The organism is Myxococcus guangdongensis (genome assembly GCF_024198255.1).
GTDB classification, from domain to species: Bacteria; Myxococcota; Myxococcia; order Myxococcales; family Myxococcaceae; genus Myxococcus; species Myxococcus guangdongensis.
On the sequence record NZ_JAJVKW010000008.1, the window covers coordinates 56,768 to 114,438 of the forward strand.

General features: G+C 69.7%; 46 protein-coding genes and 3 pseudogenes (2 of these 49 running past the window's edge). 25 read left to right on the plus strand and 24 right to left on the minus strand.

What is annotated here, in order from left to right:
- The 6 genes from LXT21_RS24190 to LXT21_RS24215 form a co-directional block, all read right to left on the minus strand.
- Positions 1–136 carry the 5' portion of a type IV pilus inner membrane component PilO gene (locus LXT21_RS24190; RefSeq protein ID WP_254040547.1) on the minus strand. 449 nt of this gene lie to the left of the window's left edge, so only the first 136 of its 585 coding nucleotides appear in the window; it begins with the start codon at positions 134–136; its stop codon lies off the left edge, out of view.
- Between the two features lie 12 nt (positions 137–148).
- Positions 149–832 carry a PilN domain-containing protein gene (locus tag LXT21_RS24195; RefSeq protein WP_254040548.1) on the minus strand — a complete coding sequence of 228 codons (684 nt, stop codon included), beginning with the start codon at positions 830–832 and terminating at the stop codon, positions 149–151.
- Positions 833–859: 27 nt separating this feature from the next.
- Positions 860–1,942: a type IV pilus assembly protein PilM gene (gene pilM / locus LXT21_RS24200; RefSeq protein WP_046715650.1), complete on the minus strand. Its 1,083-nt coding sequence runs from the start codon at positions 1,940–1,942 to the stop codon at positions 860–862.
- 195 nt (positions 1,943–2,137) lie between these two features.
- Positions 2,138–3,556 carry a sigma-54-dependent transcriptional regulator gene (locus tag LXT21_RS24205; protein WP_254040549.1) on the minus strand — a complete coding sequence of 473 codons (1,419 nt, stop codon included), beginning with the start codon at positions 3,554–3,556 and terminating at the stop codon, positions 2,138–2,140.
- Between the two features lie 57 nt (positions 3,557–3,613).
- Positions 3,614–4,735 (minus strand): sensor histidine kinase, encoded by a 1,122-nt coding sequence (locus LXT21_RS24210; protein WP_254040550.1) that lies wholly within the window; start codon positions 4,733–4,735, stop codon positions 3,614–3,616.
- Between the two features lie 16 nt (positions 4,736–4,751).
- Positions 4,752–5,933, minus strand: coding sequence for a prepilin peptidase (locus LXT21_RS24215; RefSeq protein ID WP_256571952.1), 1,182 nt, complete (start codon positions 5,931–5,933; stop codon positions 4,752–4,754).
- Between the two features lie 231 nt (positions 5,934–6,164).
- On the opposite strand from LXT21_RS24215, the gene LXT21_RS24225 reads away from it, so the two are divergent.
- The 4 genes from LXT21_RS24225 (at position 6,165) to LXT21_RS24240 (ending at position 9,479) form a co-directional block, all read left to right on the plus strand.
- Positions 6,165–6,737: a prepilin-type N-terminal cleavage/methylation domain-containing protein gene (locus tag LXT21_RS24225; RefSeq protein WP_256571962.1), complete on the plus strand. Its 573-nt coding sequence runs from the start codon at positions 6,165–6,167 to the stop codon at positions 6,735–6,737.
- Positions 6,738–6,829: 92 nt separating this feature from the next.
- Positions 6,830–7,738: a tetratricopeptide repeat protein gene (locus LXT21_RS24230; protein ID WP_254040552.1), complete on the plus strand. Its 909-nt coding sequence runs from the start codon at positions 6,830–6,832 to the stop codon at positions 7,736–7,738.
- On the plus strand, positions 7,735–8,715 hold the full coding sequence (locus LXT21_RS24235; protein WP_254040553.1) for an ABC transporter ATP-binding protein: 981 nt from the start codon (positions 7,735–7,737) through the stop codon (positions 8,713–8,715). The genes LXT21_RS24230 and LXT21_RS24235 overlap by 4 nt, the downstream gene beginning before the upstream one ends.
- Positions 8,712–9,479, plus strand: a complete 768-nt coding sequence (locus LXT21_RS24240) for an ABC transporter permease (protein ID WP_254040554.1) — start codon at positions 8,712–8,714, stop codon at positions 9,477–9,479. Before LXT21_RS24235 ends, LXT21_RS24240 begins: the two co-directional genes overlap by 4 nt.
- Positions 9,480–9,525: 46 nt before the next feature.
- On the opposite strand, the gene LXT21_RS24245 is transcribed toward LXT21_RS24240, so the two are convergent.
- Positions 9,526–11,286, minus strand: coding sequence for a tetratricopeptide repeat protein (locus tag LXT21_RS24245; RefSeq protein WP_254040555.1), 1,761 nt, complete (start codon positions 11,284–11,286; stop codon positions 9,526–9,528).
- A 205-nt stretch (positions 11,287–11,491) separates the two neighbouring features.
- On the opposite strand from LXT21_RS24245, the gene LXT21_RS24250 reads away from it, so the two are divergent.
- Entirely contained in the window at positions 11,492–12,601 is a 1,110-nt protein-coding gene (locus tag LXT21_RS24250; RefSeq protein ID WP_254040556.1) for a glycosyltransferase family 4 protein, read from the plus strand.
- 20 nt (positions 12,602–12,621) lie between these two features.
- On the opposite strand, the gene LXT21_RS24255 is transcribed toward LXT21_RS24250, so the two are convergent.
- Together LXT21_RS24255 and LXT21_RS24260 are read right to left on the minus strand one after the other, a co-directional pair.
- Positions 12,622–13,212 (minus strand): class I SAM-dependent methyltransferase, encoded by a 591-nt coding sequence (locus LXT21_RS24255; protein WP_254040557.1) that lies wholly within the window; start codon positions 13,210–13,212, stop codon positions 12,622–12,624.
- Between the two features lie 100 nt (positions 13,213–13,312).
- Positions 13,313–15,145, minus strand: a complete 1,833-nt coding sequence (locus LXT21_RS24260) for a hypothetical protein (RefSeq protein WP_254040558.1) — start codon at positions 15,143–15,145, stop codon at positions 13,313–13,315.
- A 170-nt stretch (positions 15,146–15,315) separates the two neighbouring features.
- On the opposite strand from LXT21_RS24260, the gene LXT21_RS24265 reads away from it, so the two are divergent.
- Positions 15,316–16,287 (plus strand): glycosyltransferase, encoded by a 972-nt coding sequence (locus LXT21_RS24265; protein WP_254040559.1) that lies wholly within the window; start codon positions 15,316–15,318, stop codon positions 16,285–16,287.
- Positions 16,288–16,331: 44 nt separating this feature from the next.
- Complete coding sequence (locus tag LXT21_RS24270) at positions 16,332–17,075, plus strand: class I SAM-dependent methyltransferase (protein WP_254040560.1); 744 nt, start codon at positions 16,332–16,334, stop codon at positions 17,073–17,075.
- A 9-nt stretch (positions 17,076–17,084) separates the two neighbouring features.
- On the opposite strand, the gene LXT21_RS24275 is transcribed toward LXT21_RS24270, so the two are convergent.
- From LXT21_RS24275 to LXT21_RS24300, 6 genes and pseudogenes are all read right to left on the minus strand, one after another.
- Positions 17,085–18,509: a sigma-54-dependent transcriptional regulator gene (locus tag LXT21_RS24275; RefSeq protein ID WP_254040561.1), complete on the minus strand. Its 1,425-nt coding sequence runs from the start codon at positions 18,507–18,509 to the stop codon at positions 17,085–17,087.
- 5 nt (positions 18,510–18,514) lie between these two features.
- Positions 18,515–20,128, minus strand: coding sequence for a two-component system sensor histidine kinase NtrB (locus LXT21_RS24280; RefSeq protein WP_456094088.1), 1,614 nt, complete (start codon positions 20,126–20,128; stop codon positions 18,515–18,517).
- Positions 20,115–21,368, minus strand: a complete 1,254-nt coding sequence (locus LXT21_RS24285; RefSeq protein WP_254040563.1) for a type II secretion system F family protein — start codon at positions 21,366–21,368, stop codon at positions 20,115–20,117. Before LXT21_RS24285 ends, LXT21_RS24280 begins: the two co-directional genes overlap by 14 nt.
- 58 nt (positions 21,369–21,426) lie before the next feature.
- A pseudogene (locus LXT21_RS24290) lies at positions 21,427–22,545 on the minus strand (type IV pilus twitching motility protein PilT); the annotation flags it as partial.
- Between the two features lie 34 nt (positions 22,546–22,579).
- Positions 22,580–24,280 carry a type IV-A pilus assembly ATPase PilB gene (pilB, locus tag LXT21_RS24295; RefSeq protein WP_254040565.1) on the minus strand — a complete coding sequence of 567 codons (1,701 nt, stop codon included), beginning with the start codon at positions 24,278–24,280 and terminating at the stop codon, positions 22,580–22,582.
- Positions 24,281–24,493: 213 nt separating this feature from the next.
- Complete coding sequence (locus LXT21_RS24300) at positions 24,494–25,423, minus strand: bifunctional riboflavin kinase/FAD synthetase (protein ID WP_254040566.1); 930 nt, start codon at positions 25,421–25,423, stop codon at positions 24,494–24,496.
- A 66-nt stretch (positions 25,424–25,489) separates the two neighbouring features.
- On the opposite strand from LXT21_RS24300, the gene trmB reads away from it, so the two are divergent.
- The 6 genes from trmB to LXT21_RS24330 all read left to right on the plus strand — a co-directional run bounded on the left by trmB (position 25,490) and on the right by LXT21_RS24330 (position 32,481).
- Positions 25,490–26,110, plus strand: a complete 621-nt coding sequence (gene trmB, locus LXT21_RS24305) for a tRNA (guanine(46)-N(7))-methyltransferase TrmB (RefSeq protein WP_254040567.1) — start codon at positions 25,490–25,492, stop codon at positions 26,108–26,110.
- 110 nt (positions 26,111–26,220) lie between these two features.
- Positions 26,221–27,264 carry a diguanylate cyclase gene (locus LXT21_RS24310; protein WP_254040568.1) on the plus strand — a complete coding sequence of 348 codons (1,044 nt, stop codon included), beginning with the start codon at positions 26,221–26,223 and terminating at the stop codon, positions 27,262–27,264.
- Between the two features lie 55 nt (positions 27,265–27,319).
- Positions 27,320–27,736: a hypothetical protein gene (locus LXT21_RS24315; RefSeq protein ID WP_223748114.1), complete on the plus strand. Its 417-nt coding sequence runs from the start codon at positions 27,320–27,322 to the stop codon at positions 27,734–27,736.
- A 43-nt stretch (positions 27,737–27,779) separates the two neighbouring features.
- The gene (locus tag LXT21_RS24320) at positions 27,780–28,985 is read left to right on the plus strand and encodes a hypothetical protein (protein WP_254040569.1); all 1,206 of its coding nucleotides are present in this window, start codon (positions 27,780–27,782) and stop codon (positions 28,983–28,985) included.
- A gap of 71 nt (positions 28,986–29,056) precedes the next feature.
- The gene (locus LXT21_RS24325) at positions 29,057–29,476 is read left to right on the plus strand and encodes a cupredoxin domain-containing protein (protein ID WP_254040570.1); all 420 of its coding nucleotides are present in this window, start codon (positions 29,057–29,059) and stop codon (positions 29,474–29,476) included.
- A gap of 56 nt (positions 29,477–29,532) precedes the next feature.
- Positions 29,533–32,481: a helicase C-terminal domain-containing protein gene (locus LXT21_RS24330; protein WP_254040571.1), complete on the plus strand. Its 2,949-nt coding sequence runs from the start codon at positions 29,533–29,535 to the stop codon at positions 32,479–32,481.
- A gap of 91 nt (positions 32,482–32,572) precedes the next feature.
- On the opposite strand, the gene LXT21_RS24335 is transcribed toward LXT21_RS24330, so the two are convergent.
- A complete protein-coding gene (locus LXT21_RS24335; protein ID WP_254040572.1) occupies positions 32,573–33,313 on the minus strand; it encodes a sensor histidine kinase in 741 nt (246 codons plus the stop codon).
- Positions 33,310–34,059, minus strand: coding sequence for a HEAT repeat domain-containing protein (locus tag LXT21_RS24340; protein ID WP_254040864.1), 750 nt, complete (start codon positions 34,057–34,059; stop codon positions 33,310–33,312). Before LXT21_RS24340 ends, LXT21_RS24335 begins: the two co-directional genes overlap by 4 nt.
- 163 nt (positions 34,060–34,222) lie before the next feature.
- Here LXT21_RS24340 and LXT21_RS24345 point away from each other — a divergent pair, with 163 nt between their 5' ends.
- The 5 genes and pseudogenes from LXT21_RS24345 to LXT21_RS24365 form a co-directional block, all read left to right on the plus strand.
- Entirely contained in the window at positions 34,223–35,011 is a 789-nt protein-coding gene (locus LXT21_RS24345) for a hypothetical protein (RefSeq protein WP_254040573.1), read from the plus strand.
- Between the two features lie 287 nt (positions 35,012–35,298).
- Positions 35,299–35,745, plus strand: coding sequence for a DapH/DapD/GlmU-related protein (locus LXT21_RS24350; protein ID WP_254040574.1), 447 nt, complete (start codon positions 35,299–35,301; stop codon positions 35,743–35,745).
- 150 nt (positions 35,746–35,895) lie between these two features.
- The gene (gene alaS / locus LXT21_RS24355; protein WP_254040575.1) at positions 35,896–38,592 is read left to right on the plus strand and encodes an alanine--tRNA ligase; all 2,697 of its coding nucleotides are present in this window, start codon (positions 35,896–35,898) and stop codon (positions 38,590–38,592) included.
- Entirely contained in the window at positions 38,589–39,254 is a 666-nt protein-coding gene (locus LXT21_RS24360; protein ID WP_254040576.1) for a hypothetical protein, read from the plus strand. The genes alaS and LXT21_RS24360 overlap by 4 nt, the downstream gene beginning before the upstream one ends.
- A pseudogene (locus tag LXT21_RS24365) lies at positions 39,251–39,544 on the plus strand (TIGR02266 family protein); the annotation flags it as partial. The gene LXT21_RS24360 and the pseudogene LXT21_RS24365, both read left to right, overlap by 4 nt.
- 572 nt (positions 39,545–40,116) lie before the next feature.
- Here LXT21_RS24365 and LXT21_RS24370 read toward each other — a convergent pair.
- Positions 40,117–41,979: a hypothetical protein gene (locus LXT21_RS24370; RefSeq protein ID WP_254040879.1), complete on the minus strand. Its 1,863-nt coding sequence runs from the start codon at positions 41,977–41,979 to the stop codon at positions 40,117–40,119.
- Between LXT21_RS24370 and LXT21_RS24375 the strand changes: the two genes are divergently transcribed.
- Together LXT21_RS24375 and LXT21_RS24380 are read left to right on the plus strand one after the other, a co-directional pair.
- The gene (locus LXT21_RS24375; RefSeq protein WP_254040865.1) at positions 41,960–43,882 is read left to right on the plus strand and encodes an Hsp70 family protein; all 1,923 of its coding nucleotides are present in this window, start codon (positions 41,960–41,962) and stop codon (positions 43,880–43,882) included. The two genes, LXT21_RS24370 and LXT21_RS24375, sit on opposite strands and share 20 nt — an antisense overlap.
- A gap of 160 nt (positions 43,883–44,042) precedes the next feature.
- On the plus strand, positions 44,043–44,627 hold the full coding sequence (locus tag LXT21_RS24380) for an outer membrane beta-barrel protein (RefSeq protein ID WP_254040577.1): 585 nt from the start codon (positions 44,043–44,045) through the stop codon (positions 44,625–44,627).
- Between the two features lie 9 nt (positions 44,628–44,636).
- Here the strand turns inward: LXT21_RS24380 and LXT21_RS24385 are convergent, their stop codons facing one another.
- A complete protein-coding gene (locus LXT21_RS24385; protein ID WP_254040578.1) occupies positions 44,637–45,980 on the minus strand; it encodes a glutamate--cysteine ligase in 1,344 nt (447 codons plus the stop codon).
- 60 nt (positions 45,981–46,040) lie between these two features.
- On the opposite strand from LXT21_RS24385, the gene LXT21_RS24390 reads away from it, so the two are divergent.
- The 3 genes from LXT21_RS24390 (at position 46,041) to LXT21_RS24400 (ending at position 51,373) form a co-directional block, all read left to right on the plus strand.
- Positions 46,041–46,856 (plus strand): EI24 domain-containing protein, encoded by an 816-nt coding sequence (locus LXT21_RS24390; RefSeq protein ID WP_254040579.1) that lies wholly within the window; start codon positions 46,041–46,043, stop codon positions 46,854–46,856.
- 218 nt (positions 46,857–47,074) lie between these two features.
- A complete protein-coding gene (locus tag LXT21_RS24395; protein ID WP_254040580.1) occupies positions 47,075–50,314 on the plus strand; it encodes an MXAN_5808 family serine peptidase in 3,240 nt (1,079 codons plus the stop codon).
- Between the two features lie 174 nt (positions 50,315–50,488).
- Positions 50,489–51,373 carry a hypothetical protein gene (locus tag LXT21_RS24400; RefSeq protein ID WP_254040581.1) on the plus strand — a complete coding sequence of 295 codons (885 nt, stop codon included), beginning with the start codon at positions 50,489–50,491 and terminating at the stop codon, positions 51,371–51,373.
- Between the two features lie 9 nt (positions 51,374–51,382).
- Here the strand turns inward: LXT21_RS24400 and LXT21_RS24405 are convergent, their stop codons facing one another.
- A complete protein-coding gene (locus LXT21_RS24405) occupies positions 51,383–52,108 on the minus strand; it encodes a glycerophosphodiester phosphodiesterase (protein ID WP_254040582.1) in 726 nt (241 codons plus the stop codon).
- Positions 52,109–52,221: 113 nt separating this feature from the next.
- On the opposite strand from LXT21_RS24405, the gene LXT21_RS24410 reads away from it, so the two are divergent.
- Positions 52,222–52,446, plus strand: coding sequence for a twin-arginine translocase TatA/TatE family subunit (locus tag LXT21_RS24410; RefSeq protein ID WP_254040583.1), 225 nt, complete (start codon positions 52,222–52,224; stop codon positions 52,444–52,446).
- 199 nt (positions 52,447–52,645) lie between these two features.
- Here the strand turns inward: LXT21_RS24410 and LXT21_RS24415 are convergent, their stop codons facing one another.
- The 3 genes and pseudogenes from LXT21_RS24415 to LXT21_RS45450 form a co-directional block, all read right to left on the minus strand.
- Positions 52,646–53,461, minus strand: coding sequence for a hypothetical protein (locus tag LXT21_RS24415; RefSeq protein WP_254040584.1), 816 nt, complete (start codon positions 53,459–53,461; stop codon positions 52,646–52,648).
- A 6-nt stretch (positions 53,462–53,467) separates the two neighbouring features.
- Positions 53,468–54,976 (minus strand): hypothetical protein, encoded by a 1,509-nt coding sequence (locus tag LXT21_RS45445; protein ID WP_254040880.1) that lies wholly within the window; start codon positions 54,974–54,976, stop codon positions 53,468–53,470.
- A gap of 1,107 nt (positions 54,977–56,083) precedes the next feature.
- Positions 56,084–56,182: pseudogene (locus tag LXT21_RS45450) on the minus strand (zinc-ribbon domain-containing protein); the annotation flags it as partial.
- 165 nt (positions 56,183–56,347) lie between these two features.
- Here LXT21_RS45450 and LXT21_RS24430 point away from each other — a divergent pair.
- Positions 56,348–57,010, plus strand: coding sequence for a polyhydroxyalkanoate synthesis regulator DNA-binding domain-containing protein (locus tag LXT21_RS24430; RefSeq protein WP_254040585.1), 663 nt, complete (start codon positions 56,348–56,350; stop codon positions 57,008–57,010).
- 7 nt (positions 57,011–57,017) lie between these two features.
- Here LXT21_RS24430 and LXT21_RS24435 read toward each other — a convergent pair whose 3' ends face one another.
- Positions 57,018–57,671, minus strand: partial view of a ParA family protein gene (locus tag LXT21_RS24435; protein ID WP_254040586.1) — the 3' portion only. The gene runs 150 nt beyond the window's last position; the window shows 654 of its 804 coding nt (coding positions 151–804); the start codon falls outside the window, past its right edge — the gene reads right to left on this strand; it ends in the stop codon at positions 57,018–57,020.

Sequence of the window (57,671 nt, forward strand, 5' to 3'; positions counted from 1 at the left end):
GCCGGTCGATGCGCTCGTCGGTCGGCTGGATGAGCATGAAGTAGTTGGCGGCGGTCATCAGGATGATGACCGCGGCGAGCCCACCGAACTTCACGCCCGGGGACGCCTTGATGAATTGGTCCAGGTACTTGTCCATGGCGGGCCTCGGTCAGATGGCGTAGTTCGCGGTGAGGGTGATCTTGAAGTCGACCAGGGCCGGCATGCCCGCGGCTCCCGCGGACGCCTTGGTCTGCACCGCGCTGGTCAGATCGATGTTGGTGAAGAACGGGGTGATCTGCCCGGCCGGGAACTCCTCGATGGTGGCCTCCGCGGTGAGCAGCTCCACGCGGGACGTCTTCGCGTCGCGGCGCTGGTCCACCAGGCGCCCCATGCCCTTGGGCGTCCACACCACGCCGTTCAGACCGCGCATGAACTCGGCCACCTCGTCGTGGCTGACGGCGGAGCCGTCGATGGCCACGGCGCTGGCGGACTCGACGAAGCCCTTCACCCAGACCTTCTTGGGCGTGGCGGACGCGAGCGCGTCCATCATCCGGACCGGGCCGTTGCGGCCCCTGCGCAGCGAGTCGAGCACCGCGAGCTTCTTCTCGACCTCCGTCTTGCGGGCGTTGATGTTCTTCACCTCGCCGATGACCTTCTCCAACTCGGCGATCTTCGCTTGTGTCTGCGCGATGCCCTGGGCATTGCGCTGGAACTCGGAATCACGGTCGTCGTACCAGAAGTAGTTGCCCACGGCGGCGCCGATGAGCGCCAGCGCGAAGAGGACCAGGACTTGCCGGCCCTTCTGCTGGGTCTGGACCTTCCGGACGGGAAGCAGGTTGATGCGAATCATCATGTGCGTCGTCTCCAGGAGGTGGACAGGTCAGGCCAGCTTGTCGCCAGGACGCCGGAGCGCCAGTCCCACGGCCACCGCGGCCATGGGCGCCACGTCCATGATGAACGCGGGGTCGAACTTGCGGTTGTCCACTTCAATCTTGCGGAACGGGTTGAGGATCTCCACCGGCACGCCGGTGCGCGCTTCAATCGTCTTGAACAGGGCCGGAATCTTCGCCGTGCCACCCGACAGGTAGACCTTGGTGAAGTTCGAGTCCGCCGCCGTGCCCGCGTAGAAGTCCAGCGACCGCTGGATTTCACCGGCCACCTGCTCGGCCACGCTGGAGAGCACGCGCTCGACGTCCTGGGGCACCACGGCGTCCGCGTCCGCGCGGTTGCCGCCGATCTTCAGCGCCTCGGCCTCCTCGTAGGAGACGTTGAGCTGCTTCTGGATTTCTTCGGTGAACTGGTTGCCACCGATGGTGACGTCGCGGGTGAAGACCGTCACGCCGTTGGCGATGATGTTGATGTTCACCACCGAGGCGCCCGCGTTGATGAGGACCACGGTCTCCTTCTCGGGGAGGTCGTAGTTGACGGAGAACATGTTCTGGACGGCGAAGGCGTCCACGTCCACCACCACCGGCGCGAGGCCCGCCTCGGAGACCACGGTGGTGTAGTCGTTGATCATGTCCTTCTTGGCGGCCACCAGCAGCACGTCCATCTGCCCGGTGGCGTCGTTGCCGCCGCCGTCGAGGATCTGCGTGTCGATGTTCACGTCCTTCACATCGAACGGGATGTACTGCTCGGCCTCCCACTGGATGCTCTCCTCGAGCTCCTCCTGGGACATGCGCGGCATCTGAATCTTCTTGATGATGACCGAGTGGCCGGACACGCCGATGGCGACGTCCTTGCCCTTCACCTTCAGCTCGGACATCAGCTCCTGCACCGCCTGCACGATGGCGGTGGAGTTCATCAGCGCTCCATCGACGATGGCCTCCGGAGGCAGCGGCTTCATGCCGAAGCTCTGCAACGCGAAGCCGACCTCGCCGCGCTTGCGCTGCTCCTTGAGCAGGATCATCTTGATGGAGGTCGATCCGATGTCCAGACCGAGTGCCAGTTTGCCCTTCGCCATTCTTGACTCCGTCGAGAGGCGGCCAGCGTAGCACTGGCCGTCAACCCCACCTAAAAAGTGCCCGGAGGCCGCCTGCTCTCCGTTCGGCCGGGACCCCTGCGTTCTTGCTGCGCCAGGCCCCCACCACGGTCGCGGAGGCCCGATTTTCCGGCCTCGGACGCGTTTGGTCAAATGGGGACGACACACCCCACCCGGTCATCCCCGCTCCGCCTCCGCGTCCGGGTCGATGCCGTACTCCTTGATCTTGTACAGCAACGCCCGGTGGCTGATGTCGAGCACCTCGGCCGCCCGGGTGCGGTTGCCCTTCGTCCGACGGAGCGCCGCCCGGATGTAGGACTCCTCGAGGTCCCGGATGGCCCGCTTGAGCGACAGGTCACTACCGACCTGTTGCAGCCTGGCATCTCCCGCCGTCGTCGGTCCGGGTGCGGGTGCGGCCCACAGCCGTTCGGGCAGGTTGGCCGGGAGGATGTGCGGGCCATCCGCCAGGAGCACCGCGCGCTCCATGGCGTTCTCCAGCTCGCGCACGTTGCCCGGCCACGCGTAGACGGACATCAACGCCTCGGCCTCCGGTGACAGCCCCTCCACGGGAGACTCCCGGTTGAGCTCGCGGTTGAAGCGATGGAGGAACGCGCTGGCCAGGAGCGGCACGTCCTCGCGGCGCTCGCGCAGGGGCGGTATCCGCACGTTCACCACGTTGAGCCGGTAGTAGAGGTCCTCGCGGAACTCCCCCTTCTCCACCAGCTTGCCCAAGTCGCGCAGCGTGGCCGCCACCACCCGCACGTCCACCTTCTCCACGCGGCTCTCGCCGACCGGGCGTATCTCTCCCTCCTGCAACACGCGCAGCAGCTTCACCTGCGCCGGCAGCGGCAGCTCGCCCACTTCATCCAGGAAGAGCGTGCCGCCATCGGCCTCCGCGAAGAGTCCACGCTTGGCGGTGCGCGCGTCGGTGAAGGCGCCCTTGGCGTGACCGAACAGCTCGCTCTCCAGGAGGCCGCCGGGGATGGCGCCGCAGTTGACCGCCACGAAGGGCAGCGGCGCGCGGGGGCTCTTCGCGTGCAGCTCCCGGGCGATGAGCTCCTTGCCGGTGCCGCTCTCGCCGCTGATGAGCACCGTGGTGTCCACGGGCGCCAGCCGCGCCACCTGCCGGAGCACCGCCTGCAGCGGCGCGCTCGAGCCGAGGATGTGGCCCTGGGGCAGCGAGGGCAGCGCCGACTGCTTCAGGCGCTTGTTCTCGCGCAGCAGCCGCTCGCGCTCCTCGGCCTTGCGCAGGACGAAGACAATCTCCTCGGGCTTGAAGGGCTTCTGGACGTAGTCGTAGGCGCCCGCGGACACCGCCTCCAGCGCCTGCTCCTGCGAGCCGTAGGCGCTCATCACCACCACGGTGAGCCCCGGGTGCGCGGCCTGGGCCTCGCGCAGCAGCGTGAGTCCATCCTTGCGAGGCATGCGCACGTCACACAGCAGGACGTCGTAGTCGCGAGCGGCCAGCTCCCGCAGGGCCTCCTCTCCATCCGCGACGGCGCGCACCTCGTACTTCCGGTCGGTGAGCACCAACGTGAGGATGTGGCGGATGGAGGGCTCGTCGTCGGCGACGAGGATGGAGCGGAACAGGGACATGGCGGCCTTGCCTCCATCATCCCCCAGAGTCGCGGGAGGAGATAGCTTCTGACCCGCTCACACGGCGGGCAGGGCCACGGTGAAGCACGCGCCACCCTCGGGGAGGTTCTCCGCGCCCAGTCGCCCGCCCATCACCTGCGCGAGTCGCAGCGACACGGCCAGTCCCAGGCCCGTGCCCTGGCGCCCCTTGGTCGTGAAGAAGGGCTCGAACAGGCGGGGCATCACCTCGGGAGGGATTCCAGGCCCGTGATCGCGCACCACCACCCGCGCCTCGCCCGCCTCCAGTCGCGTGGTGACGCTGACGCTCCCCTGCCCTCCCATGGCCTGCGCGGCGTTGAGCAGCAGGTTGATGAGGATCTGCGACAACGGGCCCGGCTCCGCGCGGGCCAGCACCCCGGGCTCGAGCGACAGCTCCACCGAGACGCTCGCCAGCTCCGGAGCGGCCCGCACCAGCCGCACGCACGTCTCCACCACCGAGCCGACGTCCACGGGCCCCGGTGAGGCCGTCTCCGGACGCCCCAGGTCGAGCAGGCCTCGGACGATGCGGTCGATGCGCTGCACCTCGTGGTCGATGCGCTCCAGGTAGTCCTTCAGCTCCGCGGAGGGCGCCTTCATCCGCGCCAGGGACAGGTAGCCCAGGATGCCCGCGAGAGGATTTCCCACCTCGTGCGCCACGCCCGCCGCCAGCCGCCCCACGGTGGCGAGCCGCTCGGAGGTCACGAGCTCCGTCTGCGCGCGGGTCAACCGCGTGTTCGCCTCGCGCAGCGACTCCATCTGGGAGCGCGTGAGGGACTGCTCCTGGCGCAGCGCGTCCGCCAGTCGCTGCAGCGCGCGCTGCATGCGAGACAGCAGCGGGCCACCCTGCGTGGGCGACAGGTGCGGGTCCGGCTCCAGGCGACCGAGCTGCTCCACCATCTCCTCGGCCGAGCGCAACGGGCGCCCCACCGTCAGGTACAGAATCCCGTAGGCCAGCAGCGTGAGCGCCACCAGGTCCAACCCGAGCGCCAGCGGCAGGAAGCCCCGCACCTGCGACAGCACCTCCGCGTCCGGCGTGCCCGGCCGGGCCAGCCTCCGCCCCAGTTCCAGGAGCCGGATGAGGACCGGCTGGAGCGACAGCCAGGACAGGCCCGTGCAGAGCGAGGCCAGCAGGAACGCGACGCTGGCGATGCGCCACTTCATCGCGTGCCCGCGCGGCTCACGGCGCGCCTCCCAGGAGCAGCGCGATGTCCATGGGCAGCACCCTCGCCAACCACGGACCGAGCAACATCACCTCGAGGCCCGCGAGCGCCAACCACGGCCCGAAGGGGATGTTGGTGGGACCGGGCACCCACTCCTCCTCCTCGCCCGTCTCCTCGTCCACGGGCGCGTCGGGAATCGGCTGGACGAGCAGACACCAGGGGACCAGGAGCAGCCGCTTCCACAGCGGAATCCCGGGCCGGGTGAACTCCCACGTCAGGGTGGGCTCGGGCGCGTCGGCCTCCTCTTTCGGCGTCGCATCCGACACAGGCGCCGTGCCCACCGGGTGTGGAGCCATCCCGGGCGGCGGCACATCATCTGACGAGGGCGGGATGACGCCGCCCGAAGGCGAGGACGCGTCTTGAGCCGGCGTGGGTCCTGGCCCCGGCGGAGACGGGGGCGAGCCCGGAGCGGGAGGCTGCGCCGCGGGCCCCGCGCGTCCGGTGAAGGCGAGCAGCGCGATTCCCACCACCGCGCCCTGGAGCGAGGACAGGAAGAGGATGCCGAGCAGCGCTCGCCAGGAGAGGAACGCACCGAGCAGCGCGACGAGGAACTTGTCGCCGCCGCCCAGCGCCTCCTTCTTGAAGACCTTCCAACCGATGTACTCCATCAGGCGGAACACCAGGAAGCCGAGCACCGCGCCCACCGTCGCGTCCACCACCGCGTCCGCGCCTCGCGGCACCGCCAGCACCAACCCCGCGGCGATGCCCGGCACCGTCAGCGAGAACGGCAGTATCCAGTGCGCCAGGTCGATGAAGGTGAGCGGTATCAACAGCGACACCAGCACCAGCGCGGGGAACAGCGCGTACGTCCAGCCGAAGCGGTTCAGGCACGCGAGGAACAACAGCCCCGTGAGCAGTTCCACGAGCACGTAACGCGGTGAGATGGGCGCGTGACACGAACGACACCGTCCCCGCAGCGCGAGCCACGAGAGCACGGGGATGTTCTCGTACCAGGCAAGCACGTGCCCGCACCGGGGACAGCGTGAGCCGGGGCGGACGATGCTCAGTCCTTCAGGGACACGCGCGATGACGACATTGAGGAAGCTGCCGATACACAGGCCGAGGACCAGGAGGAAGGCGGTGAAGAGAGGCCCGGCCCAGCCCAGCACGAGGGAGAAGTCCGTCACGGAGCCCGGCATCCTAGCGTCGCGCCCGGAGAGGTCAGCCCCCTGGATCGACGATTTCCGTCAGAAGCAGTGACAATTTTTGGCAACCGGGCGCCCTGCCGGACGAGGTGCGCGGCCGGACCTCGTGGGAATTCCTCAGGTTGGGGTGACTGTTGGCCATGGCACCCTTCGTGCTAAGAATCCGGGCAGTCGTTCAACCCCCCTCTGCACCTGCGGAGCACTCCCGACATGCTGAATCGCCTCATGAAGAAGAAGGGTGGCTTCACCCTCATCGAGCTGATGATCGTCGTCGCCATCATCGGCATCCTGGCCGCCATCGCCATCCCGAACTTCATCCGCTTCCAGGCCAAGTCCAAGCAGTCCGAGGCGAAGACCAACCTGAAGGCCATCTTCACGGCCCAGAAGGCGTACTTCGGCGAGAAGGACAAGTACGTTTCGGACTTCAAGGTCGTCGGCTTCGACCCGGAGCCGGGCAACCGCTTCAGCTACGGCATCAACGGTACGTGCAACGAGTCCGTCGAGACGACCGGTCGTAACTACTCCGGCGGCTGCATCGGCCAGGACAAGGCCCGCTTCACGGAGGTTCCCGCGCTGGGTGCTGCGCCGCTGACCGCTGGCGTGGCCGGCTCGTGCCCCAACTGCGACTTCTCCGCCATCGCGGTGGGCAACGTCGACAACGACACGCAGGCCGACACGTGGGGCATCACGTCGTTCGCCTCCTCGGCGACCACCCTGCAGGGCACCTGCGGCATCGACAGCAACAAGATCGGTGGCGGCGAGCCCGGCAACGCCTACAACGACGTGAGCTGCCCGTAGTCGTCAATGGTCCACCCTGGATTGACCAGGGTATTACGCGGTACGAACGGGGTGCCCGAGTTGTTCGGGTGCCCCGTGTCACTTTTCAGAGAATGATGCGCAAGCTGCCTCCCGTGCTCCTGGCCGCCGGTCTGGTCCTGGTGGTCACCCTCTCCAGCGCCCCTCGCGCCCCGCTCTACTTCGGCGACCGCCCGGTCCTGCCGCGCGCCGGCTTCCTCAAGGCGTTGTTCAAGGCGCAAATCGGATTGGTGGCCGACTACTTCTGGCTGCTGACCATCAACCGCGTCGGCTCCGCTCGGAAAATCTCCGAGTACCGCGACATCTATTACTACGCGGACCTGACCACGGACCTCGACCCCCGGTTCGCCAAGGTCTACACCTTCGCGGGCATCACCATCCCCATCCATTTTGGCCGCGAGGAGTATGCGAACGTCGAGGAGTCCTCGCGCATCCTCCGCAAGGGCATGGTCAACGCGCCCGAGGACAAGCGCATCCACTTCCAGCTCGCGTACAATCTGATGTTCTTCGAGCGGCGCTACCGGGAAGCGGCCACCATCATCGAGGAGCTCGCCAAGGAGCCGGGCGCGCCTGAGTGGTATTCGGGCCTGGCCACCCGGCTGTATGCCCAGTCAGGGGACTTCGATACGAGTCTGGGACTGGCGCAGGCCCTGCGTGACAGTGCGGAGGATGACGAGACGCGTGCCTACTACGAGCGGCGCGTGAACGAAATCCTCCAGGAGCGCTTGCTCCAGGAACTCGACGCCGCCATCCAGCGCTATCAGCAGCGAGAGGGCCGGCCCCCCACCTCCCTGGAGGCGCTCGTCGCCTCTCGGGACGTGAGGGAGCTGCCCGCCGACCCCCTGGGCGGAAAGCTCTTTATTGGAGAGGACGGTCGCAGCTATTCCACAGCCGCCAGGTTCCGGTTGGAGATCATCTACGACGAGAAGACCGAGGATGGAGAGCGCCTCGTTCCCAAGCCCCTGGATTCGAAGAGCCAATGACACTCAACTCGACTGACGCACCGCCCATCCAGGTCCGAGGCCTGTCGAAGACCTACAAAGTAGGCTTCTGGTTCAACAAGACTGTTCGCGCGCTCCAGGGGCTGGACCTCGAGGTGGGCACCGGGCAGATCTACGGCCTGCTCGGTCCCAATGGCGCCGGCAAATCCACGACCATCAAGATCCTCATGAACCTGGTGCGCCCCAGCGGCGGCACGGCGCACCTGTATGGGCAGCCCGTGGACCAGGCGGCGACGCGGCGGATGGTGGGCTTCCTGCCGGAGAACCCCTCGCCCTACGAATACCTCACCGGTCGTGAGTTCGTGACGCTCGCCGGGCAGCTCAGCGGCATGAGCGGCCACGAGTTGGACTTGCGGGTGAAGGAGGTCCTCGGCGCGGTGGACATGAGCCACGCGGAGAAGCTGCAGATCCGCCGCTACTCGAAGGGCATGGTCCAGCGCGTCGCGCTCGCGCAGGCGCTGGTGTCCAAGCCGAAGATGCTCATCCTCGACGAGCCGACGAGCGGCCTGGACCCCGTGGGCCGCAGGCAGATGCGAGACCTCATCCTCGCCGAGAGGGACCGGGGCACCACCGTCCTGTTCTGCAGCCACATCATCCCGGACGTCGAGGCGCTCTGCGACAGGCTCGCGGTGCTCGTGGGTGGCCGCCGCGTGCGCGAGGGCAGCGTGCAGCAGCTGCTCTCCGCGCAGGTGCCCTCCGTCGAAGTCGTGGTCGAGGGCTTGAAGCTGGACCAGGTGAAGAACCTGGGTGTGGCGCTGGAGTCCACGCAGGCCCTGGATGGTCGCGTGCTGTTGCAGGTCGCCGACTCGGACAGCCAGCGGCTGCTGGGGCAGGTGCTCGCGGCGGGTGGTCGGGTCAACAGCCTCCAGGCGGCGAAGTTCTCCCTGGAGCAACTCTTCATGGATGCCCTGAAGGATTCCGGACGGGCGACGAGCGTCGGCGGGGAGATCAACACATGAGCGCGTTCGGCGCGATGGTCTGGAACGGGTTCCGTGAGGCGCGCCGCAACCGCGTCACGGTGGTGGTGGGCGCGTTCGCCGCGGTGGTGCTGCTGTCATCGACGCTGGTGACGGAGGTGACGGTCGCCACGTTCGACCGGGTGCTCACCGACTTCGGCCTGGGGATGATGAGCCTCATCCTCGTCTTCCTCACCATCTTCCTGTCGAGCGGCCTGCTGAGTCGGGAGATCGAGCGGCGCACCATCTTCCTCGTGGTGAGCAAGCCGGTGTCGCGCTCACAGTTCCTGCTGGCGCGGCTCGCGGGCAACATGCTCACGCTCGCCGTGCTGATGGGGGCGATGCTGCTCATCTTCCTGAGTCAGCTGGTGATGTTCCAGGTCGCCGTCAACCCCACCCAGGTCCTCGCGGTGGTGGGGCTCTGGTTCGAGCTGCTCGTGCTCACCAGCGCGGGCATCCTCTTCTCCAGCTTCGCGGGCCCCGCCGTCTCGGCCATCGCCACCACGGGCATCTACTTCGCGGGCCACCTGGCCAATGACCTCTTCGACATCGCGCAGCGGCTGGATGACGGCCCCGTGAAGGCAGTGGCCACCGCGCTCTACTACCTGTTGCCGAACCTGGAGAAGATGAACTTCCGTCCCCAGGCCACCTATGCCCTGCCCGTGGACGCCTCCACGTTCTTCTCCGGCGTGGGCTACGGTCTGGGCTGGGCCGCGCTGTTCACCGCGGCCGCCATCTTCATCTTCGAGCGACGCGACTTCCGCTGAACGGCCACGGAGGCACGCGGGCCCCTGTCCACCAGGGCCCCGTGTCTCACGGCGTGGCGCCCACCGCGAGTCGCGCCTGCCGAAGCCCGTCCCTCGCCGGAGCCGAGTCCGGCCGCAGGCGCAACGCCTCCTCCAGCGAAACCACGGCCTCGGCCGGGCGCCCCAGTTGCAGCAGCGTGCGCCCCAGTTCCAGGTGAGAGTCCGCGCGCCGGGGCGCCAGCCGTAGCACGGCCCTGAAGCGCTCCACCGCCTCCTCCAGCCGCCCGGACTTGCGCAAGGCAAGCCCCAGATTGTGAAGGACGACGGGCTCCCTGGGGCGCATCGCGTGGACGCGCTCGAGCTGGGGAACAGCCAGGTCCATCCGCCCCATCAGCGCATACGCAACGGCCAGGTCGCTCTGCGGCTGATAGAGCTGAGGCATCGCCGCGACCGCAACCTGAAGCGGCGCGATCGCCTCCTCCACCCGACGAGCCTTGAGATAGGACGCCCCCAGGTAGGCGTGGATGCTCGGCTCCTCCGGCGTCTTCGACAGGGTGTCCTCCCACAACGAGATGTCATCGCGCCAGGCTGGCACCCGGGCCAACGTCAACGCCGCGAAGACCACCACCACGCCTCCCGCCGCGAGCCCCAGTGCCCTCGACTGTCCGGGCCAACGCTCGAGCACCCACTTCGCCCCCACCGCCATCAGCAGGCAGAAACCCACGGAGGGCAAGTAGAGGAAGCGCTCGGCGTAGGCCTCCACGCCTCGCAGTTGCATGAGGAAGATGGGGAGCAGCGGCGTCAGCAACCAGACGCCTCCGGCGAGCACGGCCGGGGACGCGCGCCATGAGCGCCACAGCGCTCCCGCCAGCAGCAGGAGCAGGACGCTCCCCAGCACCACCTCCGAGACCAGGGGCGACACCTGCGAGGGAATCGTCACCACGAGCGGATGAGGCCAGAAGAGCTTCCCGCCCAGCTTGCCCACCAACGCCAGCAGGTGGAGCGGATACAGGCCCCCGCTCCCTTCTCCTCCCTGGAGCGGCACGGAGAGACCGACGGCGTTCAACCGGAGCGCCGCGTACCCCAGGGCGCCTACGCCGAGCGGCGCATAGCGCCGCACCCAGCCCTTGAGCCCTGGTGGCGAAACGCCCTCCCCCGTCGCCCTGTCCGTGGCCCAGAGCACGGCGGGGAACACCACCGCCACTTCCTTGAAGAGCAACCCGGCGGCCCACAGCAGCCCTGCCCCCACGCCCCGTCCCCAGGACGAAGGCCCGGCCACCATGAGCCGCACGGCGAGCAGCACCAGGAGCGTCGCCGCCACGTCCATGCAGCCACTCAGCCACGCCACCGACTCGGTGTGCACGGGGTGCACGGCGAACAGGAGCGCCCCCGCCAGCGCGCCCCACTCCGCGGCGGGCGATGCCCCGGGCTCCTTCACCTTCAGGCAGGCGCGCAACAGCCAGAGGACCAGCGCGCAGACCGCCGCGTGCATCAGCAGCAACACCAGGTGGAAGCCCCATGCCTCCAGCCCGAAGACAGCCCGCTGCGCGAAGAAGAGCACGTGCGCGAGCGGCCGGAAGTAGCTCGCCGCGGGACCGCGCGCCGAGTCGTTAATGGCCCCATCCTCGACCGGGAACAGCGGACGCTGGAACGCGTTCGAGAGCTCGCTCCAGGAGCGCAGCCAGGGGTTGTCCACCACCAGTTGCACATCGTCGTAGACGAAGCCGTTGGACAACGTCCCGGCGTAGACGAGCGCCGCCGTCAAGGCGACGAGCAGCACCTGGGTTCGAGGTGTGAGGCGAAAGGAGCGGGAGTCGGCGGAGTCCATCGGTGTCACGAAGGGCGGGAGTCTACCGGCTTCTCTTCGCTGACAGTGCCGGGACCTCGGCTCGCAACGAGGGCAAGGCGCCTGCCGGGCGGTTCCACGCCAGACCCGGCCGGTGGAGCCCAAGTCCGTCCAGGACAGCCCGAGGTCCGCGCCTATACTCGTCCGCGCGCGCCCATGGACCGGGCGCCGACAGGGTCCCCGTCCCATGCGAATCCTCGAGGTCTCCAACTTCATGCCGCCCCACCCCGGCGGCATCGAAATCATGATCGACACCCTGTTCCAGGGGCTCCAGCGCCGCGGCCACGATGTGCGCTGGATTGCCGCCTCCACGCCCCTGGAGCCAGGAACGACAGGCCCCTTCGTCCGGGTCTCCGCGTGGAACTGGCTCGAGAAGAACCTGCACGTCCCCATGCCGCTGTGGGCGCCTTCCGGATGGAAGGAGCTCGACGAGCAGGTGCGCTGGGCCGACGTCATCCACGTCCATGACTGTCTCTACTTCTCCTCCTCGCTGACCACCGCGCTTTCGAAGGGCCGACGCAAGCCGCTGCTCGTCACCCAGCACGTGGGCGAGGTGCCCTACGGTGGAGTGCTGGACTGGGTGCAGGCGGCCGCCTATCGCACGCTCGGACGGACCCTGCTGAGCGCCGCCAGCGAGGTGGTGACCTACAGCCCCCACGTCGTCGACTACTTCCAGCGCGTCGGGGTGAAGAACCCCCTGCGCATCATCCCCCTGGGCTTCGACCCGCGCTTCCAGCCGTTGTCCGAACAGGAGCGGCTGGAGGCGCGACGGGAGTTCGGGCTCCCGGAGAAGGGCGCGCTGGTCCTCTTCGCGGCGCGGCTCGTTCCCAAGAAGGGCGTGCACCGGGTCGCCGAGCTTCAACGACGGCTGGCCTCCGAGGGCGTGACGCTCGTGGTGGCGGGAGATGGTCCTCTGGCGAGCGAGGTCTCGGACCTCCCGAACACGGTGCACCTGCGGCAGGTGGACCATGCGCGCATGCACCTGCTCTATGGCTGCGCGGATGTCCTGCTGCTGCCCTCTGTCGGAGAAGGCCTGCCACTCACCCTCCAGGAAGGCATGCTGACGGGGCTCCCCGCGGTCGTCTCACGCGACCCGTCCTTCGTCGCCAATGTCTCCGATGCGCCCGGTGTCAGGTTGGAGGAAGGGCTGAGCGCCCAGGCGGAGGCCTTGCGAGAAGCCCTGTCGAACCCGCCACCGCGGAGCGACATCGCGGACTGGGCCAAGGCGCGCTGGGGGCTGGAGCGCTTCGTGACGGAGTACGAGCGCACCCTCGCCCATCTCGTATCCGGCAGCTGACCTCGCAGCCGGCCAGGAACTCAGACGCGTTCCAGCACCGCGCACGTCACCTCGAAGGGCCGCACCATCCACGGCCAGAGCCAGTTCGCCATCGACGCACGGGGAGCATCCGTCGCAGCACCTGCTCCAGGATTCAGCAAACGCCGGACGGCCCCGGGCACGTCATTGGCGATCAGACTGCCCAGACGTCCACAGGGAACAATCGCGGACGACACCAATCGCATCGAGGGAAACAGCTCCACCAACTCAGGGACTGTCGGTCGGAACATCGTGTCGATGGGGTCCGGATGCCACGGGAACGCGCGAGGCACCGAGAGGAACAACAATCCGCCCGGAGCCACCTGCTCCATCAACTGCCGGGCGAACTCGCGACGGTCCTCCACGTGCTCGAGCACGTTCGTGCAGCACACGGAACGCACCCCCAGCTCGCCGAGCCTCGCGCGACAGCCCGGGTCCCCCAGCGCACCGACGACATCCACGCCATCCGCCGCCTTCATGTCCTGGTGGATGACCACGCCCCCCCGCCGCCGCAGCGGCGCGAACAGCTCCCGTTCGATCCACGGCTGTTGGACTTCACGGAAGTAGCGCGTGGAGCTACCGATGTTGAGCAAGGGAGACACCTGGCTCAAGGGCACGGCAGTCAACGCCCGCCCCAGCCATCGAGCTTCCTGTTTCAGCATTCAGGACTCCCGGCCCACGCAAACACGGAGGTCATGGGGAGTCCTCGGGAAAGTCACCAGGACGCTCGGGCACCGACGGAGGGAAGGCAGCGGCAGTCGCCTCTTCCAGGGGAACGATTTGAGGCTGGCATTGGCGATTGACCACCAGCATGAAACCCGAGCGCTGCGGGAACACGGTCCGCATGAACTGCCGGTCCCGTTCCACGTTGATGTGATTCACCCAGAGCACCGGCGCATCCAGGTCGGGCCCGTTGTTCGGCCTGAAGAACACGAAGTGATTGGCAGGAGCGGACGTGCACGGCGGAGCGAAGCCGGGACGAACGAAGACCACCGAGTTGTCGGGCACCCGCCGCTCCACCGCGAGACGCGGGCGGCGAACGTCCGTCATCAACCGGCGCAGGGTGTGGATGCGCGGCGGCAGGTACATCGTCGCGCTGGCCACCACCAACCCCACGATCACGAAGGGCACGAACCGGATGAAGCCAACCTCCTCCGCCCACTGCCAGAGGGTGCGCAGCCCCACCGTGGACAACAACACCAGGGGCAACATCAGCTCCGAGTAGTGGACGGGGCCGAAGGTATCCACACCTGGGTCCGCCACCGGCAGATGTGCGACGCAGAAGCTGAGCACCGCGGCGGCCAGCCAGCGCGCGGGGATGCCTCTCGCCAGGAAGACGAAGATGAACCCCAGGGGCCAGCCGAACGAATCCAGATTCAGACGGAAGAGGGCCAGGACCATCCGCCCCGCAGCCAGTGTCGCGGAGGTATCTGTGAGGAAATACAGGAAGCTGTCGCTCTTCACCTGAGATGGCCCGAAGGACACGAAGCGGTAGGCGTTCTGCTGCGCATAACGAACCCCTGCGTGGTAACCGGTCATCCACGGTGAGCCCGTCATCTCCTGGTTCGCCAGCAGGAACAGCCCCGCCAGGGGAAGCGCGATGAGCGCGAAGGCTCCGACGTGCCCCCAACGCGCGGCTCCGCCTTGTCGCCAGACACGCAGGGCCCACATCACCAGGAATGGAGCCCCCAGCCCCACCGCCACGGCAGGACGCGTCCAGAAGGCCAGGCAGAACAGGAACGAGACCCAGGCGCTGACTCCCAGCCCCCCCCGCACATCGAGGCGCTGAACGGCATGGAGCATCCAGGTCAGCGCGAAGATGGCCGCGGTATGGGACATCAACGTGGCCGCGCCAATCATCGTCAGGGGAGAGACCAGGTACAGCACCACCGCCACCCGGCCCCAGGCGCTGCCCCACCAATTCCTGGCGATAAGGAACAACCCCACCGCGGTTGCCCCCGACAGCACGGGGTTCACCAACCACGGCAACCCGACTTTCACACCGAAAGCCAACAGGAAGGGCCAGCCCAGGAAATACTGGCTGTACATCTTCCCGTCGTTGATGAGGAACCCGTTGTCGAAGAACAGCTTCATCGGCGGCGATGCGACATAGAGCCGGAACGAGCTGAGCAACTCCGCGGCGAACTGGTACGAGGCCTCGTCGTCCGTCACCGGTGTGTAGCCGAGCACCGAAGCCTGGATGGCCAGGGGCACCAACGTGCCCAGGACGCCCGCCAACAGAACGCTTCGACGGTCGGGATAAGCGCGCCACGCGGAGCGCCAGGCCTCCAGCTGCTCGCCTCTCACCAGGCGCCCGCCCGCCAGCGTCACGAAGGCCACCAGGGGCGAGCCGAGGAACGCGAGGATGGCCGCCAACGCCAGCCAGCGGCTGGTCGGGAAGTTGATGGTGCCCAGATTCAGGAGGAAGCCATCGAATTGCGACTCCCAGAAGGCCCAGTAGGCGAGCACACAGGCGCCAGCGGCGGCGAGCGGGATGAGCGAGGCACGATAGCGGGGAGGAATCATCGGAAGGTGTTCGAGGATGGTCCGCCCGCTCGCGGCTTGTCCATGGGAGAGTAGCCAGGGGAGCCGCGCCACCCGATATGTGAAGCGACGCGGTCGAGGGGGTCCTGCGCTAGACTGCGAGCGACGCCGAAAGGTGGCACTCCATGCCCCCTGCTGGACGTTCCAGTCCCATGTCCCAGTCAGCTCCGCGCATCGCGGTCATTCTCCCCTGCCACAACGAGGCGCCCGCCATCCGGGAGACCGTGCTCGCATTCCGCCAGGCGCTCCCGTCCGCCGCCATCTTCGTCTACGACAACGCGTCGACAGATGACACGAGCGAGGTGGCCCGCGCCGCGGGAGCGCTCGTGCGCGGCGAGTCCCGACGCGGCAAGGGCAACGTCATCCGACGCGCGTTTGCGGACGTGGATGCGGACGTCTACGTGGTGGCGGATGGCGATGGAACGTACGACGCCTCGATGGCGGGACGGCTCGTGAGCCTGCTCTCGGAGGAGTGCCTGGACATGGTCATCGGTACGCGCATCCACCACGAGAAGGCGGCGTACCGCATGGGCCACGTGGCCGGAAACTGGCTCTTCAACCAGGTGGTGGCCCGGCTCTTCGACAAGGGCCAGTCCGACATCTTCTCGGGCTATCGCATCCTGTCCCGCAGGTTCGTGAAGTCGTTCCCCTGCATGTCGGAGGGCTTCGAAATCGAAGCGGAGATGAGCATCCACGCGCTCCAGCTCCGCATGCCCGTGCGCGAGGTCCCCACCCGCTACTCGAAACGGATGGAGGGAACCGCCAGCAAGCTGAACACCTGGCGGGATGGCTTCCGCATCCTCTCTCACATCCTCCGACTGCAGCGGTTGCACCGCCCCCGCCAGTTCTTCGGGACCCTGGGCTTGAGCACCATCCTCCTCGCGGTGTTGCTGGCCGTTCCCGTCTTCATGACGTTCCTCCAGACAGGTCAGGTGCCGCGCTTCCCCACGGCCATTCTGGCCATGGGCATGGTGTTGTTCGGCTCGCTGCTGGCCTTCCTCGGGCTGGTGCTGGAGAGCACCAGTCAGCTTGCCCTCGAGACCAAGCGGCTGAGCTATCTCGCCATCCCGCCTTCCCCGGGGGCCAATGCATCACAACAGGCCTCCGTCGCGCAGGTGGGCTGAATGCCCGCTTTCGCGTTCTCCTCTTCCATCACACGAGGTTCTCGGTGAGCTCATTCCACGAGCATCACGGACAGCAGAAGTCCTTCTTCGAAGTGGACCCCGCCCGCGTCGCGACACGCGTGTTCGGGCACCCCTCCTTCCCGCGGACGATGCAGTGCAAGTTCGCGTTCCTCGCGCACACGCTCGCCGGCTGTCGCAAGGTGCTCGAGGTCGGCGTGGGCAAGGGCTTGCAGCTCACATACTTCCTGGACCGCATGCCCGAGGACTGTCAGTACACCGGCGTGGACATCGCCGAGGCCCCCCTGCGCGAGGCCCGGGAGCGGCTGGCGCCCCACCTCCAATCCCGCGTGACGCTCCAGGCCGCGGTCGGTGAGCGGCTCCCCTTCGAGGACCGTTCCTTCGACGCCGTCTTCTGTGTGGATGTCCTCCACCACGCGGCGTCCCAGCCCTCCATGCTCGCCGAGATGCGCCGCGTCGTCCGCGCCGGAGGCCACGTCATCTGCGTGGAGCCCAACCCGCTCCACCCAGCAAACCTCATGTACCTGCGCGACCCCATCGAGAAGGGGCTCTTCCAGCTCACGCCCGACAACGCACGTGAGTGGACACGGCACGCGGGGCTCGAACAACTGCGGCTGGAGAACCTCCCGGTGTTCTTCCCCAGCTTCCCAGGGGTCCTGGAGAATGCCTATGGGGTGATGGAGCGGGTGCTCGCGCGCGTCCCCGTGCTCAACCGCTTCTCCACCACACGCGTCCTCCGCGCCTCGCGGCCCGAGGAGCCGCGGGGCTGAAGCCCCGCCTCACCCGCGTCCCGTCGGCTCCTCCAGCTCATCCGTGAGGCCGTGCTTCGCCAGCCGGTAGCGGAACGAGCGGAAGGACAGCCCGAGCAGCTCCGCGGCGCGCGTCTTCACGCCGCCCGCCTGCTTCAGGGCCGCGAGCAGGTAGCGCCGCTCGCTGTCATCCAGGTGGCGCTCCAGGTTGAAGCCCGTGCCCAACGGCGGCTCTCCCGGCTCGCCCGGACGCGACACCGGCTCCGACTCGCCCCGCACCGCGGGCGGCAGCGTGGACGGGCCCAGCAGGTCCGTGTCCGACAGCGTCGCCGCGCGCTCCACCATGTTCTGCAACTGCCGCACGTTGCCGGGGAACGCGTAGCGCTCCAGCAGGTCCAGCGTCTCCTGCGCGAAGCGCAGCGCCGGACGCCCCAGCTCCTCCGCCATCCTCGACAGGAAGTGGCCCGCGAGCAGCGAGATGTCCCCCGCGCGCTCACGCAGGGGCGGCAGCTCGAGCGTAATCACGTTGAGCCGGTAGAAGAGGTCCTCGCGGAAGCGGCCCGCCTTCACCTCGACCTCCAGCCGCCGGTTGGTCGCCGCGATGACGCGCGCCTGGAAGGGCACCTCCGCCGCGCTGCCCACCGGCTTCACCTTGCGCTCCTGCAGCACGCGCAAGAGCTTCACCTGTGTCGCCAGCGGCATCTCCCCCACTTCGTCCAACATCACGGTGCCCTCGCCCGCGGACACCAGGAGCCCCGAGCGCTCGTGCAATGCCCCCGTGAAGGCGCCCTTCACGTGGCCGAACAGCTCGCTCTCCAGCGTGCCCTCGTTGAGGGCCGCGCAGTTGAAGGGCAGAAACGGCTGCGCCGCCCGGCTGCCTCGCATGTGGACGGCCCGCGCCACCAGCTCCTTGCCCGTGCCGCTCTCCCCCGTCACCAACACCGTGCTGCGCCCCGGCGCCACCTTCTCCACCAACGACCACACCGCCTGCATCCGGGCGCTCTGCCCCACCGCCATGCCCAGCCCGGGCAACAGCCGCGCGCGCAGGGTGGTGTTCTCCTGCCGGAGCAGGCGCTTCTCCAGCGCCTTCTGCACCAGGAGCCGCAGCTCGTCGTTGTCGAAGGGCTTGCAGATGTAGTCGTACGCGCCCTCGCGCATCGCCTCCACCGCGGCGGCGGGCGAGCCGAAGGCCGTAATCAGCACGACCTCCGGCGGCTCCTTGCGCGCTCGCGCCGTGCGCAGCACGTCCAGCCCGCTGCCCGTCCCCAGCTTCATGTCGCAGATGACCAGGTCCACGCCATCCCGCGCGAGCACCTCGCACGCGGGCTTCACCCCGGGCACGCTCGTCACCACGTAGCCCTCGCGGTGCAGGAGCAGCTCCAGGTACTCGCGCATGGACAGCTCGTCGTCCACGACGAGGACATGGCCACGGAAGGCGCCCTCTTGAGACTGCATGGTCGTCACAGCGGCAACCCCACGACGAACTCCGTTCCCTCGGCCGGGTCCGAGCGCACGCGGATGGAGCCACCATGCGCGCGGACGATGGAATGCGCGGTCGACAACCCCAGCCCCGTGCCCCCGTCCCGCGTGGTGAAGAAGGGCTCGAACAGGTGCCCCATCATCTCCTCCGTGATGCTCCCCGCCGAGTCCCACACCCGAATCTGCGCTTCCTTCTCGTTCCGGGCCAGTCCCACCCTCACCTCACCCCGAGGCCCCGCCGCCTGGAAGCCATTGCGCACCAGGTTGATGAGCACCTGACGCAACTGGTCCGGGTCCACCGCGGCCATCAACGGCTCGCGCGCGGACACCTCCACCCGCACATCCCGGGCCAGCGGGTCCGCGCGCAGCATGTCCACCGTCTCCGTCAGGAGCGAATCCAGCGGCACCTCGCGCCGCACCGGCTCCGGAGGCCGCGCGAAGCGCAGGAAGTCCTCCACCAGTCGCCCCAGCCGGTCCGACTCACGCACCAGGATGTTGGTGAGCTTCTGCACCACCACGTCGCTCGAGCGCTCCTGCGCGAGCAGCTGCGCCGAGCCCCGCATCGCCGCCAGCGGGTTGCGCAGCTCGTGCGCCAGCTGCGCGGAGAGCGTCCCCAGGCTCGCCAGCCGGTCCGAACGCTCCAGGTCCTCCTCCATCCTGCGCAGCTCCGTCAGGTCCTGGAACACGATGAGCAGCGCGCCCGACTCGCCCTCCAGCGGCGTCACCGACAACCCGAGGATGCGGCGGCGGCCCTGCTCCGCGCCCACCACCAGCTCGCCTCGCGAGGAGCGCGGCGCCAGCACCGACACCCCCGGCAGGAGCGCCTCCAGCGGCTGCCCCACGCCCTCGCTCCCCTCCACCTGGAGGATGGCGCGCGCGGCGGCGTTGACGAAGGTGACGCGGCGCTGCGAGTCGCAGGTGATGAGCCCCGACGGCATGGAGGAGAGAATCTGCTGCTGCAGCCCCCCCAACCGGCGCAGGTCCGCCTCGCGCGCCGACAGCGCCCCGCCCGCCGCGGACAGCTGGCGCGAGAGGTAGCCCGCGAGCACCGCGATGAGGCCCAGCGCGAGCAGGTTGCTGCCCAGCACGAACAGGCCTCGGCTGGACAGCACCGGCCCCAGCGGCGCCGAGTCCGTCAGCCGCAGCACCACCACCAGCGAGGAGAAGGACACCGCGCCCGCCGCCGCCACCCACAGCGCGCCGCGCCAGTCCAGCACCACCGCGGCGCCGATGACGGCCAGGCTGTAGAGGAACGTGAGCGGCGAGTCGGAGCCACCGCTCAGGTAGACGAGGCCCGTGGCGATGACCACGTCCCCCAGCACCTGCACCCACGCGTCCAGCCGCCCCGCCCGCTCGCGCCGCAGGCGGATGCCCACCACCACCGTGGACACGTAGGCGGCGATGATGACGCCGAGCGAGAGCGAGTCCGCCCGGCTCGGCTCCTCGAGGGGCTGAAAGAGCAGGCGGCCCACGGTGATGACGAGCGACAGGCTCGCCGCCACCGTGCGGAACAACACCAGCCAGACCAGGCGCACGCGGAGCCTCTCGGCCTCATCCGCGCGCGCGCTGGAGACGACAGAGCTACTTGATGGCACCGGCAATGGAGAAGATGGGCAGGTACATGGCGATGAGGAAGCCGCCGACCACGCCGCCGAGGAACACCATCAGGATGGGCTCGATCATCGCCGTCAGCGCGCTGACGGCGGTGTCCACTTCGTCATCGTAGAAGTCGGCGATCTTGTTGAGCATGGTGTCCATGGCGCCCGTCGCTTCACCGACGCCAATCATCTGCACCACCATGGAGGGGAACACCTTCGTCTCGAGCAGCGGACCGGCGATGTTCTTGCCCTCGGCGATCTTCCCGCGCACGTAGTAGATGGCCTCTTCCACCGTCTTGTTGCCGGCCGTCTTCGCCGTCACGTCCAGCGCGTCGAGGATGGGCACGCCGGAGGAGATCATCGTGCCCAGCGTGCGCGTGAAGCGCGCCACGGCCACCTTGCGCAGCACGGGCCCGAACAGCGGCATCTTCAGGAACACCTTGTCCCAGAACTTGCGCCCCTTGGGCTGCTTGTAGCTCCAGGAGAACGACACCACCACCGCGGTGATGGAGCCGACGACGTGCAGCCAGTACGCCTCCGCCCACGCGGACAAGTCCACCACGAACTGGGTGGGGGCGGGCAGCGCCGAGCCGAAGTCCGCGAACATGGCGGCGAACACCGGCGTCACCTTGAGGAGCAGCAGCGCCGTCACGCCGACGGCCACCAGGATGACGATGGCCGGGTAGGTCATCGCGCCCTTGACCTTGCGCTTGAGCTTCTCGCTCTTCTCACGGTAGGCCGCGAGCCGGTTGAGGATGGTGTCGAGGATACCGCCGACCTCGCCGGCCGCGCACAGCTGGACGTAGAGCTCGTCGAAGACCTTCGGGTGCTCCTTGAGCGCGTCGGCGAAGGTGCTGCCCTGCTCCACCTTGCCCTTGATGGCCAGCAGCACCTTCTTGAAGGCCGGGTTGTCCATCTGGCTGGCGAGGATGTCCAAGCACTGCACCAGCGGCAGACCCGCGTCGATCATCGTCGCGAACTGACGGGTGAAGACGAGGATGTCCTTGCCCGTCACGCCACCCATGCCCGGGATGGAGATGTCGCCGTCGAGCGCGCTCTTCTTGCGCACCTTGACGGGATTGAGCCCCAGGGACTTCAGGCGGGCGTTGACGGCCTCGGTGTCCGAGGCCTCCATCTCGCCCTTCTTGGTCTCACCGCTCTTGGTCTTCGCCTCCCAGAGGAACTGGGCGGTGTTCTTCTTGGAAGCTGGTGACTTCTGGACTGCCTGTGCTGCCATGAGCTCGACCTCCGCGGACGCGCGCGCGAGTCTAACCGCTGAATCTCAAAACCAGGAACTAACGACCCGCCGCTCCCCCGGTCGGCCGCTGTACCCCCGGCACCGTGCCGCCCGTGGCCAGGATGTTGCGCAGCTCCTCCGGGTCGCTGGAGCGACCGAAGGCCTCATCCTGGGAGATGAGGCGCCGGAGCAACAGCGCCGCCAGGGCCTGGTTGAAGGTCTGCATGCCGTACTTGGCCTGACCCACCTGCATGGACGAGTAGATCTGATGGACCTTGTCCTCGCGGATGAGGTTCCGGATGGCGGGGTTGGGCACCATGACCTCCAGGGCCAGGATGCGGCCCGGAGCGCCCGCCTTGGCCACCAGCGCCTGGCTCATCACGCCCTCCAGCACGAAGGAGAGCTGGGCGCGCACCTGCGGCTGCTGGTACGGCGGGAACACGTCCAGCACGCGGTTGATGGTCTGCACCGCGCTGTTGGTGTGCAGCGTCGCGTAGCAGATGTGACCCGTCTCCGCGATGGTGAGCGCCGCCTCGATGGTCTCCAGGTCTCGGAGCTCGCCGACGAGCACCACGTCCGGGTCCTGGCGGAGGATGTACTTGAGGGCCGTCTTGAAGTTGCGAGTATCCGCGCCCACCTCGCGCTGGTTGACCAGGCAGTTCTTGTGCGGGTGCAGGTACTCGATGGGGTCCTCGATGGTCATGATGTGCTCATGACGCTCGGTGTTGATCTTGTCGATCATCGAGGCCAGCGTGGTGGACTTGCCCGAGCCCGTGGGGCCCGTCACCAGGATGAGGCCGCGGGGCTTCTTCACCAGCTCCGCGACGATGGGCGGCAGGCCCAGCTCCTGGAAGGTCAAAATCTTGAAGGGAATGGTGCGGAACGCGCCGGCCACCGCGCCACGCTGCATGAAGATGTTGGCGCGGAAGCGCGACAGCCCCTTCACGCCGAAGGACAGGTCCAGCTCGTTGTCCTCCTCGAACTTGTGCTTCTGGGCATCCGTGAGGATGGAGTAGCAGAGCTGCTTGGTCTCCACGGGCGTCAACGGCGCCGTCTTCAAGGGGACGAGCTCGCCGTCCACGCGCAGCTGGGGCGGGGAGCCGGTGGTGATGTGGAGGTCGGAAGCGCCCTTCTCGACCATCGCCTTGAGGAGCTGGTGCAGGTTGGCCACGGTGGGGGTGTCCTTCGATTCAGTCTGGGGGAGGAAGTGACTAGAAGCGGTCCGGCGCGGTGTTGCCCACGACTTCTTCCAGGGTGGTCGCGCCGTCCATCACCTTCTTGAGGCCGCTCATGCGCAGGCTGCTCATGCCCAGGCGGATGGCCTCCTGCTTGAGCTCGGAGGCGGACGCGCCGTTGATGACCAGCTCCTTGAGGCCGTCCCAGAAGGGCATGACCTCGTAGATGGCCACGCGGCCCCGGTAGCCGCGATCATTGCAGTCGCGGCAGCCGACCTTCTCGTACAGGGTGAAGGTGCCGATCTTGTCCGGGGGGATGCCGGCGTCGATGAGGGCCTGCTCGTCCACCGTGTCCGCGGGCTTCTTGCAGGCCGGGCACAGCCGGCGCGCCAGACGCTGGGCGAGGATGAGGTTGAGCGAGGCCGTCACCAGGAACGGCTCGATGCCCATGTTGAGCAGACGGCTCACCGTGCCCGGGGCGTCGTTGGTGTGCAGCGTGGAGAGCACCAGGTGGCCGGTGAGGGCCGCCTTCACGCCGATTTCCGCCGTCTCGAAGTCGCGGATCTCACCAATCATGATGATGTCCGGGTCCTGGCGGAGGAACGAGCGCAGCGCGGCCGCGAAGTTCAGGCCGATGTCGTCGTGCATCTGCACCTGGTTGATGCCGGCGAAGTTGAATTCGACCGGGTCCTCGGCGGTGCAGATGTTGGTGCCCACGTCGTTGAGGCTGGAGAGCGCCGAGTACAGCGTCGTCGTCTTGCCGGAGCCCGTGGGGCCCGTCACCAGCACCATGCCGTAGGGCCGGTCGATGGCCTCCTTGAACCACGCGAGCGGCTGCGCGTCGAAGCCCAGCTTGGTCATGTCGAGCTGGAGGTTGCTCTTGTCGAGCAGACGCATCACGACCTTCTCGCCGAAGAGCGTGGGACACACGCTCACGCGGAAGTCCATCTCCTTGCCGCCGCCAATCTTGATCTTGATGCGACCGTCCTGCGGAAGGCGGCGCTCGGAGATGTCCAGCGAGGCCATGATCTTCAAACGCGACGTAATCGCGTTGCGCAGCTTCATGGGCGGCCGCATCACCTCGTACATCACGCCGTCGATGCGGAAGCGGACCCGGAAGTCCTTCTCGTACGGCTCGATGTGGATGTCGGACGCGCGCTTCTTGATGGCGTCCATGAGGATGAGGTTCACCAGCTTGACGACGGGCGCGTCATCCGCGGCCTTCGCCATCTCGTCGATGTTCTCCGTCTCCTCCTTCGCCAGCTCGATGTCGTCGCCGACGTCGCCGACGATCTCCTCCATCGAGGGGCCCTTCTCCGCGTAGTAGCGTTCGATGGCCTCGCGGATGGAGACCTCCGAGGCCACCACCGTCTCGATGTTGTAGCCGGTGAGGAACTTCAGGTCGTCCACGGCGAAGATGTTGGACGGGTCGCACATGGCGACGATCAGCGACGGGCCCGCGCGGTTGACCGGAATGACCAGGTGCTTCTCGGCCACTTCCTTGGGCACCAGCTTGATGATGTCCGGGTCGACGTCGAAGTCCTTCAGGTTGATGGCCGGCACGCCGTACTGCTTGGAGAGGAAGTCGGTGAGCTTCGACTCCTCGATGGCGCCCGTCTTGATGAGCGCGGTGCCGATGCGCGTGCCGCTCTTCTGCTGCTCTTCCTGGGCCTTGCGAAGCTGCTGGACGGAGATGAGGTTCTCGCGGACCAGCAGTTCACCCAATCGACCGGACATTCGTGAAGCCTCTTCCTTGTGGCAAAGAAGGACGAAGCGGGCGGGGGCCCACCTCGCTCCAGGGGAGACGCGGGCGTTGCCTCGGGGCCCCACAGCACCTTTGGCACGGTTCCTGACGGCGAATTAGAGGGGAGCCGCTCACATCCGTCAAGGCGCCCCCTCGGGCTCCCCGAGCCGCCAACCCATTGAACACTCACGGGAAAAATGCGGGGGTCAGCCGCCGGTCCTGGCAATCACCGTGCGAGCAGCCTCGACGTCGCGCTTGATCTGCCCCGTCAGCTCCGCCACGGAGCCGAAGCGCTGCTCGGGGCGCAGCCGCTCCAGGAACTGCACCCGCAGCTCACGGCCGTAGAGGTCCCCCGTGAAGTCCAGCAGGTGCGCCTCGATGGTGACCTCGGTGCCGCCGAAGGTGGGCTTGATGCCGATGTTCGCCGCGCCCCCGTGCCACGCGCCCGCCCCCGCCTCGTGGTGGAAGCACACCCGGATGGCGTAGACGCCCGGCGCCGGCCGCAGCTCGTTCTGCGTGTCCACGTTGGCGGTGGGAAAGCCGATGGTGCGCCCGCGACCCGCCCCCGCCACCACGGTGCCGTCCAAATCGAACGGGCGGCCGAGCAGCCGGCAGGCCGCGGACACCCGCCCCTCCAGGATGTACTCGCGCACCCGCGACGACGAGGCGACGACGCCGTCCACCGTGACGGGCGTCACCACGTGCACCCGGGCGCCCCGGCGGCCCGCGGCCTCGCGCAGCGTGTCCACCGTGCCCGCGCGCGCGGCGCCGTAGGTGAAGTCGCTGCCCACCACCACGTGCGCCACGCCCAGCGCATCGAAGAGCGTGGCCTCGAAGTCGGCGGGGCCCGTGCGGGCGTAGTCGCGCGAGAAGGCCTGCACCACCACGGCCTCCAGCCCACAGGAGGCGAGCAGCTCCAGGCGCCGGGGCAGGAGCGTGATGAGCTTGGGCGCCAGGTCCGGCTGGAGCACCTTGCCCGGGTGGGGGTTGAAGGTGAACGCCGCGGGGGACGCGTGCTTGCGCGCCTCCGCGAAGAGGGCCTGGTGGCCCACGTGCACGCCGTCGAAGTTGCCCAGAGCCAGCGCCCGGCCCTCGAGCGCCCGGCCCGCCTCCGCCACCGAGTGGAAGACCTTCATGCCCCCCCTATACCAGTGTTTTTCCCTGGCCAGACCCCGCTTGGCCGTGGTTGGAGCGCCTGGAACATGCCCCGCCCTCGCCTGCTGCCAGACCCCGTCGGACTCCACCTCGTCGAAATGGCCACCCCTCCCGACTGGGACGCCGAGTTCGGCTTCGCGGGCCCCCTGGAGCTCGAAATCGGCTCCGGCGCCGGCGGCCACGCCCTGGAGTACTGTCGCAGGAACCCCCAGGTGCGCTTCGTCGCCTTCGAGTGGCGAAAGAAGTACGCCCGCGACACCCAGGACCGCGCCGCCAAGGCCGAGATGAAGAACCTGCGCGTCGTGGAGTCCGACGCCCGCTTCGTCGTGCCCCGCATCTTCGCGGACAACTCCCTGGCCGTCATCCACCTCCAGTTCCCCGACCCCTGGTGGAAGCGCTCCCACGCCAAGCGCGCCGTCGTCCAACCCGACTTCGCCAGGCTCCTGCTCGCGAAGCTCGTCCCCGGCGGCCTCTTCGACATGCGCACCGACGTGCAGGACCGCGCCGTCAACATGCTGTCCATCCTGGAATCCGTGGGATTCCACAACCCCTTGGGTTCCGGCGTTTTCCATCCGTATGACCCGGAGGAGGTACCCTCCACGCGGGAGCGGCGGTACCTGTCCTCGGGGGAGCCCGTCTACCGGGCCCGGCTGCGCAAACCGCTCTGAGCGCGTGAAGTGACGGGCACTTGCCGTCCCTCTTGGCTTCTGCGGGGACGGCGGGTGAGAATCAGGGCCATTCTGGCAGCGCGGGATGATTGCACTGGGGGCGCAACCGCATGGCGGACGGCGAGAGGAAGAAGACGCAGGAGGTCGCGCGTCGGGCGGGGACAGGCGGGGAGCTCAGTGGGCGGACGGTGCTCATCGTCGACGACGACCCGGCGCATGTGGCGCACGTGCGCGAGGGGCTGGCGCCGCGGGGCTACGTGTTCAAGGAGGCGCACGACGGGACCCAGGCCCTGTCGGCCATCCGCGAGTCGCGGCCGGACCTCATCCTGATGGACGTGGAGATGCCGGGGCTGGGCGGCGTGGAGGTGTGCCGCATCATCAAGGCGAACGCGGGGGAGGACGGGTTCGGCTTCATCCCGGTGATTCTGATGACGGCGCGCCAGGCGGCCGGGAAGGTGGAGGGGCTGGAGCTGGGCGCGGACGACTACCTGGTCAAGCCCTTCGACATGCTGGAGCTGTCGGCGCGGGTGAAGTCGATGCTGCGGCTCAAGGTGCTCCAGGACGCGCTGGTGGAGAAGAACCGGGAGCTGGACCGCGCCAACAAGGAGCTGGCCAGCAAGCGCGAGGAGCTGCTCGCCCTGTCGCGCACGGACGGGCTGACGGGGCTGTACAACCGGCGCTGCTTCGAGGAGCGGCTGAGCGAGGAGTTCGCGCGCTCCAAGCGCTACCAGTCCCCCCTGTCGCTGGTGATGCTGGACATCGACCACTTCAAGCGCATCAACGACACCTTCGGCCACGTCTTCGGAGACCAGGTGCTCAAGGCGGTGGCCCAGACGACGCGCGCGCGGCTGCGCGAGGTGGACATGCTGGCGCGCTACGGCGGCGAGGAGTTCATCGCGCTGCTCCCGGAGACGGCGCCCCAGGACGCGCTCAAGGTGTGCGAGCGCGTGCGAGAGGCCATCGCGGCCCTGGGCGTGGAGCATGTGGGTCCGGACGGAAAGCCGCAGCAGGTGCGGCTGACGGCGTCGCTGGGCGTGGCGACGGTGCCCTCCCCGGCTTTGGAGACGGCGGAGGCGCTCTTGCGCGCGGCGGACGCGGGGCTCTACGCGGCCAAGGGAGCGGGGCGCAACCGTGTCCAGCAACACGTTCCGTGACACGGCCTCACCAGAGGCTTTCCCCCGGCGCTGGTTTGACCTAAACCCCACTCCCATGCGCCTGACCGCGACGACGCCCTGGTTGCTGGCCCTGCTCCTGGTGGGCATGGGCGGCTGCAACCAGCCCCGCTTCGGCACACCCCAGGACGCCTATACCTCCTTCCACCGGCTGGTGAAGCGCGGTGAGCTGCGTCAGGCCTGGGGCGCGTTGTCCCAGCCGACGCAGGCGGCCCTCCAGAAGCGGGCGCAGGCGGTGAGCGATGCCTCCGGTGGCGCGGTGAAGGCCGAGCCCTTGGGCCTGTTCTTCGCGAATGTCCCCCCTCCTCCGGATGTTACGGAGGTCTCCCTGGTCCGGGAGGCGGGCGACGAGGCGACCGTGCTCGTGCGCTCGTCAGGCAGCACCCATGAGGTCCGGATGGTCCGGGAGCCGTCTGGGTGGAAAGTGGACCTCTCAGCCTCCCTCCAGCCGTGAAGCCGGGCATGCCCGGGCTCCTCGCATCAGGTAACGTACGACTGTGAACGATCGGAAGACACGGCGGGCCATCCCCGCGGTCGAAGTCATCCGGCGGCCGGCCTCGACGCCCGGCAGCGCTGGGCAGAGTCCGTCCCCCTCGGACTCCCCAGCGCCCGCGCCCACGCCGCGCCCCACGCCCCGGCCCACCACGGCGGGTCCGGCGGCGGCTCCCGTCGCGCCCCGGCCCACGGGCGTGGCGCCCACGCCCCGTCCCGCCACTCCGGCGGCGGCGGCCGCCCCCACGAGCCCCGCGGCGCCAGCACCCTCGCCCGCGCCGCGTCCCTCGGTACCGGTGGCCTCCAGCGCCCCCCGCCCCGCGGGCGTGACGCCGGGCGCCCGGCCGATGGCGCCGCGCTCGCCTGGAGGGCCCGGTGGCCCCGGTGGACGTCCCGGCGGTTTCGGGGGTCGTCCCGGGGGCTTCCGCTCCTCGGCGCCCCGGCCTCCGCCCACGCCCGAGCAGATCCTCGCGCTCGCGCAGCGCGAGCACGTGCCGGCGCGCATCGCCAAGGGTGAGCTGGAAGGCAAGATGAAGTGCCGCATCTGGCGCAAGCTGCACGCCGAGGAGGCCAAGCGCTTCGACCAGGTCTACGAGCTGATGGGCCAGACGCCGGAGCTGTCGCTGGGGGACGCGTTCGGCGTGCTCCAGAGCGGCATGACGGTGGCCGAGTTCATGGCGCGCAAGGAGCGCACCCAGCGCAAGGCGGCCATCAAGCAGGCGCGCGGCGAGGTGGACAACGCCGTCGTCGCGGAGCTGCTGTCGGGGCTCATCGCCGGCAAGGCGGAGGTCTCCGTGGTGCTGGCGGAGCGGTCGCTGCTGGACACGCTGGTCGCCGAGGAGCCCATCGCCTTCACGCTGGAGCGCACCGGGCGGCTGGAGAAGCTGCAGGTGGTGCTCCTGGCGCGGCGCGGGGAGTGGGAGCGGCTGCTCCCCGGACTCGAGCGCGACGCGAAGCTCACCCAGAAGCCCGCCACGGTGGCCCGTCAGCCGGACAAGCGGCCGTACTCGGACCCGCGCGCGTTCCTGGACCACCTGGGCGAGCAGGTGAAGCTGGTGCTGCGCAACGGCATCACGCTGCAGCTGCCGCTGATGCACGTGGGCCGCTTCGACCTGCTGTTGGGCGAGACGGGCCACGAGGTGTTCGTCCCGCTCCACGCGCTGTTGCGCTTCGAGCCGGTCGCAGCGAGCGCTCCCGCCACCGAGGCCTGAAGCCAAGGCCGCGGAATTTCGCGGGGGCGCCGCCCCTTCCTCCATCTTTTGCCGAGCGAGGCACTCACGCCATGCGCCCCTTCATCTCCCGCATCATCAAGCCCTGGCTCGCGCTGGCCGCGACGGCCGCCATGGTGGGCGCCACCCAGCAGGGCTGCACCAAGGACACCCCGCCCGCCGCCGCGGCCCCCGCGCCCACCGTCCCGGAGAAGCGGGAGAACGGCGTGCGCGTGGTGGAGCTGACGGTGACGGAGAAGGGCTACGAGCCCAGCCCCGTGCAGCTCAAGAAGGACGAGCCGGTGAAGCTGGTGGTGACGCGCAAGACGGACCAGACGTGCGCGACGGAAGTCGTGATGGACGACTACGGCATCAACACCGCGCTGCCGCTGGGCCAGCCGGTGGACATCACCTTCACGCCCAAGACGTCCGGCAAGCTCGTGTACGGCTGCGCCATGGGGAAGATGATTTCCGGCGTTTTCCTGGTGGAGTGAAGACGTAGGCCGAAATCTGGGCACCGCGCCGGGGAGGAGTAGTGTGCCGGCCCTGCATGGGCGGCGCGGCGGAGCTCTTCACGCGGCATGTCTTCCTCGACCTCGAAACCACGGGGTTGGATCCACGTGCCGACGAAATCATCGAGCTGGGGTGTCTGTTCTTCGAGGACGGGCGCGAGGTGGACCGCTTCGCGCGGCTGTACTCGGCGTCCAAGCCCCTGCCCCTCACGATTCGTCGGCTCACGGGCCTGACGGACGCGGACCTGGAGGGCCGGCCGCGCTTCGGCGTGGACCTGGAGGACCTCAAGGCGCGGCTGACGGGCTGGACGGTGGTGGCCCACAACGCCTCCTTCGAGAAGGGCTTCCTGCCGGACCTGCTGGGCTCCATCCGCGCGCCGGTGCTCGATTCGTGCGAGCTGATGCACTACCTGCACCCGGAGCTGCCCAGCCACTCGCTGGAGTCGCTCCTGCGCTGGGCGGGGCTGGGCATCCGGCAGCCACACCGCGCGGTGTCCGACTGCGAGGCGGTGTACGCGGTGCTCGTGCAGACGATGGAGCGCTGCATCAGCGACGGGCGTGGCGAGGACCTCGCGGACCTCGTGGCCACGCTGGACCCTCGGGCGGCGCGCCGGCTCGGCCCCGCTGACAGCCTGGAGGGGGGCGCGTTCGATTACGACGAGTGGCCACTCCTGGAGCTCCTGTCGCGTCTGAACGAGGCCTGCCGGGCGAGGCCCGCGCCGCTCGCGCTCGAGACACAAGGCGGCTTCCTGCGCGGACGTCCGGAGCGCCGTCGCGCGGTGGGCGTCCCCGCGGTCGCGGAGCCCGAGGCCGAGACGCCGGTGTTGGCGGTGCGGGCCGACGAGGTGTCCGCGGTGCTGGGCGCGGGCGGGGCGCTGGAGCAGCGTGAGGAGGGCTTCCGCAGCCGGCCCGCGCAGCTCGACATGGCGCAGGCGGTGGCGCGCGCGCTGTCGGATGGGGAGCAGGTGGCGGTGGAGGCGGGCACGGGCACGGGCAAGTCGCTCGCGTACCTGACGCCCGCGGCCCTCTTCGCCGCGCGCAACGGGCGGAAAGTCGGCGTGGCGCCGCACACCAAGACGCTGCAGGACCAGCTGCTGGAGAAGGACCTGCCGCGCCTGCACCGCGCGCTGGGGGGCACGTTCGGCTACGCGCTGCTCAAGGGCCAGTCGAACTACCTGTGCCGCCGCCGCGCGCTGGAGGCCACGCGCGTGGAGCCGGGCATGGGGCACAACGCCCGCGCGCCCCGGGCGTACCTGCGCGCGTACCTGCGCCGCAGCGTCGAGGGAGACCTGGACCGGCTGAGCCACTGGTTCCGCGAGCGCTTCCCCGTGCTCATGGGGTTGATGCCGGCGGTGCGCTCCGAGGCGGCGACGACGCTGGGCGACAAGTGCCCGCATCACCACCGCTGCTTCTACCACTCGGCGGTGGCCCAGGCGCGCGAGGCGGACGTGCTGGTCATCAACCAGTCGCTCGCCTTCGCGTGGCCCGCGCGCTACCCGAAGCTCGAGCACCTGATTCTCGACGAGGCGCACGAGGTGGAGGACGTGGCCACCACGGCGCTCACCGTGGAGCTGTCGGACCTGGCCTTCCACCGGCTCACCGAGCGGCTGCACGGGCGCGACGGACGACACGGCCTGTTCGCCGAGCTGCGGCGCGCGCTGTCGGCCTCCCGTCGTGAGGAGTCACGCGCGCTGATGGGCCAGGTGGAGGACTCGCTGCGCCGGTTGATGGACGAGGCGCGGGATTTGGGCGCGCGGGTGACGGAGCTGTGTGAGCCCTCGGCGACGGCGGCCGGAGAGGACCCGGACGAGGGCGCCTATGCCCCGGAGCTGCGCGTGACGGAGGCCGTGCGCGCGCTGCCCGCGTGGACGCCGGTGCGCGAGGGGCTGGAGCTGGTGCGTGGCGCGCTGCAGGCGCTGCACACACTGCTCGCGGTGCGGGTGCTGGAGGCCCTGCCGGAGCTGGCGGTGAGGATGCCGGCGCTGGAGCGCGAGCTGTCTGGCGCGACGACGGAGCTGGGAGAGCTGTCGACGCTGGCCACGGAGCTGTCGGGCGAGGCGGCGGCGGGGCGGTGCTACTCGGCCACGGCCGAGCCCCGACGTCAGCGCTGGAGCGTGGGCGCGCAGCCGGTGGACGTGTCCTTCCACGTGTCGCGCGACTTCGCCGCGAACAAGCGCGCGCTGGTGCTCACCTCCGCCACGCTGGGCCCGAGCAACGGGAGCGGCACGCCCTTCGTGTTGAAGCGCCTGGGGCTGGATGGCCGAGGCGACAAGCCCGCGCCCCGGCTGTTGCGCGCGCCCTCCCCCTTCCAGCTGCACGAGCAGGCGCTCGTCGTGCTCGTCACGGACGCGCCGCGCGCGCACGAGGAGCCCTTCGTCGACTGGGCGGCGACGCGCATCTCCGGCCTCGCGCAGACGATGGGCGGACGGCTGTTGGGGCTGTTCGCCTCCACGCGGCGCATGGAGCGCGTGGGCGCGGAGGCTCGCAATCGGCTGGAGCCGCTGGGCATCGAGGTGCTGCGGCAGTCCCGTGGACACGGCCGCTCCCTGGCGGCGCGGCAGGAGCGCGACACGGGCACGGTGCTGTTGGGCACGAAGAGCTTCTGGCAGGGCGTGGACATCCCCGGACGGGGCGTGGGCTGTGTCTTCATCGACAAGCTCCCGCTGGAGCCCGCGCTGCGTCCGCTGGTCGCCGCGCGCGAGGAGCCGCTGGCCCGCGCGGGGGGCGAGTACCAGGGCTTCCTCCAGTACCGGCTGCCGCGCGCGCTGCTCCTGCTGCGGCAGGGCGTGGGGCGCCTCATCCGGTCCACCACGGACCGGGGCGTCGTCATCATCGCGGACCCGGGACACCCCAGCTACCGCGCGTACCTGATGAACGCCCTGGAGGGCTACCGCGTGGAGGCGCTGCCGTGGGCGCAGGCGCGCCTGCGCATCCACGGCGTGCTCAAGCAGACGGGGCTGCTCGTGGACTCAGCCGCGCCGCGCTGAGCAGGGCTCACGAGCCCAGGCGAGCGCGGAAGCGAGACCTCAACGCACGCGGCTCACCGAGCGACTCGCTCGACGCAACACCGCGCAACGCTCACGCGTCCAGGCGCGCGCGGAAGCGGGACTCCAGCGCGCGCAGCTCGCCGAGCGACTCGCCCGACGCCCCACCCCGCTCCGCCTCCTCCAGCGCCTTCGCCAGCACCCGCGCATCCTCTTCGCTCTGCTCGCGCAGCCGCTGCATCATCGTCCGCGTCGCGTCGAACAAATCCTTCAGCTCGTCGCCATCGCGCAGACCGTACGACGGAGGACGCAGCTTGCCTTCGGCCACCTCCCCCACCATGCGCCGGATGCGCAGCAGCGGCCCCGCCACCCGATGCGTCACGACGATGGTGCCCAGCGCCACCACGGCGATGAAGGCCAGGAGGAACGCGCCCAGCACCCACCACGTCGCGCGCTGCCGCCACTCGAGCTCCGCGCGCTGCGCGACGATGGCCGCGCGCTCCTGCTCGTAGGCCGCGTCGATGGTCTGCGCCTTCTCGCGGAAGGCGGCCTCGAACGCCGGGTCATCCATGCGCGCGAGCAGCTCGTTGGAGAGCGTGGCGCTGGACAGCTCCCGGCTCACCTCGGCGGCCTTCGAGCGCGCCTCCACCGCCGTCGCCGTCTCCTGCATCAGCGCCCGCGCCGAGCGCACCAGGAACACGCCCAGCAGCGCCGACAGCACCAGCGTCACGCCCACGATGTACGCGGTCAGCTTGAGCTGGAAGCTCGTATCCAGCAGGAAGTTGCGCCAGCGCCGCTTGGGGGCCGCCTGCTGCGCCGTGCTGCTCGTCGTCATGTGTCGTTGCTCCACTCGAAGGTTTCGGCGGCGTCCTCCACGGCGCGGGGGACCAACGCCTTGAGGAGGTCCGCGGGCTGCGCGCCCCCGGCCTTCACGTCCACCTGTCCCAGCAGGGACAGGTCCGGGTAGGTCATGCAGACGATGGCCACCCGCAGGCCCCCGCCCTCCATGGGGTGGACCTCCGGGGTGATGCGAAAACCACGCACGCCCAGCTTCTTCAGCACGCCCTTGGCCTGCGCCTTGGTCTCCTTGGCCGGCGCCAGCACCGCGCCCCGGCGCACCAACCGCGAGCGCAGCCGCGCCTCCGTGGCCTTCACCAGCTCCGGCGGCAGCGAGCGCGTCAGGTCCTTCATGCCCTCCATGGCGATGTACAGACGGGCCGGACGCGCCTGGTACTCCTTCAGCGCGCTCACCGCCTCGCGCACCGCCGCCTGCACCGCCGCGTCCGCCTCGTCCTTGTGGGCCTCCAGACAGGGCAGCGCGGAGGACTCCAAGAGCTTCGCCAGCGACTTGGCGACGGCGGCGCGAACCAGCTCGCTCGTGTCCTTGAGGCCGGGGCACAGCACGGCCACGGCCTCCGGGTCCTCGGTGGCGCCCAGCACCAGCGCCGCCTGGGAGCGGGAGCGGGGGTCCTTGCCCTGCTGGAGCTGGCGCCCCAGGAACGCAAGACGGGTATCCCCCTGGGCGAGGGTCGCGCCGGGCGCGAGGAGCAACAGGAGCAGGACGAGGGCGGGCAGCCGCATGGCGGGGGAGGGCGACTCGCAGTGTAGCGCCGTGTGCCCGGTGACGAACAGTTGCCTGGAGGGCAGGCCGTTCACACCCACCTCCCCTCCCCGCGTAGGCGTCGTGGATCCGACCTGGGGCCATCCTGGGGTAACGTGCGCCCGGTCCAGGAGGGCATGCCCGGTGTCATTCGCTTCCCGGTTGGAAGGTCTGCTGCAGCAAGTGGGATTGAGCGGCGTGGTGGAGGAGGTGCGCACGCGCCTGGGCTACGCGCGCCCGAATCCTCCCCCCGCCCACAACGGCCATGGCGCGCCCCGTCCCGTGGAGCGAAGGGAGACTCCAGCCGCCCCCGCGCAGGCCGCGCCCCCGAGCGCCCCCGAGCCCACGCGCGTCGAGCGCACCCCGCGCCCTCGCCCCATCGAGGAGCCGCAAGCCCCCGCCGCCGAGGTCGTGGCCGAAGAGCCTGTGCCTCCGACGAAGGCCGCGAAGACGCGCAAGGCCAAGGTGACGAAGAGCGCGAAGAGCGCCCCCAAGGCCCCCGCGCCGAAGTCGGCCAAGAGCAGCCCCGCCCGGAGCAAGCCCCGCGCGAAGAAGCGCGAGAGCCCCGCCGCGTCCGCGTCTCCCACGGCGGACGCGGGACAGGCGGTGGACCGGTTGATGGCGGCGCTGCGGACGCATCCGCGCCACGAGCAGCTCGCGTCCGCGGGCAAGCTGAAGGACCAGCTCGTGCGCTCGCTGATTCCGCTCTACCTGGCCCGCGCCGCGGAGCTGGACATGGAGGTGACGTCCGGGACGACGTCGCGCTTCTGGGGCGAGCTGGGCGTCACCTACGCGGCGCCCAACGCGGCCAAGGCCCTGCGGCTGCATGCCGGCTACGCCCAGGACACCAAGAAGGGCAAGGCCATCACCGCCAAGGGCGTGCAGTACGTCGAGGCCGCGCTCGAGCGCCTGCGCGAAGGCGAAGCCTCCTGAGCCACGCGCCTGGCCACCGGGGCGAGTGTCGGACCGGTGGCACTTGGGGGTCCGAGGGGACCTGGTGAGGTTGGCTGGCGGACGCTCGCGGGCCCCTCGCGAACACGCAACTGGCCGGGGCCCGGGCTCCCCCTAGATTGGCGCGGAGCCATGGCTTCGACGCGCCCGTCCTCCTGGATGACTCCTCCGACGCCCGCTGCCTCCCACTCCGGGATGGCGTCCAGGGCCGAGGAGCGCCTCCAGGCCGGGCCTTCGTCGGGCCGCCGGGGGACGGGACGGGGTGGGACATGGGTCCGACGGCGCTGACCTTCTACCGAGCCGCGAGGCGGCTGCGCACGCTGGGTGTCCCGATGCTGCCGGGCATGGTGGCCGCCGTGGGCGACCGGCTCCTGCACAGCCACGTGGACATCGACGCGCGGCTGCACGCCTCGGTGGGGCTGGGCTACGGCGGCGTCGGCGTGGTGGTGGCCCCCGGCGTGGAGGTGGGCGAGGGCAGCTTCCTGTCCCAGAACGTCAGCGTGGAGCCGCAGCTGGGTGTGCCCGGCGTGCCCCGCATCGGCCGCAACGTCTACGTGGGCGTGGGGGCTCAAATCATCGGCCCCGTCACCGTGGGGGACGGCGCGGTGATTGGCGCGGGCGCCCTGGTGACGTCGGACGTCCCGCCCCTGACCGTGGTGGCGGGCACGCCCGCCCGGGTGGTGAAGGTGAAGCAGTCGATGTCGCACGGGCACTGACGAGGGCCCTGCAGGAGACGGCGTCCCCTCCCCCACCAGCCATCCAGGCGGCTCGGGGGTTGTCGGAGTCTCGTCGGCCGGGGCGTCCACCCCTCCATGCAAACTCCAAGAACTCCTGCGCGGCCCACTCTTGTGGCATATACCCACACCATGCCTTCCGCCCTGACCGCCTCCGAGATTCGAGAGGCGTTCCTCAAGTTCTTCGAGGAGCGTGGACACCGCCGCGTCCCGTCCTCCTCGCTGGTGCCCGCCAACGACCCGACGCTGCTGTTCACCAACGCGGGCATGGTGCAGTTCAAGGATGTGTTCACGGGCCGCGAGCGCCGTGACTACAGCCGCGCCACCACGTCGCAGAAGTGCGTGCGCGCCGGTGGCAAGCACAACGACCTCGACAACGTGGGCTACACCGCGCGCCACCACACGTTCTTCGAGATGCTCGGCAACTTCTCCTTCGGCGACTACTTCAAGGCGGACGCGATTGCGTACGGCTGGGAGTTCGTGACGAAGACGCTCGGACTGCCCCCCGCGCGGCTGGCCATCACCGTGTTCAACGGCGAGGGTGGCATCCCGTGGGACGAGGAGGCGTTCGAGCTGTGGGCGAAGCAGGGCGTCGCCCGCGAGCGCATCTACAAGCTCGGCCTGAAGGACAACTTCTGGTCCATGGGCGAGACGGGCCCGTGCGGCCCCTGCTCCGAGATCCACTTCCACCAGGGCGACGACATCCCCTGTGTCGAGGAGGCGGCGGGCAAGCCGTGTCAGGGCGTCGCGTGTGACTGCGACCGGTGGCTGGAAATCTGGAACCTCGTGTTCATGCAGTTCGAGCGCAAGGAGAAGGACGCGCCGCTGATTCCGCTGCCCAAGCCGTCCATCGACACGGGCGCGGGCCTGGAGCGCATCGCCTCCGTCGTGCAGGGCAAGCGCTCCAACTACGACACCGACCTGTTCCAGAGCATCATCGCGAAGGTGGTGGAGGTCTCCGGCAAGCCGTACTCGCAGGAGACGGGCGCTTCCCACCGCGTCATCGCGGACCACAGCCGCACCGCCGCGTTCCTCATCTCCGACGGCGTGCAGCCCTCCAACGAGGGCCGGGGCTACGTCCTGCGCCGCATCATGCGCCGCGCGATCCGCCACGGCACGCTGCTGGGCCTGGAGCAGATCTTCTTCTTCAAGGTCGTGGACCGGGTCATCGAGTTGATGAGTGACGCGTTCCCGGAGCTGCGCGACAGCCGGCCCTTCATCCTCAAGGTCTCCGAGCACGAGGAGGAGAGCTTCCGCCGCACGCTCAACCGCGGCATGAAGATGATCGACGAGAGCGTCTCCCGGCTGAAGCAGTCCGGCGAGAAGCTCATGTCCGGCGCGGACGTGTTCCTGCTGCACGGCACCTACGGCTTCCCGTGGGATTTGACGCAGATCATCCTGCGTGAGCACGGGCTCGACGCGGACCTCCCCGGCTTCGATGTGGAGCTGAAGAAGGAGGCCGAGCGCAACGAGGGTGGCAAGCTCACCAAGGACAAGGCCATCGGCGACGTCTACCTCAAGCTCATCGAGAAGCTCGGGCCCTCCGAGTTCCTGGGCTACGAGGGCGAGGGCCACGAGGGCGAGGGCAGCATCCGCGCGCTGATTCGCGACGGCGTGGAGGCGGTGCAGGCGTCCCAGGGCGACAAGGTGGAGCTGGTGCTGGACCGGACGCCGTTCTACGGCGAGTCCGGCGGCCAGCTGGGCGACACCGGCGACATCGTGGGCCACGGCGGCAAGGCGAAGGCCAAGGTCCTGGACGCGCAGCGCCCGGTGCAGGGGCTCATCGTCCACACGGTGGAGGTCACCGAGGGCAGCTTCCAGGTTGGCGACATGGTGCAGGCGGCGGTGGACGTGGAGCGGCGCAAGGCCATCCGCGCGAACCACTCCGCGACGCACCTGCTCCACAAGGCGCTCAAGCTGGTGCTGGGCGAGCACGTGAAGCAGGCGGGCTCCGTCGTCGCGGCGGACTTCCTGCGCTTCGACTTCTCGCACTTCGGCCCGATGACGACCGAGGAGTCGGAGAAGGTCGAGGACCTGGTCAACGGCTGGATTCGCGACAACGCGGCGGCGCAGACGCGCGTCATGGCGCTGGAGGACGCGAAGAAGTCCGGCGCGGTGGCCATGTTCGGTGAGAAGTACGGCGAGACGGTGCGCGTCGTCACCGTGCACCCGGAGTCCACCGAGCTGTGCGGCGGCACGCACGTCAAGCGCAGCGGCGACATCGGCCTGTTCAAGATTTCGAGCGAGAGCGGCGTGGCGTCCGGCGTGCGGCGCATCATCGCGCTGACGGGCGTGGGCGCGTTCCAGCACGTGCGCGAGCAGGAGCACGAGCTGCGCAAGGTGGCCGAGCTGCTCAAGACGTCCCCCAAGGACGTCGTCAAGCGCGTGGAGGCGACGCAGAAGCGCGTGAAGGAGCTCGAGCGCAAGGTCGAGGAGGTCTCCGTCAAGGCTCAGACGGCCGGCAGCAAGGACCTGCTGGAGCAGGCGCGCGACGTCAACGGCATGAAGGTGCTGGCCACGCGCGTGGACCCGGCGGACGACAAGGTGTTCCGCGGCATGGCGGACAACCTGCGCGACCGCATCCAGTCGGGCGTGGTGGCCATCGGTGGTGAGAAGGACGGCCGGGCCATCATCCTCGTCGCGGTGACGAAGGACGTGGTGGCCAAGGGCATCAGCGCGGGTGAGCTGGTCCGGGAGATGGCCAAGGAGGTCGGCGGCAAGGGCGGTGGCAAGCCCGACATGGCGCAGGCCGGTGGTCCGGACTCGGCGAAGCTGCCCGCCGCGCTCGAGAAGCTGTACGAACTGGTGAAGGGAGCTGGCGCCGCGTGAGCCCTCGTGTCCGCCCTGCCCTGGTGTCGCTGACGCCGCTCCTGACCGCGGCCCTCCTGTGGGGGGGCTGCACGAAGGAGGAGCCTGCGTCCGGGGCCCTGGGCACGGCGGACGAGCGCACGCTGCAGAAGCTGCGGCAGGAAGTGGACCGGGTGAACCAGGGCGGTCGTCCCACGCCCGGTCCCGAGTCGAGCCGGGGAGATCCGAACGCACAGCTCGCGGGGCTCGCCGCCGGGCTGGAGGATGCGGCGCCCCGGCGGTTGGAGCTGCCGGAGTCGAATGCCACGGTGCACATCGACACGGTGGCGGTGAAGCTCACGGGCCTGGAGTCCTCGCACTCGGTGAAGGGCTCGGGGAAGCTGAGCATGACGACGGAGGAGTTGTTCCTCCGGGTGCAGTTGGTGACGCAGAACGTGGGACCCGCGCCCGTGACGCAGGACTGGGATGCGGCGCGGGTGGTGGGCGCGCAAGACGCGTCGTATGGGATTGCCCGGGATGCGCAGGTGCTCGCGGGGACGCGCCCGCTGCGCCGCACGTGGGCGCTCGAGGAGCGCTCGGACGTCATCCTCCTGTTCGAGCTGCCCCCGCCGGCCCTGCGGGAAGGTGACCTCCACCTGGTCATCCCGGGGACGGGGGGAGAGGTGCGGATCCCCCTGCGATGAGCGGGCTTGTTCCCAAGCTGCTTCCGCTGCGCATCCGTCTTCCGTACGGCACGGAGGAGGAGTTCATCGACAAGTACGGCTCGAACGTGGCGCGCGGCGGCGTGTTCATCGCCACGCGCGCGCTGAAGCCCGAGGGAACGGGGCTCGCGTTCGAGTTCGTGCTGGCGGATGGGAGCCGGCTCTTGCGCGGCGAGGGCGTGGTGGTGAAGGCGCAGGTGGAGTCGGGCGCGGGGCGCTCCGGCATGACGGTGCGCTTCGTGAAGCTGGACGCGGCGAGCAAGGCGCTCGTCGACCGCATCGTCGTGCGCAAGGGGCCGCCGGAGCCCGCGCCGCATCAACTGGTTCCCGGGTTGGTGCGCAAGGGCCGGACCGTGGCGACGCCGGCGCCCGTGGTTCCGGTGGAACCCGCGAGTCACGGCGTCGAGGATTCGAGTGCCGAGGCGGCTGGGCCTGCGGCACTGAGTGCGCGGACGTCGAGCCATGAAGAGTCGGTGGATGCGGCTCCTGCACCTGCGCACGAGGCTCCGCGCGATTTCGAGTCCGAGGCGCGGGCCGCTGACGTCGCGGCTCCACGTGAGGCCGACTCGGAAGCCGCGTCACCGTCCACGGGATTTGAGACGTCGAGCGCGTACGACCAGGAGGCACGTCCTTCTCACGAGAGCGTGAGTTCGGAGACTGGTCACGAGGCCGTGGCCCGACATGACGAAGGCGCTGGGACGGCGCCACGTGCTTCGGACTTCGAGGCGCCCCATACGGAACTCCGCCAGGAGAGCGAAGCTCCGCGTGCCCTGGGCCTCGATGCGGAGTCGGGTGCTTCGGACTCCGGGATGCCGGGTGTGGAGCCCAGCCAGGCGGAGGGGGCTCACGCACAGGAGGATGCGAGCACCTCGCTCGACTTCGACATCACCGCGAGCCTGTTCGGCCCCGATGACGACGAGCCTGCCGGCACTGCCGAACAGACGGGTGCGCGGTCACTGGAAGCGACGGTTTCTCCAGCGTCGAGGTCGACACTCTCGGCCGAGGCGCTCTTCGGCGACGACTTCGATGCACGGGATGCCACACCGTCACCGTCGGCTGCGCAGCTCGAGGAGACAACGGGCTCACCTGCCGTTGATTCTTCAGGGCCAACGACGACATCGACGCAAACAGGGGGTTCGACCTTCGCGGGCTCGACGAGCACCGTCGCGTCGCTGGTGGAGCCGACTCCAGCGTCGGAGTACTCGACGGACCTGGCGGTCATCTCCACGGATTCGGCCGCGTCCACCACCGAACCTGCGACGACTGCTCCGGCTCGCTTCGAGTACGTGACTGGCACGTCGGAGCCGTCGACGCCTTCGTCTACCGTCGCCGGGGAGCACGTCGAGGCTTCAACACGCCCCAACGCTGCGGACACGTGGGGCGATGCTCCGACGAGCGATGCGGAGTTGTCGTTCCAGTCCGTCGACCCGAGTCCTTCTTCGGGGCCCAGCACGAGTAGCACCAGTGCAGAGGGCGTAACCGCCGTGGCCACGGGCAGCGCGACAAGCCGCACGAACATCACCGGTGCCGAAGGGGCGCCCCCCATCACGGGCACCACAGAATCTGGCCCCGCGACACGGACCACCGATTCATCGACGCCAAGCACCACGAACAACTCCGGTGCTGCAGGCGTGCCCATCACGACGTCCGCATCGACGAGCGCGACTGAGTCGACGCCATCCTCACGACCCACTGCATCGAGCAGCGTCGGTGCGGCTGGCGTAACCGTCAAGGCGGGCACGACCGAGTCGGCCCCATCGGCAAAGCCCGTGTCGAGCAGCATCGGTGCACCCGGGGTGACGGCATCTACCGGCACGATCGAGTCGGTTCCATCTACACGGCCGACTGCGCCGAGCAGCTTGGATGCGGCAGGAGTGACGGCCACCACGACCGAGTCGGATTCATCGACACCGCCTGTGTCGAGCAGCACCAGTACAGCAGGCGTGGCCGCATCTACGGGCACGACCGATTCGGCTTCGTCGACACTGCCTGCGTCGAACAGCATCGGTGCAGCAGACGCCACCGCGACCGAGTCGGCTTCGTCGACGCAGCCTGCGTCGAAAAGCACCGGTGCAGCAGACGTGACCGCATCTGCGAACACGACCGAGTCGGCTTCGTCGACGCAGCCTGCGCCGAACAGCACTGGTGCAGCAGAAGCGGCCGCCACGGCGGGCACAACCGCGTCGGTCCCATCGACACGGCCTGCGCCGAACAGCACCGGTGCAGCAGACGTAACCGCATCTGCGAGCACGACCGAGGCAGCCTCACCGACGCAGCCTGCGCCGAACAACACCAGTGCAGCAGAAGCGACCGCTACGGCGGGCACGACCGCGTCGGTCCCATCGACACGGCCTGCGCCGAACAGCACCGGCGCAGCAGACGTGACCGCATCTGCGAGCACGACCGAGTCAGCCCCATCGACGCAGCCTGTGTCGAGCAGCATCGGTGCAGCAGGCGTCACCGCATCTACGCCCACGACCGAGTCAGCCCCATCGACACAGCCGGTGTCGAATAGCACCGGTGCAGCGGGCGTGGCCGCATCCGCATCTACGGGCAGGTCCGAGTCGACATCGTCGACACTGCCCGCGCCGAACAACATCAATGCAGCAGACGTAACCGCTTCTACGGACACGACCGAGTCGGCTCCGTCGACGCTGCCTGCGTCGAGCAACGTCAATGCAGCAGGCATGACCGCATCGACGGCCACGACCGAGTCGGCTCCGTCGACACAGGCTGCGTCGAACAACCTCGGCGCAGCAGACGTGACCGCCACGGCGAGCACGACCCAGCCCGGTCAGTCGGCACACTCCACCGTCGCATCGGTGCTCAGCACCACGAACATCACAGGCGCGTCCGCAGTCACTGGCACCACCGACCCCACTCGCTCGCCCCAGCCCGCGCCTCGCCCCAACACCGAGCCGCGGTCCGAGCCCAGCGAAGCCCCGACGCCTCCACAAGATGCAGACACCGCGCGCAATCGCCGCCGCGCGCTGCTCGAAGTCCCCGTCTCCGCGCCCACCACCTCCCCCTCGCTCCCCGAGGTCGTCCTCGGCATCGACCTGGGCACCTCGCACGCGCGCGTCGCCGTCTTCCACGACGGCATCGCTCAGCTCGTCCCGCTCCCGGGCACGGAGGGCCACGAACTCCCTGCCCTCATCGCCGTGGACGGCAACGAAGAGCTGCTCGTCGGCCCCGCCGCACAAGTCGAGGCCACACGGGCCCCACGTCGCGCCGCGCCCGGACTCATGCGTCTGCTCGGCCTGCGCGCACGCTCGCCCCGCCTGCGCACCCTCGCTCCACAACTCCCCTTCCCCGTCGCCGCGGACCCGAGCGGGGACGCCTCCGTGGAGCTCGGGGGACGCCTCGTCGCCCCCACGCTCGTCACCGCGCTCCTCCTGCGCGAGCTGAAGCACGCCGCCGCGACCTTCGTCGGCCGGAAGGCCTCTCGCGCCGTCATCTGCGCGCCCACCCACTTCACCGACCGACAGCGCGCCGCCCTGCGTGACGCGGCCACCATGGCCGGGCTCGATGCCCAGCGCATCCTCACCGCCCCCGCCGCCGCGGCCCTCGCGCACGGCCACGGCAAGGGCCTGGCTCGCAAGCGCGTCCTCGTCGTGGACCTCGGTGGCGGCGGGCTCGGCGTGTGCGTCGTCCAGGTCACCGGTGACGACCTGGAGGTCATCACCACCGGCGGAGACCCCACCGTGGGCGGCCTGGACTTCGACGCCCGCATCGCCGAGGCCCTCGCCAGCGACCTCGCCGCCCAGGGCATCCCCCGCCCCGAGCACCCGCTCGACTGGGGCCCCCTGCGAAGCGCCGCCGAGTCCGCCAAGATGGCCCTCACCGAGAAGGACCAGGTGGACGTCACCCTGCCCTCCGGAAGCGTCCCCCCGCTCAGCCGCGAGCGCATGGAGGCCCTCACCGCGGACCTCGCCCAGCGCGTGACGTCCGTCGTGCGCGAGGTCCTCGACTCCAACGCCCTCTCTCCTCAGGGACTCGACGCCGTGCTCCTCGTGGGTGGCCAGGGCCGCACACCCCTCGTCCGCCGCCGCCTCGAAGAGAGCCTCGGCGTGCCCGTGCGCGACGACGTGGACGCGCGCGGCGCCGTGGCCCTGGGCGCGGCACTGCTCGGCCACGGCATCGTGCTCGCAGAGGGCGGCAAGCCCGCGGCCTCCGTCTCCGAAGTCCTCTCCGCCCCCATCGGCGTCGCCGAGCGCGGAGGCACCCAGCGCCGCGTGCTCGAGCGCACGACACGACTGCCCGCAGGCAAGACGCTCGTCATCCCCGTGTCCGCGCCTGGCCCGCTGGAGCTCGCCCTCTTCCAGGGCGCCGCGCCGCTCGTCGCGGAGAACGAATACCTCGGCCGCCTCTCGCTCAACGTCGAGCGCCCGGGCGAGGTGGAGCTGCACTTCACCCTGTCCGCAGACGCCGCGCTGAGCCTTGAGGCCACGCTGCCAGGCGTGCGCCGCCAGCCTGTCTCCCTCGCCCTGGAGGACCTGGACGACGCGGGGCGCGAGGCGCTCGTCGCCCGCTCGCCGCTGGTAGGCGAGCCCGAGGCCCGCCCCAGCGGACTGTTGTCCGGGCTGAAGAAGCTCTTCGGCCGCCGCTGAGCGCCCCTCCGTCCGTCTCCTGGCGGACCTTCCGAACCACCGCCGCCCCAGTGGCCTCCCTCTGTAGCCGACTCAACGGATGCCCAGCTTTCCGCTGACCGGATTTGCGAGGAGGTAATCGATGCGACGTTCGACGTGGGGGGGAGTTGCCGTAGCGACCGTGACGCTGGCGAGCCCGGCGTTCGCGATTGAGGCCCAGAAGGTGGCGGGGGCCCTGGACATGAGGCGGGAGCCCGAGGTCGGTCTCGACGTGCGACTGGGCCTGGGCAGCTTCACCGGAGACCTGGGCAGGGACGTGGGCGTGGGACCGCTCTTCAGCATCAACGCCGACGCCCAGGCCTGGAAGTACGTGGGAATCGAGGTCGGCTACGAGCTGCAGCGCATGCCCGTCGACGCCAGGCGCGTCGACAACGAGGACTCGGGCCTGTGGCGAAACAACCTGGGCCTCATGGCCAAGGCGGGCCCGCTCATCGACGAGAAGTGGCGCCCCTTCGTCGGCGCCGGCGCGGGCCTGAGCTACGTCGACCCCACCGACGGCGCCGACGGCGTCTACCAGAGTGACTGGATAGCCGAGTTCCCGCTCGCCGCCGGCGTGGACTACCGCTTGGGCCGCGTCCTCTTCGCGGGCGCCCGGGCCACCTACCGCCTGCTGGGCGGAGAGGACATCGTGGACCGCCCCGGCACCACCAGCGCCGCCAAGGGCAGTCTCTTCAACGCCAACCTCACCCTGGGCGGCCGCTTCTAACCGGTCCGCTCACACCGTGCGCAGCGCGAGCACCGTCTCGGGGCGTGGGTCCTTCTCCCACGCCTCGAGCAGCTCCGCCGCCGGTGAGCGCTTCGACGCGGCGACCTCCGCGAGCGGCTCCAACAACGGCGCATCCGCCGCGTCCAGCCGTCCCAGACCCCGCCGCGCGATGCCCACCATCTCCTCCGCGAGCCGGTACAGCTCGCGCGCGCCCAGCCGCCCCGCCAGCCCCTCGCGCCGGGCCGTGTCGTGGAAGGCCAGGTGCTCCACGTACGTGAGCTGGGGCAACAGCCGCTCCGCCTCGTCCAGCGCGGTGGCGTCGTACAGGATGCCGCGCCACAAGGCCGCCAGCGCGCCCGTCATCGCCGCGTTGCCGCAGTCCGCGCCCCGCACCTCGACGACCTTCTTCAGCCGCACCTCGGGGAAGAGCGTGGACAGATGGTCCGTCCAGTCCGCCAGGTCCGGCGGCTGCCCCTCGAAGCCCTGCTCCAGCAACTGTCGGAAGGTGAGCTTCGGGTGCAGGTACTTCCCCTCGCGGCGCAGGAAGAGCAGCGGCGCGTCCAGCGCCCAGTCCACGTAGGCCCGGTAGGAGAAGGAGCCGTCGAAGAACGCCGGCAGGTAGCCGCAGCGCGTCGGGTCCACCTCGTCCCAGACGCGGTTCCTGAAGGACAGGTACCCGGAGGGCCTGCCGTCCACGAGCGGGCTGTTGGCGTACAGCGCGTTCATGATGGGTGACAGTCGCGCCACCACCACCGTCTTGCGGACACAGTCGGCCTCGTCCTTCCAGTCGAGCGACACCTGTCCGGTGGCGGTCATCAACATCATGTTCAGCGCCAGCCGGCCGCGCTCCGGCAGGGTGCGCCGCATCACCAGGTAGCGGCTCTTGGGCATCCACGGCTGGGTGAACGTCGTCCCCGTGGGCCGGTACCCCAGCGTCACGAGCCGCAGTCCCAGCGCCCCCGCCGCCGCCTTCACCTGCTTCAGGTGGGCCAGGTTCTCCGCGTGCGCCTCGCGCGCGGTGTGGAAGGGGCTGCCGGACAGCTCGAACTGGCCGCCGGGCTCCAGGGAGATGGTGGCCTCGCCGCGCTCGCGCTGCAGGGCGATGACGGGGGAGTCCGGCGTCTCCCGGAACGGGACGTAGCCGTCGGGGGCCAGTCGGATCAGGAGCGCGCCCACCCCGGAGTCACCCTCGTAGGGGACCGGCTCGGACGAGCCCACCGGGTAGAGGAGCTTCTCGTGCTCGAGCCCCAGGCGCAGCTCCTCCTGGGGTTTCTCGGCGGCGCGAAATCCCGACACCAGCATGTCGACGGAGGTGATGGGCTCGGAGACGGCTCGCTTGAGGTCGAGTGACATGGGCGCGCCCTATATAACGGGGACCTCCGGACCCGCTGTCGATTCGCGCACTGGCCCGCCATGAGCCCTCCCTCTCCCATCCCCACTGTGTCCCCCCAGCCGCGCCTGTCCGATTTCTTCCAGGGCCTGGGCCTCCTCGGCCGGGCCGCGGGCCTCATCCTGCGCTCCCGCCGCCTCTTCGTGCTGTCCACCCTGTGCGCCGTCGTCACCGCCATCGCCCTGGTGGGCCTGGCCTGGCTGCTGTACCACTACGCCCCCCAGGCCCTGGGCTCCGTCTGGCCCCTGCCCGAGTCCTGGTACGGCCGGGGCGCCTGGTACACGGTGCTGGTGCTCGCGGGCCTGGTGCTCTGGGTGGTGGGCGCCAACATCGTCCCGCCCCTCCTGCTGGCCCCCCTGCAGGATCCGCTGTCGGAGGCCACCGAGGCCCTCTGTGGAGGAAACGACGGCCCACCCTTCACCCTGGCCGGCTTCGTGCGGGGCATCACCACGGGCCTCTTCCACACGCTCGCCCGGCTCTTCTTCCTGGTCGCCGGGCTGACGCTCCTGCTCCCCCTGCACCTCATCCCCGGGGTGGGCAGCGTGCTGTGGACGGTGCTCGGGGCCCTGTGGACGATGACCTGGATGGCGGGCGAGTTCCTGGCCGCCCCCATGACGCGCCACCTGTACCCCTTCGCCGAGGTGCGCCGGATGCTCCGCCAGCGCCGCGCCCTCTGCCTGGGCCTGGGGGCGGGCGTCTACGTCCTGCTCTGGGTGCCGATCCTCAATACGTTCTTCCTCCCGGTGGCCATCGTCGCGGGGACCCTCCTCTACCGGGGGTTCCTGAAGGCAGGCCTCCTGCCGCCCCCTCCCGGGGCCAGCCAGGGGGCGCTGCCCTGAAATAAACGCCTCCACCGACTGTCGGAGCCAACAGGGCGGGAACGCAGTGCCCGCCAGGGACGTTCTGCCTCTTCAGCGGAGAGTCGACGCCTTGAAGCACCAGAAAGCCGTGATTAGGCTTGCCCGGCCGCTTCAATGCCCAGCTACCGTTTCAAGGGTTCGGATTTTCTAGGCATTTCACGTCACACCCCGGAGCGCCGAACGGTGCTCCAGCTTGGATGAATCACATGCCGCGTTTTCTCCGCCGCATCTCCGCCGTAGCCGTGCTCCTCGGAGCATGGGCCCTCGTGGGCAGCCATCGCGCGCCGATACCGCTGATGATGGGCGCGGCCGAGGCCGGGCAGGCGCAGGGCACCTGGGACGGCAGCCTGCCCTCCGCGAAGGGCGAGAAGGCGCCGCATGACCTCAACAGCCTTCGCGTGCTGACCAAGGTCATCCTCTACGTGAAGGAGAACTACGTCGACCCCAAGCGCATCAAGCCGAAGGAGATGATGATCTCCTCGCTCGAGTACGTGGAGAAGAGCGTCCCGGACGTGCTGGTGGACGGCAACCCGGAGACGGGCAAGCTGTCGGTCAACGTCAACGGCAAGTCGCGCGAGTTCGACATCGCGCACGTCGACTCGCTGTGGAAGATGTCGTTCGCGCTCAAGGACGTCTTCGACTTCCTGTCGAAGAACATGCGCCCCATCGAGGACACGCGCGACATCGAGTACGCCGCCGTCAACGGCATGCTGTCCACCCTGGACCCGCACTCGGTGCTGCTGCGCCCGGAGCTGTACCGGGAGATGAAGCTGTCCACCAAGGGCGAGTTCGGCGGCCTGGGCTTCGTCATCCAGATGCGCGAGGGCAACCTCACCGTCGTCAAGGTGCTGCCCAAGACGCCCGCGCACCGCGCCGGCATCCAGAAGGATGACCGCATCAAGAAGATTGGCGAGGAGTCCACCGTCAACATGGACCTCAACGAGGCCGTGTCCAAGCTGCGCGGTCCGGTGGACAGCCGCATCACGATCACCGTGGAGCGCGACGGCTGGGAGAAGCCGCGGGTGATGACGGTGGCGCGCGCGATGATCTCCATCGAGAGCGTCCAGCACAAGATGCTCTCCGGGAACGTCGGCTACATCCGGCTGAAGAACTTCCAGGGCAACACCACGCGCGACCTGGAGGCGGGGCTGGGCGAGCTGCGCAAGCAGGCGGACGCCAAGGGCGGCTTCAAGGGCCTGGTGCTGGATTTGCGCGGCAACCCGGGCGGTCTGCTGGAGCAGGCCATCCAGGTGTCGGACACGTTCCTGTCGAGCGGCACCATCGTCGCGACGGTGGGCCTGTCGGACAAGCTGCGCGAGGAGAAGCGCGCGCGACCCACGGAGGGCGAGGACTCCTACCCCATCGCGGTGCTGGTGAACGCGGGCAGCGCGTCGGCGTCCGAAATCGTGGCGGGCGCGCTCAAGAACCTGAACCGCGGCGTCATCATCGGCCGGCAGACCTTCGGCAAGGGCAGCGTGCAGGTGCTGTACGACTTCCCGGATGACAGCGCGCTGAAGCTGACCATCGCCAAGTACCTGACGCCCGGCGACGTCTCCATCCAGGAGGTCGGCATCGTCCCGGACATCCAGCTGGTGCCCACCCGCGTCACCGACGAGCGCGTGGACGTGTTCGCGTCGCGCCGCTCCATGGGCGAGGCGGACCTGGACCAGCACTTCGGCAACCCGGACTCGGCCACCGTCGCCAAGAAGCGCGAGGACGTGCTGGACCGCGAGAAGCCGCGCGAGAGCCTCAAGTACCTGAAGGTGGACCCCAAGCAGCAGGAGAAGCTGGCCGCCGCCGCCAAGGAGGAGCCCAAGCCGAAGGTCGCCGCCACCGAGAAGCCGGAGAAGAAGCCGCACGGTGAGAACGACCCGCTGCTGGACGTGGCGGGCCAGGGCGAGGACCTGGACGACCAGCTGGACGCGGAGTCCCAGGATGAAATCAAGGAGGACTTCGAGGTGCAGTTCGCGCGCGACTACGTGCTGCGCGCGCCGGCCACCACCCGCCAGAAGATGCTGGAGCAGGGCAAGCCCTTCATCGAGCAGAAGCGCCGTGAGGAGGAGACGCGCATCAACAACGCCATCGCCGCGCTGGGTGTGGACTGGAGCCCGGGTCCCACGCCGAAGAACGTGCAGCTGACCGGCACGCTGACGCCGACTCCGGACACGAAGATCATGGCCGGCGAGCTGCTGGAGATGGTGGTGACGGCGGAGAACAAGGGCGGCGAGCCGCTCAAGCGCGTGCGCGCGTGGACCGAGAGCGACAACGCCTTCCTGGACCGCCGCGAGTTCATCTTCGGCGCGCTCAACCCGGGCGAGAAGAAGTCCTGGAAGGTGAAGGTGCGCCTGCCCAAGGATCTCACCAGCCGCCGCGACGACGTGACGGTGCGCTTCTTCGACGACCAGGGCGCGCTGCCGGAGACGCGCGTGTCGGAGCTGAACTTCGCCGAGCTGCCGCGGCCGTCCTTCGCGTTCAACTGGCAGGTCATCGACGACTGCGCCAGCTGCAACGGCGACGGCGTGGTGCAGCGCGGTGAGTCGGTGGCGGTGCTGCTCGACGTGACGAACGTGGGGCCGGGCACGGCGCTGGACTCGTTCACGCAGATCAAGAATGGCGGCGACGCGAACATCTTCATCGAGAAGGGCCGCTTCAAACTCGGCGAGCTGAAGTCGGGGGAGACGAAGTCCGCGCGCTTCCAGGTGGAGGTGAAGAAGGGCTACAAGGGCGACACCTTCCCGCTGAAGCTGGCCATCATCGACGAGCCCCTCGAGGAGTTCGTGATGGAGAAGATGGAGCTGCCGGTGAAGGACGCGGCGGTGGCCACGATGGAGCCCAAGAAGGGCACGGTGCGCATCGCGGAGAAGGTGGAGCTGTTCGGCTCGCCGGTGGAGAACGCCCGCACGGTGGCGAAGCTGAACTCCGCCGCGGTGCTGCCCGTGGAGGCCGCGACGAAGGGCTTCCTGCGCGTGGAGTTGGAGAAGAACCGCTTCGCCTTCGTGCGCACCCAGGACGCTCGCGAGGTGAAGGCCGGCAAGCCCGTGGCGCCCAAGGTGGCCTGGACGACGACGCGCCGTCCGCCGGACATCAAGCTGGACGCGGACCCGTCCTCGGGCGGCCTGGTCGCCAACGGGGAGAAGTTCACCCTGTCCGGCGTGGTGACGGACCCCAACGGCCTGCTGGACGTGTACGTGCTGGTGAATGACCAGAAGGTCTTCTTCAAGGGCGTGGACCCGGCCAAGGGCGAGCCCAACACGTTGAAGTTCTCCACCGAGTTCACGCTCAAGGAGGGCAACAACAACGTGCTGGTGGTGGCGCGCGAGAGCACCGACTTCGCCAGCCGCCGCACCCTGGTCATCCGCCGCCGTCCCGCGGAGGTCGCCCAGACGGTGCCCGCGCCGGGTCAGCCGGCGGGGACGGTCAAGCCGCGGCAGCAGTAGTCCTCCGGCCCCCGCGCCGGACGCAGCCTCCCGGGCGGTCCGTTCCGCCAGTTCTCCTCACGGAGACTGGCGGGAGGGGCCGCCCGTTTTGTTGACGCTCCGCGCGAGCAGGCGTTAGCGTCCGACGCCGTGGGGCGCCCCCGGCCGGCGGGTGCTCGGGAGGCGGTGACTCGAATGCGGACGTTCAGTCGGTGGCTCGCCCTGGCGGCGTGTGTCTCGGGAGCGACCGCGTACGCGGACCAAAACGACCTGCGCATCTCCGAGTTCGGAGATCCGGCGACGCGCGCCTCCGCCAACGCCGACTTCCAGGCCTTCGCGCGCATCATGGGCGCCGCCATCACCTCGGCGAACCTGATGCCGCCGGAGACGACGGGGCACTCGGCCTGGGCCATCAACGCGGAGCTGTCCGTGGTGTCGATTCCGGACAGCGTGCGCATCCCCACCGAGAACCCCCAGCAGCCCTCCACGGTGCTCATCCCCTCCTTCCACGTGCGCAAGGGCCTGCCCTTCTCGCTGGAGCTGGGTGGACGCGTGGGCTGGGTGGAGAAGAGCAGCCAGGTGGTGGCCACCGGCGAGGTGAAGTGGGCCGTCAACGAGGGCTTCACGTGGCTGCCGGACGTGGGCGTGCGCGGCCACGTGACGAAGCTGTTCGGCACCCGGGACTTGAGCCTCACGGTGATGGGCCTGGACCTGGGCGTGGGCAAGTCATTCCCCCTGGGCGGCATGGTGACGTTGACGCCCTACGGCGGCCTGGACCTGGGCTTCGTCGGCGCCACCACCAGCCGCATCGACTTCCAGCCGGACCGCTCGTACGAGGACTCCACCGGGAACGACTCGCGCGCGGCGCTGGACGGCACGGCGCCGTACCGGAAGGTGTCCTTCGGCGACAACGTGAACCAGCGCTTCTACGGCGGCGTGCGCTTCATCGGCGGCGTGCTTCAGCTGGGCGCGGAGCTGTCGATTACCCGCACGGGCAGCGTGGAGGACCCGGGCGCGAGTGAGAACCGGGGTCTGCCGGGGGTCTTCGCGTTCAGCACCACGCTGGGCCTGGACTTCTGAGCGCCTGACTCAAGCCGCGGCGCGCAGGGCTTCACGCACCGCGCCCGGCCTGTTGGTGATGAGGTAGCTGACGCCCATGCGCTCGAGTTCGCTCGCGCGTGCGGCGTCATCCACGGTCCACGCGGCCACGCGCAGCCCCGCGGCGCGCCAGGTGGCCACCCGCTCCGGCGTGCAGTCCACGTGGTACGGGTGCACCGAGTGCGACGACACGAGCGGGCTCACCGCGTAGGCCTGCACGCCCCAGCGCCGGTCCGGGTCGATGAGGTAGCCCCGGCGCAGCTCGGGCGCGGCGTGGAGCAGCCGGAACAGGCACAGCGGGTTGAAGCTGGAGATGACCACGCGCTCGGCCATGCCCAGGTCACGCACGAGCCGGGCCACCTTGCGGGCCAGGCCGTCGTCATCGAAGCGCTCGCACTTCAGCTCGATGTTGACGATGAACTGTGGGGGCAGGGACTCCAGCACCTCCTCCAAGAGGGGGATGCGGGCTGGAGCGAAGCCGAGGGGGGAGCCCACGTCCGCCTTCTGGAGCTTCCACCAGGGCGTGGTGCGCACCTCCCACGGCAGGCGGGCCAGGCGCTCCAGGCGCTCGTCGTGACAGACGACGACCTCGCCCGAGCCGCACACCATGGCGTCCAGTTCCACGCCGTCGGCGCCCTGATGGACGGCCTCGGAGAAGGCTTCCAGGGTGTTCTCGGGGGCGTCGGCGGAGGCGCCTCGGTGGGCAAGCAGGAGCATGGGCGCAGTGTGCGACGGAAGCGGCCGGCGCGTGCAGCCGAAGTGCGGGCAGGCGTCCACGGCTGGACGCGCGGCTTGCCTCCCCCGCCCCTTTGCTGCACTGTGCCCTCATCATGGGCCTCGGCCTCGGAGAACTCATCGTCCTCGGCTTCATCCTGCTGGTGGTCTTCTCGGCCGCCCGGATGGGTCAGCTCGGCAACGCGGTGGGCAAGTTCGTCTACTCGTTCCGCAAGGCGTCCAAGGGCGATGACCTCGTCGACGCCAAGTCGCTGCCGTCCTCGCGTCGGGGCTCCACCGACGCCGAGTACACCGACCAGGACGCCCCGCGCCGCCGCTAGGCCGGCTGGCTCCCCTCCTCACAGCTCGACGCGGTCCGGGCCCTGTGCGCGCCACGTGTCTTCAGTCCGGGCCGTGAGGCTGGAGCGTGCGCACCGCGCGCCCACCGCACGGTTTGCGTCCGCCGGGCCTCGGAGTGTCCGACGTGAGTTCGCGGCACGCCTGTGGTTCGCGACCTCGTGAGGTAGAGACCAGCTCGGCTCAGTCCGGCCCGTGGTGTCCGACGCGGGCCCTGGGTGCTTCCGTCGCTTCCGGGCGCGTGGCGCGGAGGGACTCGGGGCCCTCGGCCAGGAGACGAGCGGCCTGCTCGCGCAGCGAGGCGTGCACGGCGTTGTCCGAGATGAGCTCGCGCAGGTCCCCCGTGTTGAGCAGCGGGACGATTTTCGCGCCCACCTCCGGAGGCAGGTACGGGTTGAAGACGAGCGCCCGGCGCACGGCGTGGCGCACGGACCAGCGCGGAGACCTCCAGATTTCGAGCAGCGGCTCGGGACGCGCGGGACGGCGAGCGGCCACGCGCACCACCAACTCCTCGGTGAGGCGGGGGTTGATGAGGACGTTGCGCAGGACGGAGGGGTTGCTCACGGTGGCCAGGCGCGACAGCGTGTCCGGGTCTCTCGTGAGCCGGGCCTGCTGCTTGAGGTGCCCGAGCGACTGCGAGAAGGCGTTGGCGTCCGCGCGGGCGGCGGCATCCGGGTTCATCTCGCGCTTCGCGGGGCCTTGGGCGAACAGGTCCGCCACGGTGTCGAGCGACTGCACATGCGCGAGCCTCCGCAGCGCGCCCACGTGCGGGATGTGCTCCGCCTCCTGCGCGAGCGCGGCCATGAAGTCGGACAGTACGCAGGTGGCGGGCTCCCAGCCCTGACGGGCCAGGGAGATGAGGTGCCCCACCAGCTCATTCGCGTCGAGCGGGTCTCCGCGTGACAGCTCCCTCGCGGCCGCCTTGCGACGCACGGACGCACCGCCTCCGAGCGCGTGGAGGAATCGGACGACGTTGCGAGCTTCCTCCAGCGAGGGCATGGCGGCTCACTCCGTGGGCTTGGCCTGGGCTGGCGCGGTGGGCTCGGAGGGAGGAGGCGCGGCCGCGGCGGGCGCGGGGACGGCCTCCACCGTCACTTCGAGCCGGAAGCCATCGAGGGAGGCTGGGTACTCGTGGAAGACGAGCAGGAAGGGCGCTCGGCCGCCGGGAGCCACGGAGATGGCGGCGGAGTCCATGCGTTGACGCAGGGCCAGGGCCGACTCGGTGTTGCTCACCGCGAACAACTCCTCCGACGTGGCCACCGAGCCCGCGAGTCCTTCGACGGAGCGCACGCGCTGGTTCCCATCGAAGAGGGCGCCGCGCACGCGCAGGTGCGTGGCCGCGGAGGTCCGGTTCTCCGCGTCGCCTCGGATGAAGAAGAGCGGCTTGCCGGACTGCGTCTCGTACAGGCCGTTGGACACGTCGAGCGCCACCAGCGGCGTGGGCGCGGGGACGACGAGCGAGCGCAGGCGCTCGGGCGAGAGGACCGAGAAGTCCACCCTGCCCTCGTGCAGATAGACCCAGCCCAGCGCGCCCAGTCCCACCACGAGCGCGGCGGCGACCACGAGGTTGACGAACAGGGCCGTCACCTTGCGCGCGCGGCTGGGCGGGCGGGCCTGGGGGATTCCGACGTCCTCGGGCCGGGCCGTGGGCTTGGCCACGGAGACCACGGGCGCGGCGGACATGCTCGGGTCCAGCTCCAGCACCTCGCGATGCCCCACCCCGACGCCCACGCGTCCCAGGGTGACGCCGCCACCCTGGCCAGCGTCCACGGGAGGCACGTCGTCCAGGAGCGAGCTCAACGAAGCGCCGTGCGAGCCATCGTGGTCCATCGCGCCCGGAGACACATCACCGAACAACGCCGCGCGCCCGGTGTCCGAGGCCTCGAGCCCCGCGTGCTCACCCAAGGCATCGCCGCCGTCCGAGTTCAGGTCGAACAGGTCCTGCGCGCCGGGAGGCGACGAAGGGGGCTGTCCGGGTGACGAATGCCCGGGATGCGTCGCGTCGCCCAGGTCGAGGGACGCGAACGGGTCCGCACCCGCGGGAGGACGGCCCGGGAGCGTCGCGTCACCCGGCGCGAGGAAGGGGTCCACGGGAGCAGGGGCGGCGGGCGGACGCCCCGGTTGCGTCGCATCGCTCGGATTGAGCGGCGCGGTTCCCCCGCGAACGGGCGCGGCGGGAGGACGCCCAGCCTGCGTCGCGTCGTTCGGATTCGGCGGCGCGCCACCTCCACGAGAAGGGGCGGAGGTCGGACGCCCAGCGTCGTTCGGATTCGGCGGCGCGCCTCCCGCGCGAGCAGGGGACGACGGCGGACGCCCAGGCTGCGTCGCGTCGTTCGGAGCCAGGGCCGCGAACGGGTCCGCGCGGCCAGGAGCGGCGGGCGGACGGCCCGGCTGCGTTGCGTCGCTCGAGTCGAGGGCCGCGAACGGGTCCGGAGGCGGCCGACCCGCCTGCGTCGCATCGCCCAGGTCGAGCGAGGCGAACGGGTCCGCGGGAGGCCGACCCGCCTGAGTCACGTCACCCAGGTCGAGCGAGGCGAATGGATCCGCCGGCGGTGCCGGAGGACGCCCCGGAAGCGTCGCATCCTCGGGCGCCGAAAACGGCGAGGCCCCCGCCGCCACAGGCGAGGGTGGCCGCCCTGTCGCTGGCGCACCAGCACGCGGAGCCCCCGATTGAGGAGCCCGAGCAGACGGCGGCCCCGTCACACCCCCAGGAGCACGAGGAGCGGCGGTCTGCCCCGCCACCGGCGAACTCGCGGGAGGCGCCGAAGCAAACGGAGGCGGCGCCGCCAACGTCGCGTCGTCGATGTCGATGGACGCGAACGGGTCATCCTCGGCTGCGGGAGGCGCGGAGACCGCGGCCCGAGGAGCCGGCAGCGCGGGCCCGTCATCGATGTCGATGGACGCGAATGGATCCGCATCGAGCGGAGGCGCGGGCGGCTTCGCGCCAGGAGCCACGGGCGCGGGCACTGCGCCGAACGGATCCGCCGAGCCACCAGGAGCGGAGGGCGCGGCCAGGAAATCAGCGAAGGGGTCCGCGAGGTCCGCCCCTTGCGACGCGGCGCTTCCCGATGGCGGAGCCGTGCGGGCTGGCGCCCCCCGAGGCGCCGCGACACCCGGAGGCTGCCGGGACGCGATTCCGGGAAGGGGCACCGCGCCGGATTGCCGCGATGCGGCGGCCTCATCGACCGGCGGAGGCACCGCGCCACCGTACAACCCCGAGGAAGTGTCGACTGGCGGACGAACGGGCTGCGCGGCCCCGGGCAACGGAACAGCGCCCGCGTTGCGCGCCGCGGCGACGCCGGGACCGCCCGCCACGGGGGCACCCGAGGACTGCGCCGGAGGCAGCGGGATGGGACCCACACGGGTGGGCTCGCGGAAGACGCCGTCCTCCGTGTCCAGGTCCCCGTCCATGCTGTTCCACGAGCCATCCCCGGGGGCGGCTGGGGGGAGCGTCCGTGTCGCCGCGATGCCCTGCGCGAAGTAGCCAGGGCGCGTGATTTCAACGCCTTTGGGGTCGGCAGCGGCCCCGAAGGCGGCGAAGGGGTCGGCCTGCCCGGCCGACGAGGAAGGCGAGGACGCACCGGCATCCTCCCCGCCTGATTCGCGGGTGACGCGGAACGTGTTCTGACATTTGGTGCAGCGGACCTTGACCCCCTTCTCGGTCACCTTCTCGTCGGGGATCTTGAACCGCGTCTGGCACCGCGCGCACTTGACGATCATTCAGCAGGCCTGGGGCAGGCACGAGTATAGGAGCATCAGGTGGGTCCGGCGAGACAGGTTCTCGCTGCTTGCTCGCCTCCAACCCCTCTGGTACGAGGTTCGCCCCTGCGAGACTCAGGCATGGAAGGTGGCTTGGAGTCGAGCCCAAAAGGGGCGGAGAAACCGATGAGCGAGGCCGAGCAAGCAGGCGCTCCAAGCAGCAAGGAGCCGAAGATCATCAAGCGGTACACGAACCGGAAGCTCTACGACACCGTGGAGAGCCGGTACGTCACCCTCGATGAGATCGCCGCGATGATCAAGGAGGGCACCGAGGTGCGGATTGTCGACAACCGCACGAAAGAAGACCTGACCTCGGTCACCCTCGCGCAAATCATCTTCGAGGAGGAGAAGAAGAAGAACCAGATGCCGCTGTCGGTGCTGCGGGAGATCATCCGCCACCCCGGCGAGTCCATCTCGGGCTTCATCCAGAAGGAGGTCAGCCCTCGCGTCGCCTCCATCCGCGAGGAGGCCGAGTCCCGCCTCGACAAGCTCCTGCGCCGCGAAGAGGCCGTGAAGGCCGGCCTGGAGGTCCCTCCCGAGGAGCCCCTCCAGCAGGCCGCGGACGCCAACCTGCCCGCCGGTGGCCTGTCCCCCGCCGACCTGCTCAAGGCCAGCCAGCGCGCCTTCGAGGACTGGCAGAAGAAGATCGACGAGCGCGTGAAGCACGTCGTCGAGAACCTCACCGGCAACCTCCCCGCCCTGGGCCGCGACATGCAGTCGCTCACCCAGCGCCTCGAGGAGCTGGAGAAGAAGCTCGAGCAGATCGAGCAGTCGAAGAAGTCCGAGTAGCGAGCCGTCAGGCCCTCGGCGCCGCCCGCTTCCGCTTCCGGGGAGCGGGCCCGCCGTGAATCTCCGAGGCGATGGCGGCCAGCATCTGCGCGCCGCGGCTTCGGGGCGCGTACTCGAAGATGGTCTTCCCGTGGCTCTGGGCCTCGTCCACCTTCACGTCGTAGCCCAGCGGCGTCGTGGCGAGTGACTCCGGGAAGTACGCCCTGAGCCGCTCCAGAATCGCCGTGGCCAGCGCCGTCTTCCGATACAGCGTGGGCACCACCTTGGTGACGCTCAAATCCGAGCGACCCTCGGCCTCGCCCACCTGCCGCACCGTGTCCGCCACCTCCGCGCAGCCATCCAGCGCCAGGTACGTCAGCGCCACGGGCACCACCACCTCCGTCGCGGCCACCAGGATGTTGCGCGTGGTGAGCCCCATGGACGGCGGCGAGTCGAAGACGACGGCGTCGTAGCCCGCGTCCTTCGCCGCCTCCAGGCGGTCCGCCAGCCGGTGCGAGCGCCGCGCGTGGGACGCCACCACCACCGGGAAGTCCGCCATCTCCTTGTACGAGGGCAGCACGTCCAACCCGGCCACGGCCGTCGGCCGAACGACGTCCGCCAGGGCGACGGTGTCGTCGGTCAGCAGGTGGAAGACGTTGCGAGGAAGCGTGCGCACGTCCAG

Coding starts and splice junctions, on each gene's coding strand:
- LXT21_RS24215 (WP_256571952.1), bottom strand. CDS start 5,933: ATGCCGGGCTCCGTGACGGACTTCTCCCTCGTGCTGGGCTGGGCCGGG.
- LXT21_RS24405 (WP_254040582.1), bottom strand. CDS start 52,108: ATGCTCCTGCTTGCCCACCGAGGCGCCTCCGCCGACGCCCCCGAGAAC.
- LXT21_RS24230 (WP_254040552.1), top strand. CDS start 6,830: ATGATGCGCAAGCTGCCTCCCGTGCTCCTGGCCGCCGGTCTGGTCCTG.
- LXT21_RS24275 (WP_254040561.1), bottom strand. CDS start 18,509: ATGCAGTCTCAAGAGGGCGCCTTCCGTGGCCATGTCCTCGTCGTGGAC.
- LXT21_RS24390 (WP_254040579.1), top strand. CDS start 46,041: ATGAGCCCTCCCTCTCCCATCCCCACTGTGTCCCCCCAGCCGCGCCTG.
- pilM (WP_046715650.1), bottom strand. CDS start 1,942: ATGGCGAAGGGCAAACTGGCACTCGGTCTGGACATCGGATCGACCTCC.
- LXT21_RS24265 (WP_254040559.1), top strand. CDS start 15,316: ATGTCCCAGTCAGCTCCGCGCATCGCGGTCATTCTCCCCTGCCACAAC.
- pilB (WP_254040565.1), bottom strand. CDS start 24,280: ATGTCCGGTCGATTGGGTGAACTGCTGGTCCGCGAGAACCTCATCTCC.
- LXT21_RS24235 (WP_254040553.1), top strand. CDS start 7,735: ATGACACTCAACTCGACTGACGCACCGCCCATCCAGGTCCGAGGCCTG.
- LXT21_RS24325 (WP_254040570.1), top strand. CDS start 29,057: ATGCGCCCCTTCATCTCCCGCATCATCAAGCCCTGGCTCGCGCTGGCC.
- LXT21_RS24195 (WP_254040548.1), bottom strand. CDS start 832: ATGATGATTCGCATCAACCTGCTTCCCGTCCGGAAGGTCCAGACCCAG.
- LXT21_RS24245 (WP_254040555.1), bottom strand. CDS start 11,286: ATGGACTCCGCCGACTCCCGCTCCTTTCGCCTCACACCTCGAACCCAG.
- LXT21_RS24375 (WP_254040865.1), top strand. CDS start 41,960: ATGACCGCATCGACGGCCACGACCGAGTCGGCTCCGTCGACACAGGCT.
- LXT21_RS24225 (WP_256571962.1), top strand. CDS start 6,165: ATGAAGAAGAAGGGTGGCTTCACCCTCATCGAGCTGATGATCGTCGTC.
- LXT21_RS24260 (WP_254040558.1), bottom strand. CDS start 15,145: ATGATTCCTCCCCGCTATCGTGCCTCGCTCATCCCGCTCGCCGCCGCT.
- LXT21_RS24250 (WP_254040556.1), top strand. CDS start 11,492: ATGCGAATCCTCGAGGTCTCCAACTTCATGCCGCCCCACCCCGGCGGC.
- LXT21_RS24240 (WP_254040554.1), top strand. CDS start 8,712: ATGAGCGCGTTCGGCGCGATGGTCTGGAACGGGTTCCGTGAGGCGCGC.
- LXT21_RS24205 (WP_254040549.1), bottom strand. CDS start 3,556: ATGTCCCTGTTCCGCTCCATCCTCGTCGCCGACGACGAGCCCTCCATC.
- LXT21_RS24410 (WP_254040583.1), top strand. CDS start 52,222: ATGGGCCTCGGCCTCGGAGAACTCATCGTCCTCGGCTTCATCCTGCTG.
- LXT21_RS24315 (WP_223748114.1), top strand. CDS start 27,320: ATGCGCCTGACCGCGACGACGCCCTGGTTGCTGGCCCTGCTCCTGGTG.
- trmB (WP_254040567.1), top strand. CDS start 25,490: ATGCCCCGCCCTCGCCTGCTGCCAGACCCCGTCGGACTCCACCTCGTC.
- LXT21_RS24350 (WP_254040574.1), top strand. CDS start 35,299: ATGGGTCCGACGGCGCTGACCTTCTACCGAGCCGCGAGGCGGCTGCGC.
- LXT21_RS24385 (WP_254040578.1), bottom strand. CDS start 45,980: ATGTCACTCGACCTCAAGCGAGCCGTCTCCGAGCCCATCACCTCCGTC.
- LXT21_RS24415 (WP_254040584.1), bottom strand. CDS start 53,461: ATGCCCTCGCTGGAGGAAGCTCGCAACGTCGTCCGATTCCTCCACGCG.
- LXT21_RS24395 (WP_254040580.1), top strand. CDS start 47,075: ATGAATCACATGCCGCGTTTTCTCCGCCGCATCTCCGCCGTAGCCGTG.
- alaS (WP_254040575.1), top strand. CDS start 35,896: ATGCCTTCCGCCCTGACCGCCTCCGAGATTCGAGAGGCGTTCCTCAAG.
- LXT21_RS24210 (WP_254040550.1), bottom strand. CDS start 4,735: ATGAAGTGGCGCATCGCCAGCGTCGCGTTCCTGCTGGCCTCGCTCTGC.
- LXT21_RS24330 (WP_254040571.1), top strand. CDS start 29,533: ATGGGCGGCGCGGCGGAGCTCTTCACGCGGCATGTCTTCCTCGACCTC.
- LXT21_RS24310 (WP_254040568.1), top strand. CDS start 26,221: ATGGCGGACGGCGAGAGGAAGAAGACGCAGGAGGTCGCGCGTCGGGCG.
- LXT21_RS24400 (WP_254040581.1), top strand. CDS start 50,489: ATGCGGACGTTCAGTCGGTGGCTCGCCCTGGCGGCGTGTGTCTCGGGA.
- LXT21_RS24340 (WP_254040864.1), bottom strand. CDS start 34,059: ATGCGGCTGCCCGCCCTCGTCCTGCTCCTGTTGCTCCTCGCGCCCGGC.
- LXT21_RS24430 (WP_254040585.1), top strand. CDS start 56,348: ATGAGCGAGGCCGAGCAAGCAGGCGCTCCAAGCAGCAAGGAGCCGAAG.
- LXT21_RS24285 (WP_254040563.1), bottom strand. CDS start 21,368: ATGGCAGCACAGGCAGTCCAGAAGTCACCAGCTTCCAAGAAGAACACC.
- LXT21_RS24335 (WP_254040572.1), bottom strand. CDS start 33,313: ATGACGACGAGCAGCACGGCGCAGCAGGCGGCCCCCAAGCGGCGCTGG.
- LXT21_RS24300 (WP_254040566.1), bottom strand. CDS start 25,423: ATGAAGGTCTTCCACTCGGTGGCGGAGGCGGGCCGGGCGCTCGAGGGC.